Raw genomic sequence first — 57671 nt, forward strand, 5'->3', positions numbered from 1 at the left:
CCGCCCACCAGCGCGGCATGCGCGTGATCATCGACTTCGTCATGAACCACACCAGCGACCAGCACCCGTGGTTCCAGGAGTCCAGGAAGGACCCCGACGGCCCCTACGGCGACTACTACGTGTGGGCGGACGACGACAAACAGTTCCAGGACGCGCGCATCATCTTCGTCGACACCGAGGCCTCCAACTGGACCTACGACCCGGTCCGCAAGCAGTACTACTGGCATCGCTTCTTCTCCCACCAGCCGGACCTGAACTACGAGAACCCGGCCGTGCAGGAGGAGATGATCTCCGCGCTGAAGTTCTGGCTGGACCTGGGCATCGACGGGTTCCGGCTGGACGCGGTGCCGTACCTGTACCAGGAGGAGGGCACCAACTGCGAGAACCTGCCGGCCACCCACGCCTTCCTGAAGCGGGTGCGCAAGGAGATCGACGCGCAGTACCCGGACACGGTGCTGCTGGCGGAGGCCAACCAGTGGCCCGAGGACGTCGTCGACTACTTCGGCGACTATCCGAGCGGCGGCGACGAGTGCCACATGGCCTTCCACTTCCCGGTCATGCCCCGCATCTTCATGGCCGTGAGGCGCGAGTCCCGCTACCCGGTCTCCGAGATCCTGGCCAAGACCCCGGCCATCCCCTCGGGCTGCCAGTGGGGCATCTTCCTGCGCAACCACGACGAGCTCACGCTCGAGATGGTCACCGACGAAGAGCGCGACTACATGTGGGCCGAGTACGCCAAGGACCCCCGCATGCGCGCCAACATCGGCATCCGCCGGCGCCTCGCCCCCCTGCTGGACAACGACCGCAACCAGATCGAGCTGTTCACGGCCCTGCTGCTGTCGCTGCCCGGCTCGCCGATCCTGTACTACGGCGACGAGATCGGCATGGGCGACAACATCTGGCTCGGCGACCGGGACGCGGTGCGCACACCGATGCAGTGGACCCCGGACCGCAACGCCGGCTTCTCCTCGTCCGATCCGGGGCGGCTGTTCCTGCCCACGATCATGGACCCGGTCTACGGCTACCAGGTCACCAACGTCGAGGCGTCGATGGCCTCGCCGTCGTCCCTGCTGCACTGGACCCGCCGCATGATCGAGATCCGCAAGCAGAACCCGGCCTTCGGCCTCGGCTCATACACCGAGCTGCCGTCGACGAACCCGGCGGTGCTGGCGTTCCTGCGGGAGTACGAGGACGACCTGGTGCTCTGCGTGAACAACTTCTCACGGTTCGCGCAGCCCACGGAGCTGGACCTGAGCGCCTTCGAGGGACGGCACCCGGTGGAGCTGTTCGGCGGCGTCCGCTTCCCCGCCATCGGCGAACTGCCCTACCTGCTCACCCTCGGGGGCCACGGCTTCTACTGGTTCCGGCTTCGCAGGGACGCCGTGTGAGGCCCGGAAGGGCCTGTTGAGGCCAGATCCGGGGAGCGGGCCGCAAACCCCCGCGGCGGGGCGTTTCTCCTGCCCCGCCCGGGGCACGCATCAGTAACACCCCGCCCACCCGCGTGAGCCGGAGGAGCGCCCCGGGAGCCGCCGAAGCCCCCCGGAGGAGACGCACCCACCATGGGTGAAAGGACGCGACGCCATGCCGGAAGCCGTCACACGTACCGTCACCACCCCGCCCGGCCTTCTTGCCTCCCTGGATCCACTGCTGCGGGAATGGCTGCCACGTCAGCGCTGGTTCGCCGGCAAGGGACGTCCGGTCACCGGGTTCACGCTGGTCGCCGCCACCGAGCTGCTCCCGAGCACCGGCAAGCTCGGCCTGTACCACCTGCTGGTCCGCACCCACCAGCCGCTCGTGCCGTCCCATGGGGCGCCCGACCACCCCGGCGACTGCTACCAGCTCCTGATAGGCGTGCGCGAGGCGCTGCCGCCCCGGCTCGCGCCCGCGCTGATCGGGCACCTGTCGACGGGGCCGCTGGCCGGCCGGACGGTCTACGACGCCCTGCACGACCCCAGGCCGGCCGAGCTGCTGCTGGAGGCCCTGCGCACCCAGGCCCGGATCGGCGTACTCCGCTTCGAGCGGGACGAGCGGCAGGACATCCGGTCCGGACTGGTACCGCGCGTGGTGACCGCGGAACAGTCCAACTCGTCGATCGTCTACGGAGATACGTTCATTCTCAAGCTGTTGCGCCGGATCGTGCCCGGCGTCAACCCCGACCTCGAGCTGCCGCTGGCGCTGGCCCGCGAGGGCTGCCCCCGGGTGCCCGCGCCGACGGCCTGGATGGTCGCGGACGTCGACCCCACGGCCGACCCGGTGGTCTCGGCGGGGTCGGCGGACCTCGCCGGACAGCCGTACGTGCTGGGGGTGCTCCAGCCGTTCGTGCAGGGCGCCTCGGACGGCTGGGAGCTGGCGCTGCGGGAGCTCGCCAAGGGTGAGGACTTCGGCGCCGAGGCGCGGGCGCTGGGGCGGGCCACCGCCGAGGTGCACACCGCGCTGGCCCGGGCGTTGCCGACCGTCACCCTCGGTCATGTGCAGCTGGAGCTGATGGTCGGCGGCATGATCGAGCGCCTGGAGGCGGCCGTTCAGGCGGTGCCGGCGCTCAGGCCCTACGCCGGCGGCCTGAGGTCGGCGTTCACGGCGCTGGGTGATCTGGCCTCCGAGGGCCGCACCTGGACCGCGCAGCGCGTGCACGGCGACCTTCACCTCGGTCAGTGCCTGCGCTCGCCGGCCGGCGAGTGGTGGCTGATCGACTTCGAGGGTGAGCCGGCCCGGCCGCTGCCCGAGCGGCGCATGCCGCAGCCGGCGGTGCGGGACGTCGCCGGGATGCTGCGGTCCTTCGACTACGCGGCGCGCTCGGTCGGTCCGCCCCAGCCGGACTGGGCCGAGACCTGCCGTTCCGCGTACTGCTCCGGATACGCCGAGGCCTCCGGCCGCGATCCGCGCACCGACCCGGTGCTGTTGCGCGCCTACGAGACGGACAAGGCGATCTACGAGGTGGTGTACGAGGCCCGGCACCGCCCCGACTGGCTGCCGGTGCCCCTGGCCGCCATAGAGCGGCTCGCCTCGTCCGGCCACTTGACCTGACCCACCCTCGCCCTGGAGGCTCCGCCCGTGACCCCCCGCCCTGAGTCCAGCGGTTCGCGTCCCGAGAGGACGGCCGGGGAGAAGATCCCCGAGCAGCCCACGGCCGCCCAGCAGAAGAGCGCCGCGAAGAAGACGGCGGTGCCGAAACAGGCAGCGGCCAAGAAGGGGACGGCTGCCGCGAAGAAGGCCGCCGCCAAGAAGACGCCCTCCGCGCAGTCGCCCGCGGCGAAGGCCGCCGCGAAGAAGGCTGCCTCGGCGAAGAAGACGGCTCCGGCGAAGACGACGGCCCCGAAGAAGGCGGCCGCCGAGAAGGCCGCCACGAAGAAGGCCGTCACGAAGAAGACGGCTTCCGCGACGGCGACCGCGGCGAAGTCCACCGCCGAGAAGGTGGCGGCGACGAAGGCGGCTGCCGCCGGACAGCCCACGCCGAAGAAGGCGACCGCCAAGAAGGCGACCGCCAAGAAGGCAACCGCCAAGAAGGCGACGGCCAAGAAGGCGGTGGCCGAGAAGGCCACCACGACGAAGGCGGCCGCCGCCAAGGCCACCGGCGCCACGACGTCTGCCGTGAGCCCCCCGGCGAAGAAGGCCGCCGCGAAGAAGGCGCCTGCCAAGAAGGCCACCACCAGGAAGCCCACCACCGGGGCAACCACCACCACGGCCACCGCCGCCGGGACGGCTCCCACCGGCACGGCCGCCGCCGCGAAGGCCGCCCCCGCCCAGGTCGCCCCGCCGGAGATGGAGATCGCCGTCTCGCCGGCCGTCGACGCGGCGGACCGGGAGCGGCTGCTCCACGGCACGCACCACGACCCGCACTCCGTGCTCGGCGCCCACCCCGTGCCCGGCGGGGTCGCGTTCCGGGCGTTCCGGCCGTACGCGCGGTCCGTGACCGTCCTCTCCGGAGAACTCCGGGCGGAGCTGCACGACGACGGCGAGGGCTTCTTCTCCGGGCTGCTGCCGCTGACGGAGGTCCCGGCGTACCGGCTGCTCGTGGCGTACGAGGGTACGGTCCAGGAGACCGAGGACGCCTACCGCTTCCTGCCGACGCTGGGCGAGCTGGACCTGCACCTGATCGGCGAGGGCCGGCACGAGGAGCTGTGGACGGCGCTGGGCGCGCACCCGACGACCCACCAGGGCGTGACCGGCACCCGGTTCGCGGTGTGGGCGCCGAACGCGCGCGGCGTGCGCGTGGCCGGCACCTTCAACTTCTGGGACGGCACCGGGCACGCCATGCGGTCGCTGGGGACGTCCGGGGTGTGGGAGCTGTTCCTGCCGGACATCGGCGAGGGCGAGCTGTACAAGTTCGAGATCACCCGGCCCGACGGGTCGAAGACGCTGCGCGCCGACCCGCTGGCCCGCCGCACGGAGGTGCCGCCGGCGACCTCGTCGGTCATCACGTCCTCGCGGTACGAGTGGGGTGACGCCGAGTGGCTGGCCCGGCGCGCCGATGCCCCGGCGCACGAGTCGCCGTTCTCGGTGTACGAGATCCACCTGCCGTCCTGGCGACCTGGACTGACGTACCGTCAACTCGCGGACCAGCTCCCCGCGTACGTCAAGAAACTGGGTTTCACGCACGTCGAGCTGATGCCTGTCGCCGAGCACCCGTTCGGCGGTTCCTGGGGGTACCAGGTCACCGGCTTCTACGCGCCCACGGCCCGCCTCGGCACGCCCGACGACTTCCGGTACCTGGTCGACAGGCTGCACCAGGCCGGCATCGGCGTCCTCATGGACTGGGTTCCGGCGCACTTCCCGCGCGACGACTGGGCGCTCGCCGAGTTCGACGGCCGCCCGCTGTACGAGCACGAGGACCCGCTGCGGGCCGCGCATCCCGACTGGGGCACGCTGGAGTTCGACTTCGGACGCAACGAGGTGCGCAACTTCCTCGTCGCGAACGCGGTGTACTGGTGCGAGGAGTTCCACATCGACGGGCTGCGCGTGGACGCGGTGGCGTCCATGCTCTACCTCGACTACTCCCGCGAGCCGGGCCAGTGGACGCCCAACGAGCACGGCGGCCGGGAGAACCTGGACGCGGTGGCGTTCCTGCAGGAGATGAACGCGACGGTGTACCGCAGGGTGCCCGGTGTGGTCACGATCGCCGAGGAGTCCACCGCGTGGGACGGCGTCACCCGGGCCACCCACCACAAGGGGCCGAGCGGCTTCGGCGGGCTCGGGTTCGGGCTGAAGTGGAACATGGGGTGGATGCACGACTCGCTGCAGTACATGAGCCACGAGCCGGTGCACCGCAAGTACCACCACCACGAGATGACGTTCTCGATGGTGTACGCGTACAGCGAGAACTACGTGCTGCCGATCTCCCACGACGAAGTCGTGCACGGCAAGCGCTCCCTGGTGTCGAAGATGCCGGGCGACTGGTGGCAGCAGCGCGCCGGGGTGCGGTCCTACCTCGGCTTCATGTGGGCCCATCCGGGCAAGCAACTGCTCTTCATGGGCCAGGAGTTCGCGCAGGGCGCCGAGTGGTCCGAGGCGCACGGGCCCGACTGGTGGCTGCTGGACCCGGGCTACGGGGCCGAGGCCGACCACCGGGGCGTCCGTGACCTGGTCCGTGACCTCAACACCGTGTACCGCGCCACACCGGCCCTGTGGCGGCTCGACACGGACCCGGCCGGATTCGAGTGGATCGTCGGGGACGCCGCCGACTACAACGTCCTGGCGTTCCTGCGGCTGGACGAGGAGGGCACCCCGCTGCTGGCGGTGTCGAACTTCGCGCCGGTCGTCCGCCAGGACTACCGGCTGGGCGTGCCCGAGGACGTCCCCGCCTGGCACGAGGCCGTCAACACCGACGCCGCCCGCTACGGCGGCAGCGATGTCACCAACCCCGACGCGGTCAAACCCGAGGCCCAGCCTTGGCACGGCCGGCCGGCGAGCATTCGCCTGACCCTGCCCCCGCTGGCGACGGTGTGGCTGCGCCCGGCGTAGCGTTCCGCGCGCCGCAGTACGACCCGGCAGGCGGCTGCCTGCCCGAGCCGCCGGCGCACGTCCCCATGGACAGGCAGGGTTGAGCGCCGACCGTACTGCCGCACTGTCCGCACCGCCCACTGTGACACTGCTGTGACGGGAGGAGTGGCTTCCGCCACAGCAGTGCCCTCGGGGTCCTGGTGGGGTGGCCGCATGCGTGCCGTCCCGCTCACCTCGCAGGTACTGCCGTGCTGACGGACCTCGGGGTCCCGTCGGCCTGCGCCGTCTTCGCCCTCGCCGCCGCGCTGCTCGCCATCGGCACGGGCAGCGCGGCCGAGCCGCGTGCCCGGAAGGCCGCCGGGGCGTCGTGACGCTGCTGCCGGTGTTCGCCGGACTCGTACTGGTCCAGGTCGCGCTGCGCGGCCTTCTGACACATCCGCGGCTGCCGCTGTGGCTGCGGACCGCGGTGTTCTGGGCGGCGCCCTGCTGTGCCGTGACCTGGACCATGATCATGACGGCGGACGATCCCTTCCTGTTCCCGGAGACCGCCCCCTGCCCCCGCGAGCCGATGCGGGAGGGCTTCCTCGGGGGCGGGAAGGCCTGGGGGGTGTCCACGCCGTTTCCGCCCCGGGCCTACTGCCAATGGGAGGACGGCACCACCTACGACCTCGCGCCCGGCGCCGTGTTCGTGTTCTGGGTCTTCTTCGCCCTGACGGTCCTACCACTGGCGGCCGGGCTGTGGCACGCCCTGCGGGAGCCCGAAGCCCTGCGGCGGTAGGCGTGTTCCGAGCTGTCGACGGCCGGTGCGGTCGCGTAGGACTGGGCGCCCAGGGGCGACGCCCACCGCACCGGCCGTGCGCCGGCGGTGACTACGACACGAACTGTTACCGGTCCTGCACGAGGTGCTCGGCCAAGGCCTTCGGCAGCTCCCCGGTGTGCAGCACGCCCAGCCGCTGGGTGGCCCGGGTCAGCGCCACATACAGGTCACTGGTGCCGTACCGGCCGGGCTCGACCACGAGGACGGAGTCGAACTCCAGGCCCTTGGCCTGCCGCGGGTCGAGCAGGACGACCGTCCGCGTGAGGTCAGGTTCGGCGCCCGCCGTGACCCCGTCCAGCCGGGCCGCGATGCTCCGGTGGAGGTCGCGGGGCGCGATCACCGCGAGCCGCCCCTCGTCGGGGGTGAGCTCCCCGACCGCCTCGGCCACCGAACCCGGCAGGTCGCCGGTGGCCCGTGCCCAGGGGCGTACGCCCGTGGAGCGGACCGAGCTCGGCGGCTCGAAATCCGGCTGCTCGGCGCGCACCACGGCCGCCGCCACGCCCATGATCTCGGCCGGGGTCCGGTAGTTGACGCCCAGCCGGGTGTGCTCCCAGCGGTCCTCCACGAACGGGGCGAGGATGCCCGCCCAGGAGCCGACCCCGGCCGCCTCCGCGGTCTGCGCGGGGTCGCCGACCAGGGTCATCGAACGCGTCGGGCTGCGCCGCATCAGCAGCCGCCACGCCATCGGCGACAGCTCCTGCGCCTCGTCGACGATGATGTGGCCGAACGCCCAGGTGCGGTCGGCCGCGGCGCGCTCGGCGGCGCTGCGGTGGTCGTCCTCCTCGTGCCGCTCGGCGAACCGCTCGGCGTCGATGATGTCGTGCGCGGACAGCACCTCGGAGCTCTCGGGGTCGTCCTCCTCCTTGTCCTCGAACTCGTAGGTCCGGGACGCGTACGACACCTCGAGCACGCCCTGCGCGTAGGCGATCTGCTCTTCCCGCTCGCGCGCGGCGCGCTCCCTGGCCAGGCGATCGTCCTCGCCGAGGAGCTCGGCGGCCTCGTCCAGCAGCGGCACGTCCGCCACCGTCCAGCGCCGGGTCACCGGGCGGCGTACGGCGTCGGCGTCCTCGGCGGAGAGGAACTCCTCCGGGGCGGCGAGGAAGTCGGCGACGAGCCGCTGCGGGGTGAGCACCGGCCACAACTGGTCGATCGCGGACCAGACGTCGGGGTTCTCGGCGAGGTCGTCGCGGATCTGGGTGATGTCGCTGGGGTCGAGCAGGCTGGACCCGTCGAAGGGGTCGGTGCCGATGCGCTCGGCGTACAGCTCGGTGAGGGTGTTGAGGATGTGGCCCTCGAAGTGCTCGCGGGCCGCGTTGTGGGGCAGCTTCGCGGCCCGGGTGCGCTCGCGGGCGACCTTCACCAGACCGTCGTCGAGCATGAGGACCTCACGCTCGTGCTCGATGGCGATCACCGGGTCGGGCAGTGCCTGCCGGCCGCGTACGACCTCGGCGAGGACGTCGGCCATGCCGGCGCGGCCCTTGACGGCGGCGGCCTCGGGGGTGTCGGCCGCGGTCGCCTTCACCCCGGGGAACAGCTCGCCCACGGTCGCGAGGAGTACGCCCGTCTCACCCAGGGAGGGCAGCACCTCGCCGATGTAGCCGAGGAACGCCGGGTTGGGCCCGACGATCAGCACCGCCCGCTTGGCGAGCAGTTCCCGGTGCTCGTACAGCAGATACGCGGCGCGGTGCAGGGCGACGGCCGTCTTGCCGGTGCCCGGTCCGCCCTCCACCACCATGACGCCGCGGTGCGGGGCGCGGATGATCCGGTCCTGGTCGGCCTGGATGGTCTGCACGATGTCGCTCATGCGGCCGGTGCGGGCGGAGTTGAGCGCGGCGAGCAGCACGGCGTCACCGGTGGGGTCCTCGTGACCGGTGCGGGTCTCGTCGCCGAGGTCGAGGATCTCGTCGTGCAGATGGGTGACCCGGCGCCCGTCCGTCGCGATGTGCCGTCGCCGCCTCAGGCCCATCGGGGTGTGGCCGGTGGCCAGGTAGAAGGGTCGGGCGACGTCGGCGCGCCAGTCGATCAGCACGGGGGTGCGCTCGGCGTCGTCGGTGCGCAGCCCGATGCGGCCGATGTGGTGGGTGGTGCCGGAGGTGAGGTCGATCCGGCCGAAGCACAGGGAGCCGTCCACCGCGTTCAGTGCGGCGAGCAGCCCGGATCGCTCCGCCACGAGGATGTCCCGCTCAAGTCTTGCCTGCATGGGGGTGTCGCCCTGCGCGAGCGCGTCCGTGACGGAGGTCTCGGCGTCGCCGCGCAGCGCGTCCACGCGTGCGTACAACCCGTCGATGAATTCCTGCTCCTGCCGCAATTCATCGTCCGGAAATTCGGTGTTTGACAATTCCGCTCCCGCCCGGATATACTGTGCTCACTGAACTTCACTGTGACTTCTTCGAACTGAAGTCACGAACGGACAAATATACGCAAGGAAATCCCCCGGGCGCAATTGCCCGGGGGATTTCTCCTCTTCAGGTCGGCATCACAGCACGTCGGCGAGCTCCTCCAGCAGCCGCCGCTTGGCCCGCGCTCCCACCATCGACTTCACGGGCTCACCGCCGCGGAACACCATGAACGTCGGCATGGAGAGCACCTTGTAGGCGTTCGTGGTCAGCGGGTTGGTGTCCACGTCGAGCTGCACCACCTTCAGACGCTCCCCCACCTCCGCGGCCAGCGCGCTGAGCACCGGTCCCATCTGCCGGCACGGCGGGCACCAGTCGGCGGTGAACTCCACCAGCACCGGAAGGCCGGCGCCGATCACCTCCGCCTCGAAGTCCGCGTCCGTCACATCGATCACCATGTGCGCCCTCCCAGCTCGCACCGTGGCTCCGGACCCCCCGGAGCCTCCGCCTCGGCGGCCAGCTCGGCCCGCGCGAGCTGCCGCGCGACCGTCTCCCGCACACCCGTCAGCTGGCTGATCAGACTGTCCAGTTCATCCAGCTTGCGCCGGTAGACCGCGAGCGACGCCGGGCAGGAGTCGCCCTCGGGATGGCCGGCCCGCAGACATTCCACGAAGGGCCGCGTCTCCTCCAGGCCGAACCCGAAGTCCTGCAGTGTCCGGATCTGCCGGAGCAGCCGCAGATCGCTCTCGTCGTAACTGCGGTACCCATTGCTCGTCCGCCGCGCGGGCAGCAGCCCACGCGACTCGTAGTACCGCAGCGTCCGCGTCGTGGTCCCGGCCCGCGCGGCCAGCTCGCCGATTCGCATGCGGTCGAACGTAATCCTTGACGCCCGCGTCAGGGCAACAGCGGCTTCCGCTCCACCGGGGAGGTCAGCACGATCGACGTCGTCGTGCGTCCCAGCGCGGACACCTCCTCCAGGATCTCCTCGAGATGCACGGTGTCCCGCACGGCCACCTTGAGGATCCAGCAGTCCTCCCCGACCACGTGGTGCACCTCGGTGATCTCCGGCCGCTCGATCAGCTCCAGGGTCCTGGGGTGCTTCAGGTTGTACCCGCCGTGCGGGTTGACCCGGATGAACGCCTGGATGCCGTAACCGAGCCGGGCTGGCACGACCCGGGCGCCGTAGCCGGTGATCACGCCCGCCGCCTCCAGTCGCCGCACCCGCTCGGTGACCGCCGCCGGACTGAGCCGGACCCGGCGGCCCAGCTCGCTGAGCTTGATCCGGCCGTCGGTCTGGAGCAGTTCGAGGATCTGCCGGTCCAACGCGTCGAACGCCACCGATGTTTCGTCGGCGGCGGCCCGCAGATGCCGTGGTTCTTTCGGTGCGGCGGCCTGAACTCCCATGGTTCCCCCTTCAGAGCGTGGATGTACGCCGGGAGAATTATGGCCATGAAAAAACCCGTGGAAGTACTGGTCATCGGCGGCAACCGTTACGTCGGAAAGCGTCTCATCGCACGGCTCCTCGGCGAAGGCCACCGCGTGACCGTGCTGAACCGGGGGTCCTTGCCGCCTCCCGCCGGGGTGGAGCAGCTGCTCGCCGACCGGGACGACGAAAGGTCGCTGACCGGTGCGCTCGGGCCGCGCGTCTTCGACGTCGTCGTCGACCAGGTCTGCTACACCCCGCGCCAGGCCGCGATCGCCCGCCGCGTCTTCTCCGGACGCACCCGGCGCTATGTGATGACCTCGACGGTCGAGGTGTACGAGTACGAGGACTCGCCCGCCCTGGTGCGGGAGGAGGCCGTCGACCCGTTCACCGTCGCCGTCGACCCGGGCCTGCCCTGGGACGATCCCGCGTTCCTGGAGTCCCGCTACGGGGAGGGCAAGCGGCAGGCCGAGGCGGTCCTCGCGGCCGGAGGGGAGTTCGCGTCCACGGTGGTGCGGGTGGCCCATGTGCTGGGCGGGCACGACGACTTCACGGGCAGGCTGGCCCACTACGCCGAGCGGATACGCACCGGCGAGCCGATCGCCGTCCCGGCCCGGAACCAGCCGGCCACGTACGTCCACGTCGAGGAGATCGCCCGCTTCCTGGCCTGGACGGCGGGCGAGGACTTCACGGGGCCTGTGAACGCCGCCTCCGGCGGGCCGCTGACCACCGAGGACCTGTGCGAGGCGGTGGCCGCGCACGTCCCGGGCGGCCGCGCCGTGTTCCGGCCCGTCGAGGTCGGTGAGGTCTCGCCGTTCTCCTTCCGGCGCTCCTACGGCATGGACAACGCCCGCGCCGCCCGGCTCGGGTACACCTTCCCCGACGCCCGGCAGTGGCTGCCGCGCGCCGTCGCGGAGACCCTCGGGAAGGGCGCCTGACATGCGGTACAGGACACTTGGCGGACTGCGGGTGAGCGCGGTCGGACTCGGCGCCATGCCGCTGTCCATCCAGGGCCGACCGGACGAGGAGCGTGCCCTGGCAACCGTGCACGCCGCGCTCGACGCGGGCGTGACCCTGCTGGACACGGCCGACTCCTACCATCTGCCGGGCGCTGAGCCCGGCCACAACGAGCGCCTGGTGGCCCGCGCGCTCGCCACCTACGGCGGTGACACCTCCGGCGTCCTGGTGGCCACGAAGGGCGGCCGCGGCCGCCCGGCCGGCGGCGCCTGGACGGTGAACGGCTCCCCCCGTCACCTCAAGGCCGCCGCCGAGGCCTCGCTCAAACGCCTCGGCGTCGAGGCGATCGGCCTCTACCAGCTGCACAAGCCGGACCCCGCGGTGCCGTTCGAGGAGTCGGTCGGCGCGCTGCGCGAGTTGCTCGACGCCGGCACGGTCCGGCTGGCCGGTGTCTCCAACACGGACGCGGACCAGATACGCCGGGCGCGCGAGATCCTCGGCGACCGGCTGGTGTCGGTGCAGAACCGGTACTCCCCCGCGGTCCGGGACAGCGAGCCGGAACTGCGGCTGTGCGCGGAACTGGGACTGGCGTTCCTGCCGTGGAGCCCGCTGGGCGGACTGGCCCGCAGCTCCCTGGACGGGCCGTCGCGCACGGAGGGGGCGGATCGCTTCGCCGCCTTCCACGCGGTGGCCCGGGAACGCGGTGTCAGCCCACAACGGGTCGGCCTGGCCTGGCTGCTGACGCGGTCCCCGACGGTCGTCCCCATTCCGGGGGCGAGCCGCCCGGAGACGATCAGGGACTCGGCGGCCGCAGCGGACCTGCCGCTCACCCCGGAGGAGCGCGCACGCCTGGACGAGGCCGCCGCACCGGTCCGCGCGTAGCACCTGTCGCGGCACCGGCCCGGTCACCCGGGGGCGGCCGCCCGGCATCCCGCGCCCACTCACCGCGCGCCAGGCAGCAAGACAACCGCCCGGCGGTCACACGGACCACCGGGCGGCGGGGAACACGCTGCGGGACCTGTCACACCAGCGGCCCCGTCGCCCAGGGCGCCCCCCGGCGCCGGGTGCGTACTCTCCGCGTGCCGAACGGCGGGAAGACGCGCACTTTGGAGCCTGCCCGCACCAGCGACCCCATCCCCCGGGGCAGCCGCCGGCATCCAGCGCCCACTCACCGCGCGCCAGGCGGCAAGACAACCGCCCGGCGGTCACACGGACCACCGGGCGGCGAGGGAGGGGGACACGCACTCTGGAGCCCGTCGGGAGAGCGGCCCCGTCGCCCGCGGGGCGGACGCGCGGCGTGGTTCTAGCGGGTTGCGGAGGGCTGCAGCTCCCGCTCCCGGTCCTCCGCAGGCCCGCCGTCCGCGGTCCTGTCCTTGCCGGGCAGGAGCAGCGCCACGAGCAGCGTCCCGACGCCCAGGACCACCGCCCCGACCAGACTGGTGTGCGCGACCGCGTCGGCGAACGAGGAACCCACCGCGTCGGCCATCCGACGTGCTCCGGCGCCGAGTTGCTCGGCCTGCGCCCGAAGCCGCTCCGCCTGCTGCGGGTCGCTCGTGTGCGCCGCCTGCTCGGCCAGCTGCCGCGCCTTGTCCCCGATGCCCCGCGCCACCGCGTACCCGGCCCCGACGGAGTCCTGGGCGGTCTCCAGAGAGGAGGCGGGAAGCTTGCTGCCGGCCGTCGCGTCCGACAGGTGACCGGAGTACGAGGTCGCCAGCAACGAGCCGAGGACCGCGATGCCGAGCGAGCCGCCCAGCTCCAGCGAGGTGTCGTTCACGGCGCCGCCGACGCCCAGCTCGGACTCCGGGAAGGCCCCCATGATCGCGTCCGTGCAGGGCGACAGGGCGAGCCCGATCGCGAGGCCCAGGACGACCAGGGGCGCGACGAAGTCGCCGTACGACGACCCGGCGTCGACCCGGGTGAGCAGCGCCAGCGCCGCCGTACCGCCGACCATGCCGGCCGTGACGGTCCACTTCATGCCGACCCGCGGGGTGAGGTAGCCGGTGAGGGCCGAGCCCACGAAGACGGCACCGGCCAGCGGCAGCATGCGCAGGCCGGTGTCCAGGGCGTCGTAGCCGAGCACGAACTGCAGGTGCTGGGTCAGGTAGTAGAAGGCGCCGAAGACGGCCAGGAAGAACAGGGCGACGGCGAGGTTGGAACCCGCGAAGCGGCGGTCGGTGAAGCGGCGCACGTCGAGGAGGGGACGCGGGTGACGCAGCTCCCAGAGCACGAAGGCCACGAGTCCGGCGCCCGCGACGGCCGCCGCCGTGATCGCCCGGACGCCCCAGCCGAAGTGCGGCCCCTCGATAATCATGTAGACGAGCGCACCGGTCCACACCACCGACAGCAGCCCGCCGACGTAGTCGATGCGCTCCCGGTGGCCGGCCCGGGACGGCGGCACCAGGACGAACGCCCCGACGACGGCCAGGGCGGCGACGGGAACGTTGATGAGGAACGTCGACGACCAGCCGTGGTGCTCGAGGAGCGCCCCGGCGACCAGCGGTCCGGCCGCGATGGCGAGTCCTGCCGTGGCGGTCCACAGGGTGATGGCCTTGGCGCGTTCGGCACGCGGGAACGTCGCGGCGAGCAGGGACAGTGTGGCGGGCATGATCATCGCGGCGCCCGCTCCCATCACGGCACGCGCCGCGATGACCGCCGTGGAGCTGTCGGCGAGGTAGCCGAGGACCGCGCCCGCGCCGAACACCACCAGCCCGAGGACGAGCGCGCCCCGGCGGCTGTACTTGTCGCCGATCGCGCCGAGCAGCAGCATCAGCGCGGCGTACGGGACGGTGTAGCCGTCGATGACCCACTGGAGGTCCGCGCTGGACAGGCCGAGGTCCTGAGTCATGTCGGGCGCGGCCACGGTGAGGGCGGTGTTCGCCATCACGATGATCAGCAGGCTCAGGCAGAGCACGAGGAGCGCCCACCAGCGGCGTGCGTAGGGGCGTTCCATCCTCTCGGCCGGTTCGGTCACGACGAGTCCCATGGCGGGCTGCCTTCCTCCATCGACTTGCACAGGGGTGTGCATTTGCACAACACTGTGCAATGTACGCCGTTGCACAGTACTGTGCAAGTCGATGGAGGAAGGACAGAATGACGTCCATGACCACGGGCAGCACCAGCCGCGCCGACGCCAACCGGCGCCGCATCCTCGACATCGCCCTCACCGAGCTGCTGCGGGACCCCGACGCGTCCATGGACCAGATCGCCCGCGCGGCGGGCGTCGTACGCCGGACCGTCTACGGGCACTTCCCGAGCCGCGAGGCGCTGATCAGCACGCTCGTCGACGAGGCGGTGGCGGCGCTGTCGGCCGCGCACGCGGCGGGCCGCGAGGGTGTGGGCGATCCCGCGGAGGCGGTGGCGCGCTCGGTGCTGGCGGTGTGGGAGATCGCCGACCGCTACCGGCTGCTGGTCGCTCTCGCCCAGCGCACGGTGACCATGCAGGGCATCCGGGAGCGGCTCGCGCCGGTCCGTGAGGCGAGCATCGGGCTGTTGCAGCGCGGCCTGGACGAGGGCCTCTTCGCCTCACCGCTGCCGGCGCCGGCCCTCGCGTACGTGCACGAGCAGATGCTGTTCGCGGTGATGGAGGCGGTGAACGACGGCCTGCTGACAGCGCAAGAGGCGGGCCGCTGCGCCGCGGTCACCGTACTGACCGCGGCGGGCGTGCCCGCCTCGAGGGCCACCGAGCTGGTGGCGAAGCTGAACGTCTGAACTTCTGGACTTCTGGACTTCTGGACTTCTGGACTTCTGGAAGTCACAACCGGGCGGCTGAGCGACGGGGGGACACCCAGCCGCCCGGATCCTGGGGGGCGGCGCGGCTCTCAGGCCTTCGCCAGCTCCTTCTCGCCGCCCGGCTCGGGCGCCTCGACGTGGTCGTCGGCCGGGGCACCGCCGTGGCCGTCGTCCAGCAGCGTCGTCTCGTCGAAGGGCAGCCGGCCGGCGAGGACCTCGCCCACACGCTCCTTGTCGATCTCCTTCGTCCAGGTGCCGATCAGCACGGTGGCCACGGCGTTGCCGGCGAAGTTGGTCAGGGCACGGGCCTCGCTCATGAAGCGGTCGATGCCGACGACCAGGCCGATGCCGTCCACCAGGGCCGGCTTGTGCGACTGCAGACCACCGGCCAGGGTCGCGAGGCCCGCACCGGTGACACCGGCGGCGCCCTTGGAGGCGACCAGCAGGAAGAGCAGCAGCGGGATCTGCTCGCCGATGGACATCGGGGTGCCCATGGCGTCGGCGATGAACAGCGAGGCCATGGTCATGTAGATCATGGTGCCGTCGAGGTTGAAGGAGTAGCCGGTCGGGACGGTGATGCCGACCACCGGCTTGCTGACGCCCAGGTGCTCCATCTTCGCGATGAGCCGCGGCAGCGCGGACTCGGAGGACGAGGTGGACAGGATCAGCAGGAACTCACGGCCCAGGTACTTGAACAGCGTGAGGATGTTCAGGCCGGAGATCACGCGCAGCAGGATGCCGAGCACGACGAAGACGAACAGGAAGCAGGTCACGTAGAAGCCGAGCATCAGCACGGCGAGGCTCTTCAGAGCCTCCAGGCCCGCGGAGCCGGTGACGGCGGCGATGGCGCCGAAGGCACCGATCGGGGCGGCCCACATCACCATCGCGAGGATGCGGAAGACCAGCCGCTGGATGTGCTCGATCCCGCGCAGGATCGGCTGGCCGGCCGAGCCCATGCCCTGCAGCGCGAAGCCGGCGAACAGAGCGATCAGCAGCGTCTGCAGGACCGACTCGTTGGTGAAGGCCGAGACGATTGTGGTCGGGATGATGCCCAGCAGGAAGTCGGTGGTGTTCGTGGAGGCCTCGGGGTCGATCTGTGCGTGACCGGCCTCCTTGACCGCGTCGGTCATCGCGAGGCTGGAGCCCGGCTCCAGGATGTTGCCGACGACCAGGCCGATGCCCAGCGCGACCAGCGACATCACCATGAAGTAGCCGAGGGCGATGCCGCCGACGGCACCGACCTTCGCGGCCTTCCGCACCGAGCCGATGCCCAGCACGATCGTGCAGAAGATGATCGGCGAGATCATCATCTTGATCAGGTTCACGAACCCGGTGCCGATCGGCTTCAGCTCGACAGCGAAGTCCGGTGCGGCCAGACCCACCGCGATACCGGCGGCGACCGCGATGATCACCGCGATGTAGAGGTAGTGCGTGCGGTCCCGCTTGGGTTTGCGTGCGGCAGGTGCCGTATCGGCTGCGCTGGTCACGGCGGCCCTCCTTGACGACGTCGTCGGCATCACCGGCGTGCGGCTCACGTCCGGGAAAACTCCGGGAAACTCCGAGAAACAGGGAGCGGGACTCCCGGAGATGCGTTATGGGGAATGCCGTGACTATGTCCTGCTCTGTGAGCGCGGTCACCCTTCCGTTCATTTAGTTCACAATCAGCCAAGGGGCAGACTGACGACATGCGCCTCACCGTCCCCGGTCCCCGCAGTCTGGCGGGCCAGCTCTTCGCCATGCAGGCCGTGCTCATAGCGGTCGTCGTGGCCGGATATGCGCTGTTCACCTACATCAGTGACCGCAGCCAGGCCGAGGAGGCCGCGACGCGCCAGGCCAGGGCGGTGGCCCGGTCGGTCGCCGACTCCCCGTCCGTGCGGGAGGCGATCCGCGCCCCGGACCCGTCGGCCGAGCTCCAGCCCTACGCGATGCAGGTCATGCGGGACACCGACGTCGACTTCGTGACGATCATGAACCCGCGGGGCACCCGCTGGACCCACCCCGACCCGGCCCAGATCGGCCAGACCTTCCGCGGCCACACCGACAAGGCCCTGCACGGGCAGACCTTCACCGAGACCTACACCGGCACGCTCGGCCCGTCGGTCCGCGCGGTGACGCCGGTCCAGGACGGCAACCGGATCGTCGGCCTGGTCAGTGCCGGCATCCGGGTCGAGGCGATCAGTGAGCGCGTGCAGAGCCAGGTCACGGCCCTGGTCGGCGTGGCGGCCGGTGCTCTGGCCCTGGGCGCCGTCGGCACCTACGTCATCAACGCCCGGCTGCGCCGCCACACCCACGGCATGAACGCGTCCGAGCTCAGCCGGATGCACGACTACCACCAGGCCGCCCTGCACGCGGTACGCGAGGGGCTGCTGATGCTGGACGGGCAGTACCGTGTGGCGTTGATCAACGACGGAGGTCGGGAGTTGCTCGGCGTGGCCGGGGACGTGGTGGGCAGGTCGGTGGCGGAACTGGGGCTCCCGGCTCCGCTGACGGGTGCGCTGCTGGCATCGGAGCCGCGCGTGGACGAGGTGCATCTGACGGCGTCGCGGGTCCTGGTGGTCAACACCTCGCCGGTGTCGGGCGGCGAGCGGCGCGGCACGGTCGCCACCCTGCGCGATGTCACCGAACTCCAGTCCCTGATGGGCGAGTTGGACTCCGAGCGGGGCTTCACGCAGGCACTGCGCTCACAGGCGCACGAGGCGGCGAACCGGCTGCACACGGTCGTCTCGCTGATCGAGTTGGGCCGGGCGGAGGAGGCGGTGGAGTTCGCGACGGCCGAGCTGGAACTGGCGCAGGCGCTGACCGACCAGGTCGTGGCGGCGGTGAGCGAGCCGGTGCTGGCGGCGCTGCTGCTGGGCAAGACGGCCCAGGCGAACGAGCGGGGCGTGGAGCTGATGGTCTCCGAGGACAGCAGCCTGGACGACGGACTGCTGCCTGAGACCCTGCCGGCGCGGGACCTGGTGACCATCCTCGGCAACCTGATCGACAACGCCGTGGACGCGGCGCAGGGCAGCGCCCGGGCACGCGTGACGGTGGCCGCCTTCACCGAGGACCGGGAGAGCTCACCGGAACTGGTGCTGCGGGTCTCGGACACGGGCCCGGGCGTCGACCCGGAGCACGCCGAGGCGGTCTTCCAGAGGGGCTTCTCGACGAAGCCTGCGGGCCCGGGCGGCCGGGGGCTCGGACTGGCGCTCGTACGTCAGGCGACGCAGCGACACGGAGGCTCGCTCTCGGTGACGGAGGCCGAAGGGGGCGGGGCCGAGTTCGAGGTACGGCTGCCGCTGGGCGAGACGGGCGGTCCGTCCGGGGGGCCCGCCCCCGAGCGCTTGGCCCCTGCTCCCGCCGTCCCATCGTCCACAGCCCCCGCGTCCCGGGACGCGGTTTCCGAGGGCTCCATGTCCAGGGGCCCTGGAGGCCAAGCATGACGAGCGACACCACGAGAGAGAAGGCCATCCGCGTCCTGGTCGTGGAGGACGACCCGGTGGCCGCCGACGCCCATGTCCTCTACGTCGGCCGGGTCCCGGGCTTCGTCGCCGTGGGCAAGGCCCACACGGGCGCGGAGGCCCGCCGGACCCTCGACCGCACCCCGGTGGACCTGCTCCTGCTGGACCTGCACCTCCCCGATGTGCACGGCCTGCAGCTGGCCCGCTCCCTGAGAGCGGCCGGCCACCACGCCGACGTGATAGCGGTCACCTCGGCGCGCGACCTGACCGTGGTCCGCGAAGGAGTCTCCCTCGGTGTCGTGCAGTACGTCCTGAAACCGTTCACCTTCGCGACCCTGCGGGACCGGCTCGTGCGCTATGCCGAGTTCCACGCGGCGGTCGGCGAGGCGAGCGGCCAGGACGAGGTCGACCGGGCCCTCGCGGCCCTGCGCGCACCCGGCCCGGCCGCCCTCCCCAAAGGCCTGAGCGCGCCGACGCTCGAGCGGGTGACGGTGGCCCTGCGGGACAGCGCGGAGGGCCTCACGGCCGCGGGTGTCGCGGAGACGGTGGGCATCTCGCGCATCACGGCCCGCCGTTACCTGGAACACCTGGTCGACGCCGGCCGTGCGGCCCGCCGCCCGCAGTACGGGACGGTGGGACGGCCGGAGTTGCAGTACCGCTGGGTCACAGGTCATTGACGGGTAGGCAGCCACCTTGCGCCCACCCTCCCCCTCGCCCAGCGGCACGACTGCCCGCAGCGGTGGCGGTCGGCGCTCCAGGTACTCGGCGTGGGTGCTGGGGGCGGGGCGTTGCGCAACCCGGCGTCGCGGGGTGCCGCTGCGCCCACCCGTGCCGCCCCAGCGGCACGACTGCCCGCAGCGGGGGCGAAGCGGCTGCCCGCAGCTGGGACGGCCGGCAGCCGCGTATGGCGAGAAGGGGACGTGTCGGGGGGTGTCCGCCCGCAGCGGTTGGCGCGTCAACGGACAGACACTCGTCATCCGACTCCATCGCGCCGTTCCGAGGACGGACACCCCCCGACACGTCCCCGACCCACCCACCCCGCACAGGCGAAGCCCCCACGATCTCGCACAGCCCCGGGACAGCCAAACGTACGGATTGCGCCGCGCCTCCCCCTCCTTCACCCACCCGATCGAGCTGTCGGCCACGCCGTACTCCCCTTCGACGTCCGCCCACAAGGACGACACCCGCGGCGCCCCGTCCGCCCCCAGCATCGCGAGATGCCAGAAGCCCACCGCCGCCAGCCGCTCTCGAATATGCCCGTTGAGCTTGCCGTTCACGTTTCCCCACACCCCTCCGGACCCCCGTCCGGCGGCTCCGCCCCCCCCTCACCCCCGTCCCACCCCAGCCCGCGAGACGCTCGTCACCCCCGCCCGAACCCACCAGTAGCCGTACTTTCCTACAATCCGTGTTCCTGGCCGAACAGACCGTAGTCGCCGCAGCCCCACGCCCCTAGCTTGTGGCCCGTGCGCCGACCTTCTCCCCGTCCGAGCGAACCGACCCCTACCCCCACACCCCCGCCCTTCAACGCTCCCGCGGCCCGACGCCTGCGCGCAGCCCTGGGCATGACCCCCGAACACGTCGCCCACGACATGCGCGTCTCCTACGGCCATCCCCGCATCACCCCGGACCACGTCATGGCATGGGAACGCGGTGCCGCGGCCCCGTCCGGCCCCGAACTCACCGCCCTCGCGGGCGTCCTGTGGTGCTCGCCGGGCGAACTCATCGGCAGACCCCGCACCCTGCGCGAGCACCGCATCGCCCGCGGCCTGGCCCCCGAGGACGTGGCCCGTGTCGTCGGGCACGAACTCCACGCCTATCTGCACATGGAGGAGACCGACACCTGGCGCGGCACCGACCGCCAGTCCGCCGCGCTCGCCCACCTGCTGGGCCTGCGCCTGCCCGACCTCGTCACCGTCACGGGCCGTGACGCCAGACTCGGCGACCTGCTGCGCAGCGCCGTCATGAACCGCTGGCAGGCCCATGTGCGCCAGGTGTCGAAACTCGTTCCCCTGGAGCGGCACTTCCTGGAGAGCGCCCTCCGGGCCCTGCACCAGGACTACCAGGGCCACATGGCCGCCACCCTGAGCCGGGGTGGCGGAAGGAGCGACGCCGGCGATCTGGCCCGCGACTTCCTCGACCGGATCGTCGACCACTTCTGGACGAGAGTCCAGGCGGCCCCTCCCGGGAATCGATGAGGCGAGCCCGGCCCAGTGCCGCGGCGGGCACTAGAACACCGACTCGGCCTCGTCCATCCGGTCCTTCGGCACCGTCTTCAGCTCGGTGACCGCCTCCGCGAGCGGCACCATCACGATCTCCGTTCCGCGCAGCGCGGTCATCTTGCCGAACTGCCCCTGGTGCGCGGCTTCCACCGCGTGCCAGCCGAAGCGCGTGGCGAGCACCCTGTCGTACGCGGTCGGCGTACCACCGCGCTGGACGTGGCCGAGAATGACCGGCTTGGCCTCCTTGCCGAGGCGCCGCTCCAGCTCGTGGGCGAGTGCGGTGCCGATACCGAGGAAGCGCTCGTGGCCGAACTGGTCGATCTCGCCCTTGCCGTAGTCCATGGAGCCTTCGACGGGGTGCGCGCCCTCGGCGACGCAGACGACCGCGAACTTCTTGCCGCGGGCGAAGCGCTCCTCGACCATCGTCGCGAGATCGGCGGGGTCGAACGGACGCTCCGGCAGACAGATGCCGTGCGCACCGGCCGCCATCCCCGACTCCAGCGCGATCCACCCGGCGTGGCGTCCCATGACCTCGACCACCATCACCCGCTGGTGGGACTCGGCCGTGGTCTTCAGGCGGTCCATCGCCTCGGTGGCGACCCCGACGGCCGTGTCGAAACCGAAGGTGCGGTCCGTGGACGAGATGTCGTTGTCGATCGTCTTCGGGACGCCCACGACCGGCAGGCCCGCGTCGGACAGCATGCGGGCCGCCGTCAGCGTGCCCTCGCCGCCGATCGGGATCAGCGCGTCGATGCCGAACTCGTGGATCATGTCGGAGGCGTTGGCGCAGGCCTCACGGAGACGGTCGCGCTCCAGCCGGGACGACCCGAGGATGGTGCCGCCGCGGGCGAGGATGCCGCTGACCGCGTTCAGGTCGAGGCTGCGGTAGCGGCCGTCCAGCAGGCCCGCGTAGCCGTCCTCGAAGCCGATGACCTCGTCCCCGTAGTTGTCGACCGCCCGGTGCACGACCGACCGGATTACGGCGTTCAGGCCGGGGCAGTCGCCGCCTGCGGTGAGAACTCCGATACGCATCGTGCTGTGTCTCCTGCTCGCTGTGGACACCGGTGAGCTTCTGCCGATTGTTTCACGCTCCACGGCCCGGTTGGCCACCCACTCTGACGGGCGCCTTATCCATCGGCGGAGGTATTGTCAAGGCGTTCCGCTCACCTCGATGGGCGATTTTTTGCAATCCTCGACGTACCAACTCGGCATACCACCTCGACGTACCACTGAGACGAAACGGAGAGCCCGCGTGACCCGCAGCGTGTACGTGACCGGCATCGACCGCGGCGACGGCCGCCAGGTCGTCGAATTGGGGGTCATGGAGCTCCTCACCCGGCAGGTCGACCGGGTGGGCGTCTTCCGTCCCCTGGTCCATGACGGGCCGGACCGCCTCTTCGAGCTGCTGCGCGCCCGCTACCGGCTCACCCAGGACCCGGCGACCGTCTACGGCATGGACTACCACGAGGCGTCCGCGCTCCAGGCCGAGGCCGGCACGGACGAGCTGGTGTCCACCCTCGTCGACCGCTTCCACCTGGTCGCCCGCGACTACGACGTCGTCCTGGTCCTCGGAACCGACTACGCCGGCACCCAGCTCCCGGACGAGCTGTCGCTCAACGCCCGGCTGGCGAACGAGTTCGGCGCGTCCGTGCTCCCCGTCGTCGGCGGCCGCAAGCAGACCGTGGAGTCCGTGCTCGCCGAGACCCGCAACGCCTACCGCGCCTACGACACCCTCGGCTGCGACGTCCTGGCCATGGTCACCAACCGGGTCGCCCGCGAGGACCGTGACGAGATCGCCGGCCAGCTGGACTCCAGGCTCCCCGTGCCCTGCTACGTCCTGCCCGACGAGCCGGCCCTGTCCGCCCCCACCGTCTCGCAGATCAGCCACGCCCTGGGCGGCAAGGTGGTGCTCGGCGACGACTCGGGCCTCGCCCGGGACGTACTCGGTTTCGTCTTCGGCGGCGCGATGCTGCCGAACTTCCTGAACGCCCTGACCCCGGGCTGCCTGGTCGTCACCCCCGGCGACCGCGCGGACCTGGTGGTCGGCGCGCTCGCCGCGCACAGCGCCGGCACCCCGCCGATCGCGGGCGTCCTGCTCACCCTGGACGAGGTGCCCGGCCACGACATCCTCACCCTCGCCGACCGCCTCGCCCCCGGTACCCCCGTGCTGTCGGTGGCCGGCACCAGCTTCCCCACCGCCGAGCAGCTGTTCTCGCTGGAGGGCAAGCTGAACGCGGCCACCCCGCGCAAGGCGGAGCGCGCCCTCGGCCTGTTCGAGCGGTACGCCGACACCGCCGACCTCGCCCGCCGGGTCTCCGCGCCGAGCAGCGACCGCGTCACGCCGATGATGTTCGAGCACAAGCTGCTGGAGCAGGCCCGTTCCGATCTGCGTCGGGTCGTCCTGCCCGAGGGCACCGAGGAGCGTGTGCTGCACGCCGCCGAGGTGCTGCTGCGCCGCGGCGTGTGTGAGCTGACCCTGCTCGGCCCGGTCGACCAGATCCGCAAGAAGGCCGCCGACCTCGGTGTCGACCTCGGCGAGTCCCAGCTGATCGACCCGGCCGCCTCCGACCTGCGCGACTCCTTCGCCGAGAAGTACGCGACGCTGCGCGCCCACCGCGGCGTCACCGTGGAGCTGGCCTACGACGTCGTCTCCGACGTGAACTACTTCGGCACGCTGATGGTGCAGGAGGGCCTGGCCGACGGCATGGTGTCGGGTTCCGTGCACTCCACGGCCGCGACCATCCGCCCGGCCTTCGAGATCATCAAGACCAAGCCGGACGCGGACATCGTCTCGTCGGTGTTCTTCATGTGCCTGGCCGACAAGGTCCTGGTCTACGGCGACTGCGCGGTCAACCCCGACCCGAACGCCGAGCAGCTCGCCGACATCGCCATCCAGTCGGCGACGACGGCCGAGCAGTTCGGCGTGGAGCCGCGCATCGCGATGCTGTCGTACTCCACGGGCACCTCCGGATCCGGCGCCGACGTCGACAAGGTCCGCGAGGCCACCGAGCTGGTCCGCTCCCGCCGCCCCGACCTGAAGATCGAGGGCCCGATCCAGTACGACGCCGCCGTGGAGCCGTCGGTCGCGGCGACCAAGCTGCCCGGCTCCGAGGTCGCGGGGCAGGCGAGCGTGCTGATCTTCCCCGACCTGAACACCGGCAACAACACCTACAAGGCCGTGCAGCGTTCGGCCGGCGCGATCGCCGTCGGCCCGGTGCTGCAGGGCCTGCGCAAGCCGGTCAACGACCTGTCCCGGGGCGCCCTCGTCCAGGACATCGTCAACACCGTGGCCATCACGGCCATCCAGGCCCAGTCCCCCGCCCCGTCCCCGAGCGAGAAGGCAGCCGCCCAGTGAGCCCGTCCCGTGTCCTCGTCCTGAACTCCGGCTCGTCGTCGGTGAAGTACCAGCTGCTCGACATGCGTGACAGCAGCCGGCTGGCGGTGGGCCTGGTCGAGCGCATCGGCGAGCAGACCTCCCGCCTCAAGCACACCCCGGCCGGCGGCGAGAGCCGGGAGCGCGGCGGTGCGATCGCCGACCACGACGCCGCCCTGAAGGCCGTCGCCGAGGAGCTCGCCCACGACGGCCTCGGCCTGGACTCGCCCGAACTGGCCGCGATCGGGCACCGCGTGGTGCACGGCGGCAAGTCCTTCACCGAGCCGACCGTGATCGACGACACGGTCCTCGCCGAGATCGAGCGGCTCATCCCCGTGGCCCCGCTGCACAACCCGGCCAACCTCACCGGCATCCGCACGGCCCGGGCGCTGCGACCGGACCTGCCGCAGGTCGCCGTCTTCGACACCGCGTTCCACACGACGATGCCGGAATCGGCCGCCCGCTACGCGATCGACGTCCAGACGGCCGACGAGCACCGCATCCGCCGCTACGGCTTCCACGGCACCTCCCACGCCTACGTCTCCCGGGCCACGGCCGAGCTGCTGGGCAAGGACCCGTCCGAGGTGAACGTGATCGTGCTGCACCTGGGCAACGGGGCGTCCGCCTCGGCCGTGCGGGGCGGCCGTTGCGTGGACACCTCCATGGGGCTGACGCCTTTGGAGGGGCTCGTGATGGGTACGCGCTCCGGAGACATGGACCCGGCCGTCATCTTCCATTTGATGCGTGTTGGTGGAATGTCCGCCGACGAGATCGACACTCTTCTCAACAAGAAGAGCGGTCTGATCGGTCTGTGCGGTGACAACGACATGAGGGAGATCCGCCGTCGCGTCGACGAGGGCGACGAGCAGGCGGAGCTGGCGTTCGACATCTACATTCACCGCCTGAAGAAGTACATCGGCGCCTATTACGCCGTTCTCGGGCGGGTGGACGCGGTCGCCTTCACCGCCGGCGTCGGCGAGAACGCGGCGCCCGTACGGGAGGCCGCCCTGGCGGGCCTGGAGGAGCTGGGCCTGGCGGTGGACGGTGAGCGGAACGCGGCGCGCGGCGACGGGGCGAGGCTGATCTCGCCGGACGGCGCCCGGGTCGCGGTGGCGGTGGTACCCACTGACGAGGAATTGGAGATCGCGACGCAGACCTACGCGCTGGTAAACGATTCAGGGAATCACACCTGAGCGGCATCCCGCCCTTTTGTATTTTCCGCCAGACGGAATATTCCGTTGCGAAACAAACCGATAGGATCGCCCCATGCGCCGTTCGAAAATCGTCTGTACTCTCGGCCCCGCGGTCGACTCCCACGATCAGCTTGTCGCGTTGATCGAAGCCGGCATGAACGTGGCCCGCTTCAACTTCAGCCACGGCTCGCACGCCGAGCACCAGGGCCGGTACGACCGGGTCCGGGCCGCCGCCAAGGAGACCGGCCGGGCCATCGGTGTCCTCGCCGACCTGCAGGGCCCGAAGATCCGTCTGGAGACCTTCGCCGAGGGCCCCGTGGAACTGGTGCGCGGTGACGAGTTCACCATCACCACCGAGGACGTCCCGGGCGACAAGACGATCTGCGGAACGACCTACAAGGGCCTGCCGGGCGACGTCTCCCACGGCGACCAGATCCTCATCAACGACGGCAACGTCGAACTGAAGGTCACCGAGGTCCACGGGCACCGGGTGAAGACGATCGTCATCGAGGGCGGCGTCATCTCCGACCACAAGGGCATCAACCTGCCCGGCGCGGCCGTCAACGTGCCCGCCCTGTCCGAGAAGGACATCGAGGACCTCCGCTTCGCCCTCCGCATGGGCTGCGACCTGGTCGCGCTGTCCTTCGTCCGTGACGCCAAGGACGTCCACGACGTGCACCGCGTCATGGACGAGGAGGGCCGCCGCGTCCCGGTCATCGCCAAGGTGGAGAAGCCGCAGGCGGTGCAGAACATGGAGGACGTCGTGATGGCGTTCGACGGCGTGATGGTCGCCCGCGGTGACCTGGCCGTCGAGTACCCGCTCGAGAAGGTCCCGATGGTGCAGAAGCGGCTCATCGAACTGTGCCGCCGCAACGCCAAGCCGGTGATCGTGGCGACCCAGATGATGGAGTCCATGATCACCAACTCCCGTCCGACCCGCGCCGAGGCCTCCGACGTGGCCAACGCGATCCTGGACGGCGCCGACGCGGTCATGCTGAGCGCCGAATCGTCCGTGGGCGCCTACCCGATCGAGACCGTCAAGACGATGTCGAAGATCGTCACCGCGGCCGAGCAGGAGCTGCTCTCCAAGGGCCTGCAGCCGCTGGTCCCCGGCAAGAAGCCGCGCACGCAGGGCGGTTCGGTCGCCCGCGCCGCCTGCGAGATCGCCGACTTCCTCGGCGGCCGGGGCCTGGTCGCCTTCACCCAGTCCGGCGACACCGCCCGCCGCCTGTCCCGCTACCGCGCCCAGCAGCCGATCATCGCCTTCACCACCGACGAGGGCACCCGCAACCAGATGGCACTCAGCTGGGGCGTGGAGCCGCACGTCGTGCCGTTCGTGAACAGCACCGACGAGATGGTCGACCTGGTGGAGCAGGAGCTGGTCAAGCTCAACCGCTTCAACGCGGGCGACATCGTGGTCATCACCGCCGGCTCGCCCCCCGGCGTCCCCGGCACCACCAACATGGTCCGCGTCCACCACCTGGGCGGCGGCAAGGGCTGACCGGCCGAGGTCTTGATACGCGACTGAGGGCGTTCCCTGTGACGGGGGACGCCCTCGGTCGCTTTCGTGCGTCTGTGCCCCGCCGGGTCGACACCCGGCGGGGCACAGTGTGTTGCGGCTCCCGGAGAGGCCCCTGAGGCGGCGTCAGTCGGTGACGTACTGGTGCAGCCCCGGCACGGTCAGCGTGCCACCGAACTGGCCGGCCTGGGTGACCTTCACCTTGGTGAAGTAGATCTCCGCGAGGTTCAGAGGCGGCGGGTGCTCGGGGTCGAACGTGAGCGGGACCAACCCGAGCAGGTTGCCCGAGATCTTCTCCGTGTACATCACCGTCTTGCCGTCGGTGATCGTGGACGTCGACCCCTTGGCCGCCTGGACATGGTGAGTCTTGCCGGACTGCTTGTCCTTGACGAGCTGGTGCAGGTCCCCGATCTCGGTGCCGTCGGAGATGACGAACTTCAGGACCTTCTTGGTGGCACCGCTCGCCGTCTTCACCTCGACGATGCCCTGGTAGTCGGCGCCGTGCAGCTTCAGCGAGCTGGCCTCCAGGTACCAGGGGTCGTCGGGCACGAGGATCTTGTTGTCGATCCCGCCCTCGGCGTCCGTGGCGGCCGGGCAGTCCTCGGGGTCCACGGAGGGGCTCTCGGACGGGCTGGGGGAGGCGGTGGCCTTGTCCGCCGCCTCCTCGACCGCCTTCTCGGCGGCCCCGGTGGTGCCCTCCGCCGCCCTCGACGCCGTGTCGGTCGTGTCCTTCACGGTGTCCCTGGCCGTGTCGGTGACCTTGTCGGTGGTCTCCTTGACGGTGTCGGAGGCGTCGTCCGTCACCGAGGGCTTCTCGGTGGCCTCGGACTCACCCGTGTCGCCGGACGGCGACGTGGACGCGGACGGCGTGGGGCTCGGGCTCTCGGTGGACTTGCCGCCCGTGAGGATGCCGCCGATCGCGTCGCCGATGTCCTCGAGAACGTTGCCGCCGCTCTCCGACGGCGACGGGCTGGGCGTTGCCGCCTCGTCCTCGCCCGAGGTGTCCGAGGAGGCCGAAGGAGCCGGTGTGGGCTGAGTCTTGTCGTCCTGGTCGTCGGAACCTGAATCCGACGAACCTGAACCCGCCGGGTCCTTGTCCTCGTCCGAACCGCCGGCGGACGCCGAGGGCGTCGGCTCAGCCGTCGCCTCGTCCTTCTCGCCGTCGGTCTCACTGCCGCTCGGCGAGGGCGACGGAGAAGCGTCGTCCTTGCCCTTGTCGCCCTCCAGCGCCGCGACGCAGTCCTTGTACTCGTCGGCCTTGAGGCTGTTCGACGTCGACGGCTGGTCGTCGGCGAGGGCCAGCGTCGGGGTGAAGCCCATGCCCATGAGGACCGCGGTGGGCATCGCCGCCATGGCTATCGCCTTGCCGGCCGGCATCTGGAACCGGGTGAACAGCGGCTTCTTCGGGGCCGCGTGGCGCGGCCCGGTTCTCACACGGGACGCCTCCGCGTCAGCCCCGCGAGTCACCTCGTCAGCCGGCACTGTGCCTCCCGTTCGCCCCGTTGGCCGGGCTCGTTCCTGACAGATCGTTCGAGTCGTCCATCGGGTCCACAGGCCTGAGGATCGTGGTGTCCGTGTCCGTGGTCCCGGGGGTCCCGCCCTCACCCGTGGCGGCCCCCTTCGCGGGCTGCGGCTCGGCTGTGGCGCCTGGTGCCCACGAACAGGCCAGCGCCCCGCCGGTCACCGCCAGCAGGAAGCCGACGACGAAGCCGCCGAAGTTGGACACAGGGAGGGACACCAGACCCAGCAGAATCGCCGCAACGCCCGCGAAAACCCGGATGTGCTGCTGGAACCAGAGGCTCACGCCCAGGACGACGAGCAGCACACCGATGATCAGGGAACCGGCGCCTGCGGTGGTGGCCATCGCCAGCGTCAGGTGGCCGATCTGCAACTGTGCGTACGGGAAGTACATGATCGGCAAGCCACCGAGCATGACGTACAGGCCGGCCCAGAACGGGCGGTTGCCCCGCCAGGCGCGGAACTGCAGCCTCCGGCGGCTGAACTGGCCGGGCGCGGCAGGAGTCTCGGCGCTCATGGAAAACAGCTCCCTGGTGCGGCGTTGCTCTGGTGAGGGTGGTACTGCGGTGGGGATGTGGGGGGCGTGAAGACGCCGGTGGGTTACGGACGGGCGGGAGGCGCCATGGGCTCCCACCCGCCCGTCACCGAGTGGCTAGTAGCACTCGTGCTTACCCTGCTGCAGCTTCATCGACAGACCGGGAAGCGTGAAGGTTCCGGCGGTGGTCGCCCACGCCGTCTGCTCCACGTCGTACAGGTCAGCCGCAGTGGCCTGCTGGGCGAAGCCGTTGGGGTTGGCCTGCCCCTTGCCTTCCTTCATGCCGGGGCCCTTGCCGCCCTTGTCGGCACCCGTGTCGCCGGCGGCCACACCGATGTCGATGCCGTGGAACACGGCCTTCGACGAGTCGAGGTTCTCGACATCGATGTACAGGTTCTTGGCGGAGACCTGCTTGTCCTTGTCGCCGCTGCTACCCGCCTTCAGCGTCAGGCTGACTGACCCGAGGACCGGGATGTTCGGGGTGACGACCGACTGGCACAGGCTCTTGATCGTCGCGCTCTTGAACGACGAAACCGCTACGGGGTGAAGCGTCTTCTCGCCGGACATCGTGTAGCCGGAGTCGATCGCCCCGTACTGCGCGAAGCCCTTGCCGTGCAGCTCCTCGGCCGTGACCTTGAACGACTGCCCTGACACACTGAACGACGCCGCGAGGGCACCCTGCGCCAGCCCCACACCTATCGCAGCCGTTGCGGCGACGGTGGGCACCATCACCACAGCGAACCGCTTCCATCTGGTCCCGCCACGCACCTGGGACTCCATATTTCCTCCTTCTCGGACGTACATCGCCTGTCCTGACTGGCCCCGAGTCGCGGCTCAGCCGGGCAGGGATGGGAGAAGTGCTACGTCCTCGGAAAGGAGAGCGCCCGCACTCGGCGGCGCAACTCGCGCCCGAATCACCGGCGATCACCCCCGAGCGACAACCACTGGTCGCGCCTGACACGCATCACGCACAACCCTGCTGGACAGGCTTCGCCGGACGGGCGAAGACCCCCCTGTCCAAGAGCCGGCGCCACTGCCGCCGGCTCTGCTCGGTGGGGACCCAGGACGTCCCGCGACCCAACCGGCTGCCGGGGTACGGGAATGGACCGAGCGTGGCCGATCGTGGTCCATTCTGGCCGCAGGCACAAGGGGGATCGTTACTGGCTAGTAACGGCCGGATAACCGAAGAACGACCCGTTGGTCTCGGACGGCGACACAGGGTGTTACCCGCCGGTGTCACAAAGCTGTTGATCACTGGACAGAATCCGACAGATCAACGCCCGCGCCTTACTCGCAGTAACAGCGGCCGCGATTACCAAGATTTGGTAAAGCGCGGCCGCGGTGACGGCCTGTTGGCCAATTTTTCACGCGGGCAGCACATGCCCGCGTGTTTAACGACTGGTCAGAACAGGGCTCGCGCGAGGGCCCTGCGGGCCGCGATCACCCGCGGATCCTCGGGGCCGACCACCTCGAACAGCTCCAGCAGCCGCTTGCGAACGGTGTCCCGGTCGTCACCGACCGTGCGCTGCACGGTCTCGATCAGCCGGCCGAAGGCGTCCTCCACGTGGCCGCCCACCAGGTCCAGGTCGGCGGCCGCGATCTGCGCCTGCACATCGGCGGGCTTGTCGGCCGCGTCCCGGCGCACCTGCTGCGGGTCGATGCCCTGCACCCGCTGGAGCAACTCGGCCTGGGCGAGGCCCAGCTTGGCCTCCTCGTTGCCCGGGTCCTCGCTCAGCACGTTCTTGTACGCCTGGATGGCACCACCCAGGTCGCCCGAGTCCAGCGCCTGGACGGCGGACTCGAGAAGCGCGTCGTACGGCCCGGCCGGCCGCTCGGGAGCCGCCTGGGCGCCGCCGCCCGGCTCGGCGTCGGGGTCGACGGTGAGACCGGTCAGGCCGAAGCGCTGCTCGGCGACCTGCACCAGCTGGTCAAGGGTCTGCCGGATCTGCGTCTCGTCCGCGGCCCCCTGGAAGAGCGGCAGTGCCTGCCCCGCGACGACCGCGAAGACCGCGGGGATCCCCTGGATGCCGAACTGCTGCATCAGCATCTGGTTGGCGTCGACGTCGATCTTGGCGAGCAGGAAGCGGCCGTTGTACTCGACGGCCAGCCGCTCCAGGACCGGGCTCAGCTGCTTGCAGGGCTGACACCACTCGGCCCAGAAGTCGATGACGACGGGCACCTCGGCGGACCGCTGCAGGACGTCCCGCTCGAACCCCGCCTCGTCGACGTCGATGACGAGGTCGGCCGGGGAGATCGCCCCCGTCCCGCCCTCCCTGGCGGCCTGGGCCCGCGCCTGCTCCGCCTTCGCCTTGGCCTCCTGGGCCGCCTTCACCGCGGCGAGGTCGACGACTCCGCTCATGGACATGTTCCGTGGCTGCATGCGTCTATCCTCCCCCGTCCTGAGCGTGCGTGTGAAAACGGCATGAAAGCCGGGCTGGTCGTCCCTGTTCGGCGCCGTGTCCCCACCCGACGCCTGGTCGGCGAAGCCCGTGTACGTCCTTCACGAGCTTTCGCTACGAGACGTAGCGTAATGCCACACCGTCCTCCGGGAACACCGGCCCCCGGTGATCTCCCTCACGGTCCCTCGGGGGAAACGTCGGTTTATGGTCAGGACATGCAGAGCCGCAGCCCCGCAAGCCGCACCGGGCGCCCGCGCAGCGCAGCGGCGGACGCCGCGATCCTGGCCGCCACACGTGAGGCACTGGTGGACCTGGGCTGGTCCAAGCTCACCCTGGGAGACGTCGCCACCCGCGCCGGGGTTGCCAAGACCACGCTCTACCGCCGCTGGGCGGGCAAGAACGAACTCGTCGTCGACGCGGTGGCGGAGCTCTTCGACGAACTGGAGCTCCCGGACAGCGGCTCGCTGGCCGCGGACATCGAGGGCGTGGTCCTGCAGTTCGCGGCGATCCTGGCCCGCCCGGAGGCGAAGAGCGGGCTGATGGCGGTGGTGGCGGAGTCGACGCGAGACGAGGCGCTGCGCGCACGCATCCGCGAGTCGGTCGTGGACCGTCAGAAGCGCCTGGTCGTGGAAGGCCGGGCCAGAGCACAGGCCCGTGGCGAGCTGCCGCCGGAGCCGGACCCGTCGCACCCGGCCCGCACAGTCGATCTGATCTTCGACGTGATCGCGGGCGCGGTGGTGCACCGGGCTCTGGTGAGCGCCGAGCCTGTCGACACCACGTGGGCACGGAGTTTCACAGCGCTCCTGATCGACGGGATGACTGCAGCCACGACGCACAGCAGGTCAGGTCAGGTCGCCCAATGAACGAGTTGCTCGATCTCGCCGACGTGATATTTCCCGTATGCGAACCGCTCAGCGATCGCCTCGTACCGCTCGAACTGCTCCCGAGTGACCGGCACTGCCAAGACACGCAGGAACCGGAGAAACAGCCGGAATCCGAGGTCCGGATCAACACGGCGGACGACTTCTTCCAACGCGGCCATGACCTGTGCGGCTGGGAGCGGCTGCCAGTGCGGGCTCACGGCCTTGTCCACTACCGTGGGCACCGTCTCCCGTAGCTCCCTCAGCACTGCGTCAGCCGAATCCGTACGTGCGGGCGGCACCACGATGGTGTACACGGGAGCGACCTCCCGCAGCCGCTCCGCACACACGTCCGCCACGAGTCGCAACCAGTCGCGTCCGCCCATGCGCAGGGCCGCGTCCGAGACTGCGACCCACAGCGTGGTGATCGTGGCGTCGGACAGCGGGGAGCGCAACAGGCGCAGCGCGTCCTCCAGAAGCAGGGCCGCCGCCGAGCCCGGGGGTTGCCCGGGCTCGTCGGCATCGGCCACTCGAAGGATTGCTCTCCGGGCCGTGTCGGCACGCCAGTCCTGGTGTGCATTCCCGGCGAGTTGAGACAGGCCGAAGTCCCACGACGTTTCACGATGTGCCGTGTCGATGGGCGGCCAGTCGACGTCGAGGCCGTCACGGACCACCGCGACCGGATACCCGAGCCGCTCGCCGAGCCCGAGGAAACGGTCGTACGCCTCCTTCGGCACGCGCACAGAACACGCCTTGAGGGCCCGGAGGTAGAGCCGGAAACCGACGTCGGCGTCGGCCAGGGTGACCACCTGTTCCAGCGCAGGAACGAGGTCCGGCAGTTCACAGGCCGCGGTCAGTTCCGCGGACTGCTGGCGGATCTCCGCCACGACCTCCCCGCACAGATCTGCGTTCTGTACCGGCTTCACCGGCGGCGGGACGTACGAGCGCTTGTTCTGGCGCAGACGGTCCGTGGCCATATCCGAGAGCTTCCGCAGCCAGGTGCGGGTGTCCATGCCGTGGTCGGCCGGATCGAAAATCCGGCCGACCGCGGCCAACCACACTGTGCGGAGAACCTCATCCGACAACGGTGCGTCGAGCAGCCGACGGGCGTCCTCTCCCAGTTCCACGGCTTCATCGCCGTCGGAGCCGTCCGCCAGCCGGGCCGCGGCCGCGAGCGCGGCGGGGAGTCCCGGGGAGCGCAGTTGCTCCGTCAGGCCGGTGAGCCCGAAATCACTGGAGTAACCCAGTTCGACGTAATCTGGACGCATCTGTGGCATGGATCATGTCCTCTACGAGGCGCGTGCTACTTGGGGTAAGCGGTCTTGACGACGAAGCCGTACCGGTTCTGCCCATTGTGGCCCTTGACCTTCATCAAGATCACCACTACCTCGTTACCGGCATCCTCAATGGTTCTCCCATCCGGCAGGTAGCGCTTGCCCAGAGAGGAATAGGCATCCCACCGTCCTGTGATCGTCTGGTACTGCTCACCATCTCTGGCCCTCGACGCCCAATCCCGGAACTTCTGCCACTTGTTCTCGTCGAATACCTTCTCGCCGCCCGGGAGCCGCTTGCTGAAGAAGTCGCCCACTACCCGGTCGACGGCTTGCTGGGCAATTTCCTGACTCGTCCAGACACTGTTGGGCCCGCCCTTCCGCCTGGCGAGCCGGAACGCCTCGGCCGCGTTCGGCCTCACGTGTTCCTTCAGCGTGTGAATCTCTTCCCCGTACTTCTCCACCATGCGTGGGAGGTCTTCGTCGCCGAGGTTCAGGCAGTTGTGGACGAGTACGTCTGCCGCCTCGGGGCCCTCGGTGCGCACGTAGAACGTGTGCAGGCCATTGACCGTGAGGTCGTACACCCGGCGCGCGGCAAGACCAGATCGGTCGCGTACGTCGGTCACGACGCGAAGTTTCCCATCGGGGCCGATCAACCGGTTCCCCGGACGCAGTTCGGACGCGAGGACCCAACCTCGCTCGTCGGTGCGGATCTTGTGTCCAGCGGTGGTGTCCAGACTGCTGCCGCCGGCCAGACCGATGGTCACCAGTCGTTCGGTGTCGTGCCGGAACGTGTCGGTGACGGACGCGGCCCGCAGCCGCCCGGTGACCGGGTCGGCAGCCACGACCTGGTCGCCCTCACGCACGTCCCGAATCACCTTGCGGCTTCCGTCGGCCATCAGCACCCGGGTGTCACCTGGGAAGCTGTTGACCTTGCACGTCGTGATGACGTCCTCGTAGGCGTTTACGCCCGCCTCGAGTCGGGCCAGTGTCGCCGGGTCCACATCCAGGGCCTTCAGCGCCTTGAACGCGTCCGCTACGCCGACCCCGGTCTTCAGCGCGGCGTCGAGCGCGCGGATGCCGTCGGCAATCTTCGTGAACACTTTCCCCGGGATGAAGTTGGACGCGAACCATGCACAACTCGACTTGTCGCCGTGGTAGCAGCGGGCGACGTCACCCAGCACGATCTCGTACAGGACCGCCCCCACCGTGTCCCCGAAAAGGTTCTGCCAGCCCATTCGGGTGATCTCACCGAAGCTGAAGTGGTGGGTCCACTTCTGCTTCTGGTCCCTGAGCGTCTCCGTCTTGAGGAAGACCGTGTCCGCCTGCGGGCAGCCGGTCTCGGTGGCAGGCACTTCAGGGTTGGCGCAGAAGTAGTAGCTGACTGTGATGTCGAGGTGCAGCTCGTACGTGACGGTGCAGCCCTGGGGGACGTACTCACACTTGTCGAGTGGCTTGGCCGGGCCGGCCTCAGTGATCTTGTCAACGATGTAGAAGACACCACCGACGCCGGTACCGGCACCGTCCTGGACGACTTGGTTGGCCTCCCTGCGCGCGGCCTCGTCGGCCGCCTGCTGCGCGGACTCTGCGTACTTCTGGGCGTCCTTCGCCGCCTCTTCTGCCCGGGTCGCCTCGGCATCGGCTCGTTGGGCCGCAGCGCGGGCGTCCTTCGCGGCCTGCTCGGCCTCCGCGGCGGCCGTACGAGCGGCTGCGGCGTCCAGGGCCGCCTGGTCGGCCGAGGCGCGGGCCTGAGTTGCGTAATTCTCGGCGCGGCCCGCTGCCTTGTCTGCGGCCTCGGCGTCAGCGGTCGCCTTACGGTTGTACTCGATGGTGCGCGCCAGCGAAGCCTGCGCGTCCGCCGCGTACTCGGCGGCCTCGGCCGCGTAGCCCAGCGCCTCTTTGGCTGACTTGCGAGCGTCCGCCGCGAACCCGGCGGCCTCCGCGGCCAGTGTGTACGCGGCCTTCGCGTCCCCCTTCGCCGCGTTCGCCAGGCTCCGCGCCTGCTCCGCGTTCTTCTGGGCGTTGGCGGCGTGTGCCTCGGCCACAGCCCGCTGCTGCTCGGCGATCGTCTTCGACGACTGACCCGCCAGGACGGCGAGACCGGCGGCGGAGTCGGTGGTGACGTACGGCGCGCCGAGCTGGACGGCGTCGTTCGCCGGGGCGGCCACCTGCTGTGCCGCGTTGCCGGCGTCCTCCGCAGCTTGTGCGGTGGTGTGGGCGTGCCCGGCCGCGTCGGCCGCACCCGCCACCGCCCTGGCCGCCTCGGCCTTGGACGCGTCTGCCTGCTTCTTGGCGTCGGCCGCGTGCTTCTCGGCCTCGTCGGCCAGCTCGACCGCCGAGCGGGCGGCCGACGCGGCGTCTTGCGATGCCTTGATGGCGTCCGCTGCCGCGCTGGTCGCCGTCTTCACCGCCGCGTCGGCTCTCAGCTTGGCGGCGTGGGCTGCGTCGGCCTCCGAGCGGGCTCGCTTGGCGGCTGCCTCCGAGCGGGTGGCCGCGGCGTCCGCGTCGGCCGCCGCCTGAGTCGCCAAATTCGCCTCCGAACGGGCCGAGGCGGCGGCCCCCTCAGCGTCGTCGGCGTGCTTGTCCGCCGCGTCTGCGGCCGCCCGGGACTCCTTCGCGTCGGAGTCCGATTCGTGGGCTTCCGCATAGGCGTCCTTGGCATTGGCCTTGGCGCGGGCGGCGTTCGCCTTGTTGGCGGCGTCCCAGGCACTGTCCCGCTTGCCCTTCGCCCGGTCGCGGGCAGCCTCGGCGTCCTGCCGCTTGGCGCGGGCGGTCGACTCGGCGGCCTCGGCCTTGTTCTTGGCGTCCTTGGCCTTGGCGGCGTAGCCCTGGGCGTTCTCCTTGTGCTGGGCGGCCTCGGCCTGCTTGGCAGCGGCGGTATCCCGCTCCGCCTTTGCCCTGACCTCCTCCGCTTCCGCCGCGAGCCGCTTGGCCTTCGCGTCGGCGGCTGCGGCCTTCGCGTCGGCCTCCGCCTTCTGGGTCTCGGCAAGCTTGGCCTTGGCGACGTCACGGGCCGCCTTGGCGCTCTGCGCCTGTACGGCGGCGGCGTCAGCGGCGGCCTTCGCCTGAGCCCGGGCCTCGTTCGCGGCGGCCGTACGGAACGCCGCCTTCGACTGGGCGGTCTGTGTCACGGCACGGGCGGCGATGGTCGCGCTGTCACCGGCGGAGGCGCGGGTGGCCGCGTAGGCCGTGTCACCGGCCTTGGACAGCGCCTCGAGCGCGGCCGACGACGCCTTGGTGACCTGCGCCTTCTGCTGGCCGACCAACAACGCGCGGCCTCGTGGCGCGCCCGCCTTGTCGGCGATCGCGTAGGCGCCCTGCAAGGCGGTGTCTGTTTCTGTGGCGGCCTTCTTGGCCGCGGCTGCCTGGGCCTTGATCAGGTCGAGCTGCTCCTTGGCCTCGGCCTGGGCGTCCGCGATGCCCTTCTTCGCCTTGTCGAACTGGGTCTTGGTGGGATAGTCGAGGTCTTCGGTGCCGTTGTGACCCGACGGGGCGATGTCAAACTGCTGCTGCTTCTTGCCGGTGCACTCCCACATCCGGCCGTCCCGGCTGTTGGTGTAGTCAACCAGGTCGAGGCAGCTATCGGTCGCCGGGTTGTACAGGCGGGTGATGCCGTGCGTGCCGTACTCCCACTTCTGGGAGACGCCACTGGTGCAGGGCATGATCACCACGGCTGTCCCGTTGGTGCTCGCGCCGCCCTTCACGGTCAGGCACTTGCCCGAATTCGAGTTGACCAGGGTGTCGCCGCTGATCTGCCACTTCTGGGCCGCGCTGCCGTTGCAGGTGTAGATCTGCACAGGCGTGCCGTTGTCCTTCTTGCCGCCCGCCACGTCGAGGCACTTGTCGGAGGCCCCGTTGGCGTGCACGACGAACGGACTGTCGCCGATCCAACCGGGGCCGCCGGGGGACCACCAGTCCTGCCAGCGGGTGAGGTGGTCGGCGATCCAGGACTGACCGAGCATCTCTCCCATGGCACGAGCACCCGTGGAGAGGGCCTTGGTGGCGCCCTTGTTGGCGGTCAGAATCTGGTTGCGCTGTCTGGCCTGGGCGGCGATCTCCTGCTGCCACTCGGCGGACGCGGCGGCGACCTCCTTGCCGAGGACCTTGTTCGGATCGACGGGCCCGCGCCAGGCGCAGGAGGCGAACCGGGTCTTCAGGCCCTCGACGGCCAGCCGGAACTCAAGGCTGCCGGGCTCGGGAGCGGTGCGCGGGAACCCACCCGAGGCCAGGAACAGACGAGCGTTGTCCGCGCTCGTCGGCTCCATGCCCCAGTTCACCAGGTGCTCCCACGCCTGGTGCTCCTCGTACGCCTGATGCCACTGCGGTGTAGGCAGCGTGGGGTCCGGATCGCGTCCGTACAGCGGGGTTCCGAGGTCCTTCACGGCCTTGACGGTGACCTTGTCCGCCTTCGGGGTCGGGTCCTCGTAGAACCCGCTCTCGTCCACCCACATGCGCTCGCCGACCCAGGCGCCGAGCCCGGTCTGGTCGAAGAAGTCATCCCCGCGACCCGCCGTCCCCGGCGGCCACTCGAAGTCGGCGACGTTCTTGAACCCGCCCGGGTAGGGAAGTCCGGAGATGGGCTTCTCCCAGACGTCCAAGCGGGCATAGAGCGAGTCGCCGAGTGCGTGCGCCTCGTCCCGGTCCTTCTTGTACGCCACGGCGAGCGGGGTGTCGGTCCAGTACTCCCGATTCGCCGCGGTGTGCAGCTTGTCCGGCGTCTGATTCAGCCCGTCCTGCGCGACACCGAACATGCTCGGCCCGCCGAGTCGCAACACGCCGGCCAGCACGCACTGGTCCTCCCGGAGCTGCTCGGCGGCCTCGGCGTCGAAACCGTCGTAGCTGTCGGCAACCGGGACCATGTCGTCCTGCGCATAGCGGCCCAGCAGGCCCGGCTGGACCGCCAGGCCACCCAGCAGGCTGACCGCCACGGTGGACGTCAGGACGGGTGTGAGAAGTCCAGATCTACGTCGTAAGGGTCTGAGAAGCTGTCGTATGGGGCGCACCAGCGCATCCCTTCATCGCATGGCAGCGAACGGGGACACCACTACGGCAGGGCATGCGTGGAGGGCCGGTTGCACGGCACAACGATCTGTCCCCCGTGGCGACGGTGTCCCCCCGGTCGCCTGTGGTCACGCGCGACGACGAAGTGGTCGGCTCCGTCAAGCGCGGCGATCACCATATATGCACAGGGTGGGTGGCGAGCAAGGACATTGGCGCGCACCTGCGCCATGGATGTGAAGACCGGGCGGGGCACTGAAACCTCCCTGCCCCACCCCAGCCCGGGCGCCTCAGAACCCGGCAGGCTCCGTGTACACCCCCCACTCGTCCCGCAGCACCCCGCAGATCTCCCCCAGCGTCGCCTCCGCCCGCACGGCGTCCAGCATCGGCTCGATCATGTTCGCGCCGGACCGCGCCGCGGCCAGCATGCCGTCGAGGGCGGTGCGGACCCGTGCGTCGTCGCGGCCGGCCTTCCGCTCGGCGAGCACCCGGACCTGTTCCCTCTCCACCTCGTGGCTGACCCGGAGGATCTCCAGGTCCCCGGTCACGGAGCCGGTGTGGACGTTCACGCCGACGACCTTCTTGTCGCCCTTCTCCAGTGCCTGCTGGTAGCGGAACGCGGACTCGGCGATCTCCCCGGTGAACCAGCCGTCCTCGATGCCCCGCAGGATCCCGGAGGTGATCGGACCGATCGGGTGCCGCCCGTCGGGGTGCGCCCGCAGCCCCCGCTCCCTGATCTGCTCGAAGATCTTCTCCGCGTCCGCCTCGATCCGGTCGGTCAGCTGCTCCACGTACCAGGAGCCGCCCAGCGGGTCGGCGACGTTGCCGACCCCGGTCTCCTCCATCAGCACCTGCTGGGTGCGCAGCGCGATCTCCGCGGCCTGTTCGCTGGGCAGGGCCAGCGTCTCGTCGAGGGCGTTGGTGTGCAGGGAGTTCGTCCCGCCGAGCACGGCGGCCAGCGCCTCGACGGCCGTCCGTACGACGTTGTTGTACGGCTGCTGCGCGGTGAGGGAGACGCCGGCCGTCTGGGTGTGGAAGCGCAGCCACTGCGCCTTCTCGGACTTCGCCCCGTAGACGTCGCGCATCCAGCGGGCCCAGATGCGGCGTGCGGCGCGGAACTTCGCGATCTCCTCGAAGAAGTCGACGTGCGCGTCGAAGAAGAAGGACAGGCCGGGGGCGAACACGTCCACGTCCAGGCCGCGCGACAGACCCAGCTCGACGTACCCGAAGCCGTCCGCCAGCGTGTAGGCCAGCTCCTGCGCGGCCGTCGCCCCGGCCTCGCGGATGTGGTAGCCGGAGACGGAGAGCGGCTTGTACGCGGGGATGCCGGCCGCGCAGTGCTCCATCAGGTCGCCGATCAGCCGAAGGTGCGGCTCGGGCTGGAAGAGCCACTCCTTCTGGGCGATGTACTCCTTGAAGATGTCCGTCTGGAGCGTGCCGTTCAGGACGGACGGGTCGACGCCCTGCCGTTCCGCCGCCACCAGGTACATGCAGAAGACGGGGACGGCGGGCCCGCTGATGGTCATGGACGTCGTGACGTCGCCCAGCGGGATGTCCTTGAACAGGACCTCCATGTCGGCGGCCGAGTCGATGGCGACACCGCAGTGCCCGACCTCGCCCAGCGAGCGCGGGTCGTCGGAGTCGCGGCCCATGAGCGTCGGCATGTCGAAGGCGACCGAGAGCCCGCCTCCGCCGTTGCGGAGGATCATCTTGTAGCGCTCGTTGGTCTGCTCCGCGTTGCCGAACCCGGCGAACTGCCGGATCGTCCACGTACGCCCTCGGTAGCCGGTCGCGTAAAGGCCTCGGGTGAAGGGGTACTCCCCCGGCCAGCCGATCCGCTCGAAGCCCTCGTAGGTGTCCCCGGGCCGGGGGCCGTACACCGGCTCCACCGGGTCCCCGGAGAGCGTGGTGAAGTCGGCGTCGCGCTTGCGCGCGGTGTCGTAGCGGGCCTGCCAGCGGCGGCGGCCTTCCTCTATGGCGTCAGCGTCCATACTCTCGAATTTACTAGGACGTCCTAGTAAATGTCGATGGCAGACCGCCGTACGTTGCTCCGTACGGCGGTACGGTCGCGCCTCGGCCCGGCGCGGTTACGCCTTGGCGGGCGCCGGCGAGTCCTGCGCGACCCTGGCCTCGAGCTCGTGGCTGATCCTGCGCTCCACGAAGAAGGCGGCCGTCGGGATGGTCCCGGCGAGCAGCACCCACAGCTGCTTGGCGACCGGCCACTTCGCCTTGGAACCCAGGTCGAAGGCGAAGACGAGGTACACGACGTACAGCCAGCCGTGCGCGATGCTGACGACGCGCGTGAAGTCGGCCGCGCCGTTCAGGTCGAGCACATACTTGCCGATCATGCCCAGGACCAGCAGGACCAGCAGCACGCCGGTGACGTAGGCCATCACGCGGTAGCGGGTCAGCACGCTCTTTTTCATGCCGTCGAGCGTAACGACCCGTTCCGGGAGATCTTGCCCCGGGTCAGGCCTCCTCGAAGTCCCCGGCGGCGATCCGCAGGGGCCGGAGCATGGCGAAGATCTCCGCGCACTCCTCCGCGTCGTACGCCCCGAGCCCGAAGTCCATCGCCATCAGGTCGCGGGTGGCCGCCTCGACGACCTCGCGCCCCTTGTCGGTGATGCTGGCGAGGGTGCCGCGCCCGTCGTTGGGGTTGGGCCGCTTGGCGACGAGCCCCGACCTCACCAGCCGGTCCACGGTGTTCGTCACGGACGTCGGATGCACCATGAGCCGCTCACCGATCCTCGACATCGGCAGCTCGCCGGACTTCGAGAAGGTGAGCAGCACCAGCGCCTCGTACCGCGCGAACGTCAGCCCGTACGGCTTGACCACCGCGTCGACCTCGGCGAGCAGGATCTGCTGGGCACGCATGATCGAGGTGATCGCGGCCATGGACGGCACGTTTCCCCAGCGCTGCTTCCAGCGTTCGTCGGCACGCGCGATCGGATCGAAGGAGAGACTGAGCGGCTTCGGCACGAACCCGACCTTACCGGCCGGTCACATGGTGGTCAGCCCTGTCTCGGCTTTCGGGCACCGGGGTCTTCGGGCACGATCTCGAAGACCCCGGTCCACCGGTCGTCGTGCAGGCAGGCGTTCATCGGCCCGACCAGCGCGGCGTGGTCCGGGTCGGTGCGCCACCGCTTGATGGCCTCGAAGCTCTCCCACTCACTGGTGAGCAGCCACTGGCCGGGGTCGTCCAGGGAGCGGCAGAGCTGTTCGCGCAGATGTCCGGGAGAGCGGACGGCGCGTTCGAGCACGTCCTGATAGGACTCGACGAACTCCGCTTCCCTGCCCTCCAGGACGCGCAGCAGCCGCACCACCCGCACCGGGGCCGGCGCCGCGTTCCGCTCCGTCACGACGGGTCGAGGACGACGGGCAGCTCGGCCAGCCCGCGGAAGGCGGGGAACGGCACGGTCAGCCAGCGTGCCTCCTCCGGCTCCACGGCCAGTTCCATGCGGGGGTGGCGCTGGAAGAGCGTGGTGAGGGCGACCTGCATCTCCAGCCGCGCCAGCGGGGCCCCGATGCAGTAGTGCGGGCCGAGACCGAACGCGAGGTGGGTCGCCTGGACGTTCGGGCGCTCGACGTCCATGTCGTCCGGGTCGGCGAACATCTCCGGGTCCCGGTTGGCCGACGTGAGGGAGATCTGCACCAGCGCGCCCTTGGGGATGACGGTGTCGCGCATCTTGATGTCTTCCGTGGCGTAGCGGAACGTCGAGTTCTCCACCGAGGTCTCGAACCGGAAGATCTCCTCGACGGCCGCGGCCATGGCCTCGGGGCCCCTCGTGGCCAGGCGCTTCTGCTCGGGCCGGCAGAGCAGGTGGTAGACGGCGTTGCCGATCTGGTACGCGGTCGACTTGTGCCCCGCGAACAGCAGCACCCACGCGGTCGAGACGAGTTCGCCGTCGGTGAGCGCGCCGTCCTGGTCCTGTGCCGTGACGAGCGCGCTGAGCAGGGCGCCGTCCGGCTCCCGCCGCTTGCGCGCGATCAGGTCCACCAGGTAGTCGCGCAGGTTCCCCTCGGCGATTTCGAGCGCCTTGCGCGCCTCCGGGCCGAAGCCCGTCTGAGCGACGGTGGCGGACCACTCCTGGGCCTGCTTGCGCTCGTTCTCCGGGACGCCCAGGAGCTCACAGATCACGTGCAGCGGCAGCGGGAAGCAGAACTCCGGGAGCAGGTTCACCGGTTCCGAGGCCGGGCAGGCGTCGAGCAGGCCGTCCGTGATCTTCTGGACCTGCGTGCGCAGCGACTCCACCCGCTTGGGGGTGAAGGTGGAGCCGACGATCCTGCGGAGCCTGGTGTGCTTCGGCGGGTCCGAGAACAGCATGTTGTCGTCCAGCGCGATCGACGAGTCGCCGAAGATCCGGTGGTAGGCGTCGATGGCGCCGTACATGTCCTTGCTCAGCCGGGGGTCGGCCAGGGCGGCGCGGGCGTCGTCGTACCGGGTGACGAGGTAGGTGTCGACCCCGTGCGGGGGCGACAGCGGGCACACCGGTGCCTGCGACCTGAGCGCGGCGTAGACGGGATGCGGGTTCGCGCGGAACTCCCGGCTGCAGGCCGAGGCCGCGGCGGCGGCCTCTTCGGACGACATTTCCTCGGACTCGGATGCGAACGCTTGCGTCATGGCTGGTCCCCGGGGCAGAAGTTCCGTCGGTCGGACACACCGTTTCCCGTGCGGCGTCGCGCGGCAAACGCTGCTGGGCCATACGGGGTGGAGCCCCGTGAATGTCGCGCGAAAAAGCGCGGTTGACCCGGCCGGCGTATTCCGGGAAGCCTCGGATCGCGTCCTCGGTCTTCGCTTGGTAAACGTTTTGGACGGACCAGTCCGCCAATCCGCGGTCTGGGCAGTCGCCGAATGCTGAGGAAGCCAGTGAGCGGACGCGCAGCGGAATCCGTACCAGTTCTCGTCGTGGGGGGATCCCTGGTGGGTCTTTCCACGTCCGTGTTCCTGGGACGTCTCGGAATCGAGCACATGCTGGTGGAGCGGCATGCCGCGACATCGACGCACCCACGCGGCCGTGGGAACAACGTGCGCACCATGGAGATCTTCCGGACCGCCGGACTGGAGCAGCGTGTCCGGGAGGCGGCCTTCGCGCTCGCCGGGAACGACGGGGTCCTGCAGGTGGACACCCTCACCGGTGACCGGCGCCGCTGGATCATCCAGGACATCTCCGCGGGCATGGACGTCTCCACCGTCAGCTCCTCGAACTGGTGCCTGTGCAGCCAGAACGACCTGGAGCCGGTCCTGCTCGAACGCGCCCGGCAGGGCGGGGACATCCGCTTCGGCACGGAGCTGCTGTCCTTCACGCAGGACGCCGGCGGCGTCCGGGCCGACATCATGAGCCGGGAATCCGGCGAGACGTACACGGTGAACGCCGGCTTCCTGGTGGCCGCGGACGGCCCGAGAAGCCCCGTTCGCACACGTCTGGGAATCAGCCAGTCGGGACCCGGCGCCCTTTTCCACAACATCAGCGTCACGTTCCGGAGCAAGGCACTCAAGGAATACGTCGGATCAAAACGCTTCATCGTCTGCTATTTCACCGATCCGGAAGGTGAAGGCGCCTTGCTGCCCGTGGACAACGAGGAGCGGTGGGTCGTCCACATTCCCTGGTTCCCGGACCGGGGCGAGTCGCTGGAGGACTTCAGCAACGAGCGCTGCGCGACGCACATCCGGGCGGCCGTCGGTGTTCCGGACGTCGATGTCGAGATCACCGGAAAGGCCCCGTGGCACGCGTCGAAACTGGTCGCTGACAGTTATCGGGAGGGTCGTGTCTTCCTGGCCGGGGACTCGGCACACGAAATGCCGCCCACCGGGGCGTTCGGCTCCAACACCGGGATCCAGGACGCCCACAACCTCGCCTGGAAACTCGCCGCGGTGCTCCGCGGCTGGGCCGGCCCGCGGCTGCTCGACACATACGAGTGCGAACGCCGGCCGGTCGCCGTCGCGACGAGCACCCGGGCCTCCCAGCAGGCGGTCGAGGAGCAGCACCCGGGATTCAGGCCGTCGGGACGCAACGACGATCCGGCGGACCTGATGACGGTCGCGCTCTGCTACCGGTACGCGTCGGACGCCGTGGTGGGCGGCTCCCCCGAGCAGCCGATCGTCCCGGAGGACTTCGAGCTCGGCGGGGAACCGGGCAGCCGCGCGCCCCACATGTGGGTCAGGAGGGACGGCGCCAGGATCTCCACCCTGGACCTGTACGAGCGTTCCTTCGTCCTGCTCGCCGGGCCCGGGGGCCGGGGGTGGCGCCGCGCGGCGCAGCTGGCCGCCGAAGAGCTGGGGGTCCCGGTCGAGGCGTATCTCGTGGGGGACGGCCCTGATCACGACCTGGCGCCCGAGCCGGACGCCGACTGGGCGGCGCTGCACGGCACGGCCGGGGACGGTGCCGTTCTGGTGCGCCCGGACGGTTTCGTCGCCTGGCGCGCGCACGCCCACACGCCGTCCGCCGACCGTGAACTGACGGACGTGCTGCGCACCGTGCTCTGCCGCGACTGAGCACCCACCACCACCCACCCACCGAGCGACTTTCGAGGACACACCGATGACCATCGCAGACGGCCCCGTCGCGGGCCGAGTCGACGTCCACCACCATTTCACCGCGCCGGCCTGGCTGGACTGGGCCGAGGAACGCGGCGTCGTCAGGCGCGACAAGCTGCCCTGGTGGACCCGCTGGGACATGGACACCGCCCTGGAGGTGATGGACAAGACGGGCATCAGCACGGCCGTCATGACCGTCGCGATGCTCGGACGGTTCCGTGAGCGCGCGGAACGCCAGGAGAGCGCGAAGATCGCCCTGCGGGCCGCGGCCGATGTCGTCGAGGCCCGGCCCGAGCGCTTCGCCTTCTTCACTCCGGTCTTCCTCGACGACCTGGAGCTGTCCCGCTGGAGCCTGCGCCACGGACTCGACGAGCTCGGCGCGGTGGGGGTGAGCACGCGAACGAGCATGGACGGCGTCTACCTGGGCGACGACTCCCACGACAGTCTCCTGCGGGAGCTGAACGAGCGGTCCGCCGTCATCAGCACGCACCCCATGGAGGTGCCGGCCGGCGGCAAGGACGGCGGCCTGGGACTGCCGGGGATGCCGCCCTTCGTGTGCGACTTCCTGATGGACACCACGCGTGCGGCCGTCAACCTGATCAGGAACGGCACCCTGGACCGCTACCCGAACCTCAGCTTCGTCCTGCCTCATGGCGGCGGCTTCCTGCCGTACATGGCCACCAGGCTCGAACTCTTCGGCGGGCACCTCACGCCCGCGATCGAACCGGGCAGGGTCCGTGACTACCTGCACCGGTTCTACTTCGACACGGCCGGCCCCATGTCCCCCTCCTCCACGCCCACCCTGCTGGCCACGGTGGATCCCGGCCGCATCCTCTTCGGCACGGACTGGCCGCCCACACCCGCACAGGTCATCGCCGACGTCGCGGCCCCCGCTCTGGACGGCGATCCCGCCCTGTCGCCCGAGCTGCTGCGGGGCATCAACCGGGACAACGCCCTGCGTCTGCTGCCGTCCCTGGACCGCGGCTCCGGCTCGTAGCCGCGCGCACGAACGGAGAAGGGCCGCTGCCCGTCTCGGGCAGCGGCCCTTCTTCGTGTGGCCGCCTCATCGGGTGGCCGGCGCCGGGTCCCTCTCCCAGTGGTAGAAGCGCTGCGCCATCGCGTCCTTCGGACCCCGCCAGGTCTCCGGGTCGTACGGGCTGACGTACGCGGCGAGCCGCTTGCTGATGTCGAGGAACTCGGGGTGCCCGGCCACGCGCGCGATGGCGGGGCCCGGGTCCTGTTCGGCCTCGATGAAGTGCATGTACACGTCGCCGAACTGGAACAGGGAGCGCTGGGTCACCCCGACGAGGCGGGGCAGTTCGCCGCGGTCGGAGGCCGCGAAGACCTCGGCGATGTCCGGAGCCGAGTGCGGGGCCATCCGGGCGACGATCAGGGCGTGGTGCATGGGTTCTCCTCGGGTGCCGGTGCCGCTAGGGGGTGCTTCGGAAGTCCAGTGCGGTGCCCGAGGTCTTCGGTGCGTGCCCTCGGCGTGCCGGGCGAAGGCCCTCGTAGCGGAGCTACTCGGGCCTTGGCCGGTGCGGCGAGGGTGCGTGCCGGGCGCCGCGGGTGCTGCGGGGGGAGTTTCGAAACACCCCCTAGGCCGGTGCGGTGGTCGCGGCCTGCTCGATGCGGTCGCGGATGAGGGCCAGCTGGACGGGCGAGTTGCGGTTGATGATGTCCGTCATCCCGGCGTCGTCGACCGGTGCGTCGGGCTTCATGGCGAAGTCCTGCGTCCAGTGCATGCGGACACCGTCGGGCGTCTCCTCGTACTCCCACAGGATGTTCATGTATTCAAAGGGCCCGGTCTCGACCCGGCGTGCCCGGACGGTGAGCTTCTCGCGGTCGGCGGTCCGTTCCGACACCCAGCTCCACACCTTGCCGTTCTCGTCCGGGTGCATGGTCAGGCGGAAGGTCACGGTGTCGCCGTCGCGGGACAGCACCTCGGCGTCCGCGTACTCGCTGAACAACTGCGGCCATCCCTCGATGTCGTTGGTCATGTCCCAGACGAGGTCGAGGGGGGCCGCGATGGTGATCTCGTTCTCGGTGTGTCCTGCCATGTCAGGCTCCTGCCGTGAGCGTGCTGTTGACGAGGTCGAGGAAGTCCCGGGGGGTCTTGCACCGTTCCGCGTCGGTGGGGAGCGCCCGGCCGTTGCGGTTCTCCAGCTCGCCCACGATGCCGAGGAGGCCGAGCGAGTCCAGCCCGAACTCGGCGAACGGGGTGTCCACGCGGGCCTCGAGGTCGTACGGGTCGACGGTGACACCGGCGGCCTTCTTCATCAGTGCGGCCAGTTCTTCGAGGGTCACTTCACTGCTCATGCGCGTTCTCCTTGTCGTGCGGTGCGGCTCAATGACCCCGGCGCAGTACCAGGGCCGCGTTGGAGCCCATGAGTCCACGGCTGAGGACCAGGGCCGTGCGGAGTTCGGCCGGGCGGGCCTGCGAGGTCACCAGGTCGATGTCGTGGCAGACGTCGAAGACGTTCGGCGTGGGCGGGATCTGTCCCTGCTCCATGGCCAGCACCGCCGCCGCGACGTCCAGCACCGGTGCCCCGCAGTAGGAGCGGCCGATGCCGGTCTTGGGGGCCGTGACGGGCACCCGGCCGCCGTGCGGGCCGAGCGCGTCGGCGAGGGCGAGGGCCTCGGCGCGGTCCGCCTCCGGCACGCCCATCGCGTCGGCGAAGACCACGTCGATCTCCTCCGGTGCGCAGCCGGCCTCGTCGAGGGCGCCACGGATCGCGTGGGCGAGTCCCTCGCGTGAGCGGTCCCACTGCGAGGCACCGGTGAAGGTGGCCGCGTGGCCCGCCACGACGGCGCGGACCTCCGCCCCGCGGCCGCGGGCGCGGTCGGCGTCCTCGACGACCAGCACGGCACCGCCCTCGGCCGGCACGAAGCCGCAGGCCGCGGAGGTGAAGGGACGGTAGGCCCGCGCGGGGTCCTCGGCCGTGCTGAGTTCGGGGTAGCCGAGCTGGCAGACCATCGAGTACGGGGCGAGCGGCGCCTCGGCCGCCCCCGCCACGACCACATCGGTCCCCCGGCCCACGGTCCGGGCGGCGTGCGCGACGGCGTCCAGACCACCGGCCTCGTCGCTCGCGACCACGCCACAGGGGCCCTTGAAACCGCCGCGGATGGAGATCTGGCCCGTGCTGGCCGCGTAGAACCAGGCGATGGACTGGTAGGGGCCGACGAAACGGGATCCCTGTCCCCACAGCCGCTGCAGCTCCCGCTGGCCGAACTCGCCGCCGCCGGACCCGGCGGCGGTGACCACGCCCACCGAGTACGGGGAGTCGGCGGCGGCGTCGCTCAGTCCCGCGTCCTTCAGGGCCGCGCCGGCGGCGGCCATCGCGAAGTGGCTGAACCGGTCGGTCTGGACGAGGAAGGTCTCCTCGATCAGTGCCGAGGGGTCGAAGCCCCGCACCTCGCCGGCCACGCGGAGCGGCAGGTGCCCGCAGCCCTCCCGGGTGATGCGGTCGAGGACGAACAGCCCCTCCCTGACGGACTTCCAGTAGGTCTCGGTGTCGGTTCCGTTGGGCGCGACCACACCGATGCCGGTGATCGCCGTGCGCCGGGTCGCTCGAGCACTCATCGTTTCCTCCCGCCCCGCCCCGTCAGGAGCACCGCGGACTGGAACCCGCCGAAGCCGCTGCCCACGGAGAGCACGTGGTCGAGCTTGCGCGGGCGTGCGGTGCGCGGCACGTAGTCCAGGTCGCACTCGGGGTCCGGGGTCTCGTAGTTCGCCGTCGGCGGGACCACCTGATGGGCCATGGCCAGCACGCAGGCGACCACCTCGATCGCGCCGATCGCGCCGAGCGAGTGGCCCACCATGGACTTGATCGAACTCATGGGCGTGTCGTAGGCGTGGGCGCCCAGGGACCGCTTGACCGCGGCGGTCTCGTGACGGTCGTTCTGGCGGGTACCGGAGCCGTGTGCGTTGACGTAGTCGATGCGGGTGGGATCCAGCCGGGCCTGTCCGAGCGCGGTGTCGATGGCCTTGGCCATCTCCAGTCCCTCGCTGGTCAGGCCGGTCATGTGGTACGCGTTGCCGAACGTGGCGTAGCCGCCGATCTCGCAGTAGACGTGCGCCCCGCGGGCACGGGCGTGTTCGAGCTCCTCCAGGACGAGCACCGCGGCGCCCTCGCCCATGACGAACCCGTTGCGGTGCGCGTCGAAGGGCCGGGAGGCGTGCTCGGGGTCGTCGTTGTCCGGCGACGTCGCCCTGATGGCGTCGAAGCAGGCCATGGTGATCGGGGAGATCGGGGAGTCCGAGGCTCCGGCGATGCAGATGTCGGCGTGGCCCTCCTCGATCGTGTGGAAGCCGTAGCCCACCGCGTCGAGCCCGGAGGTGCAGCCGGTCGACACGGTCTGCACGGGCCCCTGGGCGCCGAAACGCTCGGCGACGTCGGAGGCCAGGGTGCTGGGCGAGAACGCCCGGTGCAGCTGCGGTTCGGCGGCCCGGTGGTCGACGTCCCAGCGTTGGCCTCGTTCGCTGACCAGGACGTAGTCGTGCTCCAGGCGGGTCGTGCCGCCCACGGCGCTGCCGAGCGAGACGGCGACCCGCCAGGGGTTCTCCGCGCCGAAGTCGATGCCGCAGTCGGCCACCGCCTCCGCGGCGGCGACCAGGGCGAACTGGATGTAGCGGTCCGCGCGTTCGGCCTGGGCGGCGTCGAGACCGTGCGCGAACGGATCGAAGTCGCATTCGGCCGCGATCCGGGACCGCAGCCCCTCGGGATCGAACAGGGTGATGCCCCGCGTCGCGGTCCGGCCGCTGGAGAGCAGGTCCCAGAAAGCCGATATGCCGATCCCGCCGGGGGCGACGACGCCGATACCGGTGACCGCCACCCGCCGGGTCACGACGGGACCCCTCGTCGTTCGGGCTGCGCGCCCTCCGCGTGCACGGCCGGGTGCGGCCCTCCGGCGTCGCTTCCCTCCAGGGTCTCGGTGTCGACGTGGCCGAGGCGCGGCTCCGGCGCCAGCGGGGACAGGTGGAAGACCATCCGGGCTTCCACGTCACCGACGTTGCGGAAGCGGTGCCGCATGCCGATGGGGATCATCAGGCCCTGATCGGCGCGGACCGGGCGCGTCTCGTCGTCCAGGTCGACCTCCAGCTCGCCCTGGACGACGTACACGAACTCCTCGGAGTACGGGTGGTAGTGCTCGCTGATGCGTTCCCCTGGCCGCATGATGGCCATGCCCATGAACCCGCTCGTGGATCCCACCGTGAGGGGGGTGAGCAGGGTGCGCAGGTCGCCGCCGCGCCTGCGGTTGGGCTCGGTCTCGCTGATGTCCACGATGCGCGGGCGCGTCTTGTCCATGGTCCGTCTCCAGATCGGTCGGTGGGGTGGGTGTGCACGGGCGGTGTCGTCCCGGCCGGTCAGGACCGGTCGGCCGTGCGGTCGGTGATCAGCGTCATCTCGCTGTGCGCCAGGAGGCGGGTGGCGTCCCGTTCGCCCGAGAGGGGCCCTGTCACGCCGAGTGCGGCGCCGTCGAGGAGGCGGGCCAGCACGGCCGCCTTCCGCGTGCCGTGGATGGCGAGCGCCCTGACCGGGTCGGTCTCGGGGTCCAGCGTGTCGATGAGACGGACGACCAGGTCGTCCCGGTGGAAGACGGTGCTGCGGTGGACGGGGCTCGCGGGGTCGTCCGCGGCGGCCTCGTCCTGCTGGGAGAGCAGCCTCGCCAGCACCATCCCGCAGCCCTCCCGGGCCGGGTAGTACAGCGCGTGGCGCCGCAGTCCGGCCGGCTCCGCTCCGCCACGCGTGACGTGGTGCACGGCTGGCATGGCCGCCCGGATGAAGAACGCCCGTGCGGACGCGGGGTCGGTCAGGTCCCGGCTCAGTTCCAGGTGCGGATTGAGGGCCTCCTCGACGGCCCGCACCTCGGGCTGCCGTGAGACGTGACGCAGCGCCGTCTGCAGGTCGCCCTCCACCTCGACGGTGCGTACGACGCGGTTGCCGTGCATGAACAGCGTGGTGCGGCGCAGTCGTGTGGTGTCGTCGGCGCGTGCCTGGGGTGGCGCGTACCCGGCGAGGATCTCCGAGACCTTCGACTCCGAGCCGGGCTTGACCGTGAACGTCAGCGCGTGGCGGATCACTCCGTCGCCCACCCGCACGGTTCCCTGAAGCCCCTCGCCGGCCCGGTCGCCGAGCGGGACGGCCCGCCCGGTCTCGCGCAGGACGGTGTAGCGCATGGACCGTATGTCACGGACGCAGTCCTGCATGGGCTTGACCGTCTCGAGGTGCTCCTCACTGTTCACCCAGGCGAGATACGGCGGCGCCGTCTCCCATTCGCTCGTGATGAGCCACTGGGACGGGTTCTCAACGGACTGGCACAGTTGGTCGCCGAGGTGACCGGGGACCGACGCGACCCGGCTGCGCATGTGCTCGTACGCGTCGAGGAACCGCTGCTGGGCGCCTTCGTGCAGATCGACGAGCAGGAGGACGCGCAGCCTGGAGCCGTCGAACGCCGACTGGGATGTCATCGTCGAAGTGTTCATCCGGCGGGCCCTTCCTTCGCGGGGGCAGACTGCGGCCGCCGCATCCGGCAGGCGGATGGCGGTCGGCCCTGAGCCCTCATCGTTAGCCGGTGGGCCCAAGTCCGCGAGCCGCGCGGGTCATCAGAGGGAACTGCCCGGTGCGCAGGGGGCGTTTGCGCCGGGTGCCGTGCCGGTGCGGGTGCCGTGGCGGTGCCGGTGCCGTGCCGGCAACAGGAAAGCCCCGGCTCGTCATGAGCCGGGGCTGTGGTCGGTGCGGCCTGCTGCTACTCGGCGAGGTGCCGTTCCACGGTCTCCACCTTGGAGGTGAGACCGTCGGTCACCGCGGGCCGGATGTCGGCCTTGAGCACCAGGGAGACGCGCGGCGCGCGCGCCTCGACCGCGGCGACGGCGCGCCTGACGACGTCCATGACCTCGTCCCATTCGCCCTCGACGGAGGTGAACATCGCGTCGGTACGGTTCGGCAGCCCCGACTCGCGTACCACGCGCACGGCGTCGGCGACGTACTCCCCCACGTCCTCGCCGACACCCAGCGGCGTCACGGAGAAGGCGACGATCACGCGTTCACGACCCCTTCCTTGCGGGCCCGGGAGGCGATGACCGCGTCCTCGGCCTCACGCCGGAGCCTGCGGTCCGCGAAGAACCCACCGGTGGGCAGGACGGACAGCACGAAGTAGAGAGCCGCGGTCTTCAGGTCCCACTTCGCCCGGTTCCACGCGTCGGCCCAGAAGATCACGTACAGGATGAACAGCACACCGTGCACCGCGCCCATCACCGGCACGGCGTTGAAGTCCGTGGTCCGCTTCAGCACCGAGCAGACCAGCAGGAGCAGGAAGGAGATCGCCTCGGGGGCCGAGACCAGGCGGAGGCGGCGGAGGGCGGTGGCGGTCTTGAGGTCCACGGGTCACCTTCGGTGGGAGAGACGCGGCGGTCTGGACGAACGGTCTGTACGGTCTGACGGTTTGTGAACGCACGCACAAGCGTCCCGCCCATTGTGGCAAACAGCCGCGGGCACTCCCGCCGGGGGTCCGTCCGCGGGCGCTCCGCCGGCAGACGGATCGCCCGCTGCTCTGTCCGCGGCACCCGGCCTGCGGCTACCTTCACCGTCGTGGCGATGTTCCGACTTCAGAGCAGCAAGGTGCTGGCCGTCGACATGACCGGGGACGCCGTGAAGGCGAAGAACGGCTCGATGGTCGCGTACGACGGCGAGATGGCCTTCAAGAAGCTCAGCGGCGGCGGCGAGGGTATGCGGGGCATGGTGACCCGCCGGCTGACCGGTGAACAGATGACATTGATGGAGGTGAAGGGCCGGGGGACCTGCTGGTTCGCGGACCGCGCCGCCGAGATAAACCTGGTCAGCGTCCAGGGCGACAAGCTCTACGTGGAGTCGAGCAACCTGCTCGCGACCGACGGCGGGCTGCGCACGGGGACGGAGTTCACGGGCCTGCGCGGGGCCTCCCAGGGCAACGGGCTCTTCACGACGACCGTCGAGGGCCACGGCCAGGCGGCGATCATGTCGGACGGCCCGGCGGTGGTGCTGCGGGTCAGTCCGCAGTACCCGCTGACCGTGGACCCGGGGGCGTACGTGGCACACCAGGGCAGCCTGCGTCAGTCCTTCCAGTCCGGTGTGACGTTCCGCACGCTGCTCGGGGAGGGCGGCGGCGAGGCCTTCCAGATGCGGTTCGAGGGGGACGGGCTGGTGTACGTGCAGCCGAGCGAGCGCAACACGATCGCGGGGGATGTCTGACATGGCCTTCCGGGAGATCAACGCGAAGATGGTCGAGGCGACGGTGACGCCCGGTCAGCGGCTGTTCAGCCAGCGCGGTGCGATGCTCGCCTACCGGGGCGAGGTGTCGTTCACGCCCAGCATGGCCGGCGGCCAGGGCGGGATCATGTCGATGATCGGCCGCCGGGTGGCGGACGAGGACACCCCCCTGATGACCGTGGAGGGCAGCGGCACGGTCCTGTTCGGGCACGGCGGGCACCACGTCCAGGTGATCCGCCTCACCGGCGACACGCTGTACGTCGAGGCGGACCGCCTGCTGGCCTTCGAGGGCACCCTCCAGCAGGGCACGATGTTCCTGGGCTCCCAGGGCGGCGTCATGGGCATGGTCCGCGGCCAGGTCAGCGGCCAGGGTCTGTTCACCACCACGCTGAAGGGCCACGGGGCCGTCGCCGTCATGGCGCACGGCGGGGTCATCGAGATCCCGATCACCCCGCAGCGGCCGGTGCACGTGGACCCGCAGGCCTACGTCGCCCACCACGGCGAGGTCCGCAACAAGCTGTCCACGGCCCTGGGCTGGCGGGACATGGTGGGCCGCGGCTCGGGCGAGGCGTTCCAGCTGGAGCTCAGCGGCAGCGGTGCGGTGTACGTCCAGGCCTCGGAGGAGAAGCTGTGAGCACCTACGGAACCCCGGGCGCCGGCCCCGCGGTCTTCGACCCGGCCACGCTGCCGGGCGACGACAACGTCAATCCCTACACCTTCTGTGTGGAGCTGAAGGGGAGCCAGTGGTTCCTGCAGAAGGGGAAGATGATCGCCTACTACGGCTCGATCGACTTCAACGGCGTGGGACACGGCCGGCTCGACCGACTTGTCCGTACGTCCTTCCATTCGCCTCTGCACGCGAGCGACTGGGTCGTCGCGGAGGGCTCGGGCAAGATGCTCCTCGCCGACCGGGCCTTCGATGTGAACTCGTACGACCTCGAAGACGGCAATCTGACCATTCGCTCCGGCAATCTGCTCGCTTTTCAGCCAAGTCTGTCGCTGAAGCAATCAATCGTGCCGGGTTTCCTGACCCTCATCGGAACCGGAAAGTTCGTGGCCGCGTCGAACGGCCCGGTGGTGTTCATGGAACCCCCGATCCGGGTCGACCCGCAGGCCCTGGTCGGATGGGCCGACTGCCCCTCCCCCTGCCACCATTACGATCACGGGTACATGACCGGCGTAATGGGCGGTCTACGTGCGCTGACGGGCCTGGGCGGCGCCTCCGGCGAGGAGCACCAGTTCGAGTTCGTCGGCGCCGGCACGGTGCTGCTCCAGTCGTCCGAGACCCTGATGGCCGAGCAGGCCACGGGGGCCGTTCCGCACCAGGCCGGCGTGCCCGGCGGCGGACCGCCGGGGACCCGGCCCGGTCAGTCCGGCGTACCGCGTCTTCCCGGACAGCTGGGGGACCTCCAGCGTCGCTTCGGGCTGTGAGCGGTAGTCTGCGGAGTGTGACATCGAACGCCTGCGCACCGCCCTTCGGCAGGCGTGCGGCGTCACACCAAAACCCTCATTAGTTCGCCTTTCAACTTTTTAGGTAGACTTCATTCATGGAGACCGAAACGGCCACGCGCTGGCTGACCGATGCGGAGCAGTGCGCCTGGCGCACCCACCTGGAGGTCAACAGGCTGTTGACGTACCAGCTCGAAAAGGACCTGCAGCCGTTCGGCCTGACAATGAACGACTACGAGATCCTGGTGAACCTCTCCGAGTCGGAGGACCAGCGGATGCGGATGAGCGACCTCGCCGCCGCCACCCTGCAGTCCAAGAGCCGGCTCTCGCACCAGATCACGCGCATGGAGAACGCGGACCTGGTCCGGCGGGAGAACTGCGAGTCCGACCGACGCGGGCTCTACGCGGTCCTCACCGACCACGGCATGGCGACGATGCGGAAGGTCGCCCCCCACCATGTGACGTCCGTGCGGAGCCACTTCATCGACCTGCTGTCCCCCGAAGCCCTGGCAGAACTCGACAAGGCCCTCAAGCCCATCGCGGAGCACCTGCGCGACCAGCGCGGACGCCCGTAGCCACCGGGCGGTCCCGGGACAGCACACCTAGGCGACGGGCAGGCGGAGCTCGAAGAGGGCTCCGCCTGCGGGCCCCCGGCCGGCCGTGAGGGTGCCGCCGTGCCGTACGGCCACGTCCCGGGCGATGGCGAGCCCCAGACCGGCCCCGCCGTCGTCGCGGCTGCGGGCGGCGTCCAGCCGTACGAACCGCTCGAAGATCCGCTCCCGGTCGGCCTCGGGCACCCCGTCCCCGTCGTCGGCCACCCCGACCACGGCCCGGCCGTTCTCCCGCCGCACGGTCACGGTGACGGCCGACCGGGCGTGCCGCTGGGCGTTGTCGAGCAGATTGGCGAGCACCCGCCCCAACTGCCCCCGCGATCCGGCCACCTCCACCGGCTCCGCGTCCACGGTCACACCCGTCCGCCCCTCGGCCTCCTCCCGGGCCAGCCCGGCGAGGTCCACCTGCACGCCGCCCGGCCGCTCCCCCGCGTCCAGCCGGGCGAGCAGCAGCAGATCGGCGGCCAGCCGCTGGAGCCGCACGGTGTCCTCCACGGCCCCGTCGAGGTCCAGCAGCTCGGGATGCGCGGCGGCCACCTCCAACTGCGTCCGCAACGAGGCGATCGGGCTGCGCAGCTCGTGGGAGGCGTCGGCGACGAAGCGGCGCTGCCGCTCCACGGAGGTCTCCAGGGCCGCGAGCGTCTCGTTGGTGGTACTCGCGAGCCGGGCGATCTCGTCGTGGGTGTCCGGCTCCGGGACACGTCGCGCGAGGTCCTCGGAATGAGTGATCGCGGCCATCTCCCGCCGGATGCCCTCCACGGGCCGCAGCGCCCGCCGGGTGACCAGCCAGGTCACTCCCGCGACGACGCCCAGCAGCAGCGGGAACCCGATCAGCATCACCGACAGCGCGGTCCGCACGGCCCCGTGCTCGGCGGCCAGCGGCGAACCGGCGTAGACCTTCAGCCGTCCCCGGTCCTGGGTCTCCACCGCGACGGCGGCGAACCGGTAGTCCTCCGCCTCCCCGTCGATCGTCGCCGCCCCGTTGCTGAAGACGCTCTTCCCGGCGATCTCCCCGGGCTCGAGGGCCTCGTCGTGCTCGTCGGGGTCGTCGTCATCGTCATCGCCGCGACGCGCGACGGCCGCTTGCGGCTTCACCTGGTCGGAGTCGGTACCGCTGATCTTCTCCAGATTCTCACTGGCCGCGACCAGCCGCTTGTCCTCGTCGAGGATCTGCACCGGCCCGTCGTCGCCGTCCAGCCCCGACAGCTCGCCGTACGGCGTCCCGGCGGCGAGCTCGGACGCCACCGACCGGGCGGACTGCTCCGCCTGCGCGCCGGCCTCGCCGATCAGATTGGACCGCAGGGACAGCAGCACGGCGGCCCCGGCGGCGACGAGGGCGACCGCCACCACGAGCGTGGCACCGAGCGCGGCCCGCGCCCGTACCGAGGCGAACAGCCGCCTCACGGTGAGGTCTCCAGCCGGTATCCGGCACCGCGCACCGTCCGGATCAGCCCCGCCCGCAGCTTGCGCCGCAGGGCGCTGACGTACACCTCGACGATGTTCGGATCACCCTCGTACGCGAAGTCCCACACGTGCTCCAGGATCTCCGACTTGGACACGACCTCCCCGGCCCGCAGCACGAGCTGCTCCAGGACCGAGAACTCCTTGGCGGTGAGGGCGATCTCGTCCTCCCCCAGAAACACCCGCCGCGCAGCCGTGTCCACCTTCAGATCACCGTGCACACGCACCGGCGAGGCCCCCGCACCCACCCCGCGCCGCCGCAGCAGCGCCTTGATCCGGGCGACGAGCACGACGTACGAGAAGGGCTTGGTCAGATAGTCGTCGGCCCCCGTGTCGAGCCCCTCGGCCTCGTCGTACTCGCCGTCCTTCGCGGTCAGCATGAGGATCGGCACCTCGTGCCCGGCGGCGCGCAGGGCGGCGCAGACCCGGTAGCCGTTGAGCCCCGGCAGCATGATGTCGAGGATGACCAGGTCGTACGTCCCCTCGCAGGCCTGGTGCAGCCCCTCCCGTCCGTCGTGGACGACATCCACGGCGTACCCCTCGGCCGTCAGGCCCCTGGCGAGCGACAGGGCCAGCCGCTTCTCGTCCTCCACGATCAACAGGCGCATGCGTAAAGAGTGGCAAAAGCAAGCTGAAGATCCCTTCAGGGGCTTTCAGGTTCCTCTCAGCCTCGGTCAGCCACCTTTGAACACGTCGAAAACGAAACGACTCGGGAGGAACCCGCATGAAGCGCAACATCGTGATCGCCGCAGTGACCGCTGCCGCTCTGGTCGGGGGCGGTACGGCCACGGCTCTCGCGACCACGGGAGACGACGAGGGCTCGGCGCGGCAGGCGGCGAACACCC

At 70.6% G+C, this 57671-nt stretch carries 51 protein-coding genes (1 of these 51 running past the window's edge); 22 read left to right on the forward strand and 29 right to left on the reverse strand.

Going from position 1 to position 57671, the window contains the following annotated elements:
• The 5 genes from treS to IE212_RS31445 all read left to right on the forward strand — a co-directional run.
• Window positions 1-1388: maltose alpha-D-glucosyltransferase (gene treS / locus IE212_RS31430; protein ID WP_190201378.1), on the forward strand; the 1388-nt coding region annotated here is incomplete at its 5' end.
• Between the two features lie 193 nt (window positions 1389-1581).
• Complete coding sequence (locus IE212_RS31435) at window positions 1582-3024, forward strand: maltokinase N-terminal cap-like domain-containing protein (protein WP_190201379.1); 1443 nt, start codon at window positions 1582-1584, stop codon at window positions 3022-3024.
• 27 nt (window positions 3025-3051) lie between these two features.
• Window positions 3052-5958 carry a 1,4-alpha-glucan branching enzyme gene (glgB, locus tag IE212_RS31440; protein WP_190201380.1) on the forward strand — a complete coding sequence of 969 codons (2907 nt, stop codon included), beginning with the start codon at window positions 3052-3054 and terminating at the stop codon, window positions 5956-5958.
• Between the two features lie 227 nt (window positions 5959-6185).
• A complete protein-coding gene (locus IE212_RS35480; protein ID WP_268250807.1) occupies window positions 6186-6308 on the forward strand; it encodes a hypothetical protein in 123 nt (40 codons plus the stop codon).
• The gene (locus IE212_RS31445) at window positions 6305-6715 is read left to right on the forward strand and encodes a hypothetical protein (protein WP_190201381.1); all 411 of its coding nucleotides are present in this window, start codon (window positions 6305-6307) and stop codon (window positions 6713-6715) included. Before IE212_RS35480 ends, IE212_RS31445 begins: the two co-directional genes overlap by 4 nt.
• Window positions 6716-6821: 106 nt before the next feature.
• Here IE212_RS31445 and IE212_RS31450 read toward each other — a convergent pair whose 3' ends face one another.
• The 4 genes from IE212_RS31450 to IE212_RS31465 all read right to left on the reverse strand — a co-directional run bounded on the left by IE212_RS31450 (window position 6822) and on the right by IE212_RS31465 (window position 10494).
• Window positions 6822-9110 carry a HelD family protein gene (locus IE212_RS31450; protein ID WP_190201429.1) on the reverse strand — a complete coding sequence of 763 codons (2289 nt, stop codon included), beginning with the start codon at window positions 9108-9110 and terminating at the stop codon, window positions 6822-6824.
• 120 nt (window positions 9111-9230) lie between these two features.
• Window positions 9231-9548: a thioredoxin family protein gene (locus tag IE212_RS31455; RefSeq protein ID WP_308430262.1), complete on the reverse strand. Its 318-nt coding sequence runs from the start codon at window positions 9546-9548 to the stop codon at window positions 9231-9233.
• A complete protein-coding gene (locus IE212_RS31460; RefSeq protein WP_190201382.1) occupies window positions 9542-9955 on the reverse strand; it encodes a MerR family transcriptional regulator in 414 nt (137 codons plus the stop codon). Before IE212_RS31460 ends, IE212_RS31455 begins: the two co-directional genes overlap by 7 nt.
• A gap of 29 nt (window positions 9956-9984) precedes the next feature.
• A complete protein-coding gene (locus IE212_RS31465; RefSeq protein WP_229864659.1) occupies window positions 9985-10494 on the reverse strand; it encodes an Lrp/AsnC family transcriptional regulator in 510 nt (169 codons plus the stop codon).
• A 45-nt stretch (window positions 10495-10539) separates the two neighbouring features.
• On the opposite strand from IE212_RS31465, the gene IE212_RS31470 reads away from it, so the two are divergent.
• Together IE212_RS31470 and IE212_RS31475 are read left to right on the forward strand one after the other, a co-directional pair.
• Entirely contained in the window at window positions 10540-11451 is a 912-nt protein-coding gene (locus tag IE212_RS31470; RefSeq protein ID WP_190201383.1) for an NAD-dependent epimerase/dehydratase family protein, read from the forward strand.
• A 1-nt stretch (window position 11452) separates the two neighbouring features.
• Window positions 11453-12352, forward strand: a complete 900-nt coding sequence (locus IE212_RS31475; protein ID WP_190201384.1) for an aldo/keto reductase — start codon at window positions 11453-11455, stop codon at window positions 12350-12352.
• A gap of 421 nt (window positions 12353-12773) precedes the next feature.
• Here the strand turns inward: IE212_RS31475 and IE212_RS31480 are convergent, their stop codons facing one another.
• On the reverse strand, window positions 12774-14453 hold the full coding sequence (locus IE212_RS31480) for a DHA2 family efflux MFS transporter permease subunit (RefSeq protein ID WP_190201385.1): 1680 nt from the start codon (window positions 14451-14453) through the stop codon (window positions 12774-12776).
• A 107-nt stretch (window positions 14454-14560) separates the two neighbouring features.
• Here IE212_RS31480 and IE212_RS31485 point away from each other — a divergent pair, with 107 nt between their 5' ends.
• Window positions 14561-15178 (forward strand): TetR/AcrR family transcriptional regulator, encoded by a 618-nt coding sequence (locus IE212_RS31485; protein ID WP_190201386.1) that lies wholly within the window; start codon window positions 14561-14563, stop codon window positions 15176-15178.
• Between the two features lie 110 nt (window positions 15179-15288).
• On the opposite strand, the gene IE212_RS31490 is transcribed toward IE212_RS31485, so the two are convergent.
• A complete protein-coding gene (locus IE212_RS31490; protein ID WP_190201387.1) occupies window positions 15289-16686 on the reverse strand; it encodes a cation:dicarboxylate symporter family transporter in 1398 nt (465 codons plus the stop codon).
• Window positions 16687-16884: 198 nt separating this feature from the next.
• Here IE212_RS31490 and IE212_RS31495 point away from each other — a divergent pair, with 198 nt between their 5' ends.
• The 3 genes from IE212_RS31495 (at window position 16885) to IE212_RS31505 (ending at window position 20834) form a co-directional block, all read left to right on the forward strand.
• The gene (locus tag IE212_RS31495) at window positions 16885-18621 is read left to right on the forward strand and encodes a sensor histidine kinase (RefSeq protein WP_190201388.1); all 1737 of its coding nucleotides are present in this window, start codon (window positions 16885-16887) and stop codon (window positions 18619-18621) included.
• Complete coding sequence (locus IE212_RS31500) at window positions 18618-19316, forward strand: response regulator (protein WP_190201389.1); 699 nt, start codon at window positions 18618-18620, stop codon at window positions 19314-19316. Before IE212_RS31495 ends, IE212_RS31500 begins: the two co-directional genes overlap by 4 nt.
• 786 nt (window positions 19317-20102) lie before the next feature.
• Entirely contained in the window at window positions 20103-20834 is a 732-nt protein-coding gene (locus tag IE212_RS31505; protein WP_190201390.1) for a helix-turn-helix domain-containing protein, read from the forward strand.
• Window positions 20835-20864: 30 nt separating this feature from the next.
• On the opposite strand, the gene IE212_RS31510 is transcribed toward IE212_RS31505, so the two are convergent.
• Window positions 20865-21890: an ATP-dependent 6-phosphofructokinase gene (locus tag IE212_RS31510; RefSeq protein WP_190201391.1), complete on the reverse strand. Its 1026-nt coding sequence runs from the start codon at window positions 21888-21890 to the stop codon at window positions 20865-20867.
• Window positions 21891-22110: 220 nt separating this feature from the next.
• Here IE212_RS31510 and pta point away from each other — a divergent pair, with 220 nt between their 5' ends.
• From pta to pyk, 3 genes are all read left to right on the forward strand, one after another.
• Entirely contained in the window at window positions 22111-24213 is a 2103-nt protein-coding gene (pta, locus tag IE212_RS31515) for a phosphate acetyltransferase (RefSeq protein ID WP_190201392.1), read from the forward strand.
• Window positions 24210-25424 (forward strand): acetate kinase, encoded by a 1215-nt coding sequence (locus IE212_RS31520; RefSeq protein ID WP_190201393.1) that lies wholly within the window; start codon window positions 24210-24212, stop codon window positions 25422-25424. Before pta ends, IE212_RS31520 begins: the two co-directional genes overlap by 4 nt.
• Window positions 25425-25497: 73 nt before the next feature.
• Entirely contained in the window at window positions 25498-26925 is a 1428-nt protein-coding gene (gene pyk / locus IE212_RS31525) for a pyruvate kinase (RefSeq protein ID WP_190201394.1), read from the forward strand.
• Window positions 26926-27069: 144 nt separating this feature from the next.
• Here pyk and IE212_RS31530 read toward each other — a convergent pair whose 3' ends face one another.
• From IE212_RS31530 to IE212_RS31545, 4 genes are all read right to left on the reverse strand, one after another.
• Entirely contained in the window at window positions 27070-28425 is a 1356-nt protein-coding gene (locus IE212_RS31530) for a hypothetical protein (protein ID WP_190201395.1), read from the reverse strand.
• Entirely contained in the window at window positions 28415-28978 is a 564-nt protein-coding gene (locus IE212_RS31535) for a DUF6114 domain-containing protein (RefSeq protein ID WP_190201396.1), read from the reverse strand. Before IE212_RS31535 ends, IE212_RS31530 begins: the two co-directional genes overlap by 11 nt.
• A 135-nt stretch (window positions 28979-29113) precedes the next feature.
• On the reverse strand, window positions 29114-29776 hold the full coding sequence (locus tag IE212_RS31540; RefSeq protein WP_190201397.1) for a DUF6230 family protein: 663 nt from the start codon (window positions 29774-29776) through the stop codon (window positions 29114-29116).
• Between the two features lie 622 nt (window positions 29777-30398).
• Window positions 30399-31376 (reverse strand): tetratricopeptide repeat protein, encoded by a 978-nt coding sequence (locus IE212_RS31545; protein WP_190201398.1) that lies wholly within the window; start codon window positions 31374-31376, stop codon window positions 30399-30401.
• A 234-nt stretch (window positions 31377-31610) separates the two neighbouring features.
• Here IE212_RS31545 and IE212_RS31550 point away from each other — a divergent pair, with 234 nt between their 5' ends.
• On the forward strand, window positions 31611-32258 hold the full coding sequence (locus IE212_RS31550; RefSeq protein ID WP_190201399.1) for a TetR/AcrR family transcriptional regulator: 648 nt from the start codon (window positions 31611-31613) through the stop codon (window positions 32256-32258).
• On the opposite strand, the gene IE212_RS31555 is transcribed toward IE212_RS31550, so the two are convergent.
• The 7 genes from IE212_RS31555 to IE212_RS31585 form a co-directional block, all read right to left on the reverse strand.
• Complete coding sequence (locus IE212_RS31555; protein ID WP_229864660.1) at window positions 32243-33316, reverse strand: hypothetical protein; 1074 nt, start codon at window positions 33314-33316, stop codon at window positions 32243-32245. The two genes, IE212_RS31550 and IE212_RS31555, sit on opposite strands and share 16 nt — an antisense overlap.
• Before the next feature lie 242 nt (window positions 33317-33558).
• Complete coding sequence (locus IE212_RS31560; protein ID WP_229864661.1) at window positions 33559-38385, reverse strand: ricin-type beta-trefoil lectin domain protein; 4827 nt, start codon at window positions 38383-38385, stop codon at window positions 33559-33561.
• A gap of 429 nt (window positions 38386-38814) precedes the next feature.
• Window positions 38815-40515: a coenzyme B12-dependent isobutyryl-CoA mutase large subunit gene (icmA, locus tag IE212_RS31565; RefSeq protein WP_190201401.1), complete on the reverse strand. Its 1701-nt coding sequence runs from the start codon at window positions 40513-40515 to the stop codon at window positions 38815-38817.
• Window positions 40516-40611: 96 nt separating this feature from the next.
• Window positions 40612-40950, reverse strand: a complete 339-nt coding sequence (locus tag IE212_RS31570) for a DUF3817 domain-containing protein (RefSeq protein WP_190201402.1) — start codon at window positions 40948-40950, stop codon at window positions 40612-40614.
• A gap of 43 nt (window positions 40951-40993) precedes the next feature.
• A complete protein-coding gene (locus tag IE212_RS31575) occupies window positions 40994-41503 on the reverse strand; it encodes a MarR family winged helix-turn-helix transcriptional regulator (RefSeq protein WP_190201403.1) in 510 nt (169 codons plus the stop codon).
• Between the two features lie 32 nt (window positions 41504-41535).
• Entirely contained in the window at window positions 41536-41883 is a 348-nt protein-coding gene (locus IE212_RS31580; RefSeq protein WP_190201404.1) for an antibiotic biosynthesis monooxygenase family protein, read from the reverse strand.
• Complete coding sequence (locus tag IE212_RS31585) at window positions 41880-43145, reverse strand: cytochrome P450 family protein (protein WP_190201405.1); 1266 nt, start codon at window positions 43143-43145, stop codon at window positions 41880-41882. The genes IE212_RS31580 and IE212_RS31585 overlap by 4 nt, the downstream gene beginning before the upstream one ends.
• A 231-nt stretch (window positions 43146-43376) precedes the next feature.
• Between IE212_RS31585 and IE212_RS31590 the strand changes: the two genes are divergently transcribed.
• Both IE212_RS31590 and IE212_RS31595 read left to right on the forward strand, forming a co-directional pair.
• Window positions 43377-45017, forward strand: coding sequence for an FAD-dependent oxidoreductase (locus tag IE212_RS31590; protein WP_190201406.1), 1641 nt, complete (start codon window positions 43377-43379; stop codon window positions 45015-45017).
• Between the two features lie 46 nt (window positions 45018-45063).
• On the forward strand, window positions 45064-46056 hold the full coding sequence (locus IE212_RS31595; protein ID WP_190201407.1) for an amidohydrolase family protein: 993 nt from the start codon (window positions 45064-45066) through the stop codon (window positions 46054-46056).
• Window positions 46057-46122: 66 nt separating this feature from the next.
• Here IE212_RS31595 and IE212_RS31600 read toward each other — a convergent pair whose 3' ends face one another.
• The 9 genes from IE212_RS31600 to IE212_RS31640 all read right to left on the reverse strand — a co-directional run bounded on the left by IE212_RS31600 (window position 46123) and on the right by IE212_RS31640 (window position 52441).
• Window positions 46123-46464, reverse strand: a complete 342-nt coding sequence (locus tag IE212_RS31600; protein WP_190201408.1) for a TcmI family type II polyketide cyclase — start codon at window positions 46462-46464, stop codon at window positions 46123-46125.
• Between the two features lie 190 nt (window positions 46465-46654).
• A complete protein-coding gene (locus IE212_RS31605) occupies window positions 46655-47116 on the reverse strand; it encodes an SRPBCC family protein (protein WP_190201409.1) in 462 nt (153 codons plus the stop codon).
• A 1-nt stretch (window position 47117) separates the two neighbouring features.
• Window positions 47118-47375 carry an acyl carrier protein gene (locus IE212_RS31610; RefSeq protein ID WP_190201410.1) on the reverse strand — a complete coding sequence of 86 codons (258 nt, stop codon included), beginning with the start codon at window positions 47373-47375 and terminating at the stop codon, window positions 47118-47120.
• A 28-nt stretch (window positions 47376-47403) separates the two neighbouring features.
• The gene (locus IE212_RS31615) at window positions 47404-48639 is read right to left on the reverse strand and encodes a ketosynthase chain-length factor (protein WP_190201411.1); all 1236 of its coding nucleotides are present in this window, start codon (window positions 48637-48639) and stop codon (window positions 47404-47406) included.
• Complete coding sequence (locus tag IE212_RS31620; protein WP_190201412.1) at window positions 48636-49904, reverse strand: beta-ketoacyl-[acyl-carrier-protein] synthase family protein; 1269 nt, start codon at window positions 49902-49904, stop codon at window positions 48636-48638. The genes IE212_RS31615 and IE212_RS31620 overlap by 4 nt, the downstream gene beginning before the upstream one ends.
• Window positions 49901-50365 (reverse strand): cupin domain-containing protein, encoded by a 465-nt coding sequence (locus IE212_RS31625; RefSeq protein WP_190201413.1) that lies wholly within the window; start codon window positions 50363-50365, stop codon window positions 49901-49903. Before IE212_RS31625 ends, IE212_RS31620 begins: the two co-directional genes overlap by 4 nt.
• A gap of 59 nt (window positions 50366-50424) precedes the next feature.
• Window positions 50425-51543 (reverse strand): SchA/CurD-like domain-containing protein, encoded by a 1119-nt coding sequence (locus IE212_RS31630; protein WP_190201414.1) that lies wholly within the window; start codon window positions 51541-51543, stop codon window positions 50425-50427.
• A 263-nt stretch (window positions 51544-51806) separates the two neighbouring features.
• A complete protein-coding gene (locus tag IE212_RS31635) occupies window positions 51807-52100 on the reverse strand; it encodes an MTH1187 family thiamine-binding protein (protein WP_190201415.1) in 294 nt (97 codons plus the stop codon).
• Window positions 52097-52441: a DUF3817 domain-containing protein gene (locus tag IE212_RS31640; RefSeq protein ID WP_190201416.1), complete on the reverse strand. Its 345-nt coding sequence runs from the start codon at window positions 52439-52441 to the stop codon at window positions 52097-52099. The genes IE212_RS31635 and IE212_RS31640 overlap by 4 nt, the downstream gene beginning before the upstream one ends.
• A gap of 213 nt (window positions 52442-52654) precedes the next feature.
• Between IE212_RS31640 and IE212_RS31645 the strand changes: the two genes are divergently transcribed.
• The 4 genes from IE212_RS31645 (at window position 52655) to IE212_RS31660 (ending at window position 55329) form a co-directional block, all read left to right on the forward strand.
• Window positions 52655-53287: an AIM24 family protein gene (locus IE212_RS31645; RefSeq protein WP_190201417.1), complete on the forward strand. Its 633-nt coding sequence runs from the start codon at window positions 52655-52657 to the stop codon at window positions 53285-53287.
• Window position 53288: 1 nt separating this feature from the next.
• Entirely contained in the window at window positions 53289-53939 is a 651-nt protein-coding gene (locus tag IE212_RS31650) for an AIM24 family protein (protein ID WP_190201433.1), read from the forward strand.
• Window positions 53936-54736, forward strand: a complete 801-nt coding sequence (locus IE212_RS31655) for an AIM24 family protein (protein ID WP_190201418.1) — start codon at window positions 53936-53938, stop codon at window positions 54734-54736. Before IE212_RS31650 ends, IE212_RS31655 begins: the two co-directional genes overlap by 4 nt.
• A 116-nt stretch (window positions 54737-54852) precedes the next feature.
• Window positions 54853-55329 (forward strand): MarR family winged helix-turn-helix transcriptional regulator, encoded by a 477-nt coding sequence (locus IE212_RS31660; protein ID WP_190201419.1) that lies wholly within the window; start codon window positions 54853-54855, stop codon window positions 55327-55329.
• Window positions 55330-55356: 27 nt separating this feature from the next.
• Here IE212_RS31660 and IE212_RS31665 read toward each other — a convergent pair whose 3' ends face one another.
• On the reverse strand, window positions 55357-56769 hold the full coding sequence (locus IE212_RS31665; protein ID WP_190201420.1) for a sensor histidine kinase: 1413 nt from the start codon (window positions 56767-56769) through the stop codon (window positions 55357-55359).
• Window positions 56766-57434: a response regulator transcription factor gene (locus IE212_RS31670; RefSeq protein WP_190201421.1), complete on the reverse strand. Its 669-nt coding sequence runs from the start codon at window positions 57432-57434 to the stop codon at window positions 56766-56768. Before IE212_RS31670 ends, IE212_RS31665 begins: the two co-directional genes overlap by 4 nt.
• 116 nt (window positions 57435-57550) lie before the next feature.
• On the opposite strand from IE212_RS31670, the gene IE212_RS31675 reads away from it, so the two are divergent.
• On the forward strand, window positions 57551-57671 hold the start of the coding sequence (locus IE212_RS31675; protein WP_190201422.1) for a PepSY domain-containing protein. The gene runs 512 nt beyond the window's last position; only the first 121 of its 633 coding nucleotides appear in the window; its start codon is at window positions 57551-57553; its stop codon lies off the right edge, out of view.

The organism is Streptomyces djakartensis (assembly GCF_014651075.1).
Lineage (GTDB): Bacteria > Actinomycetota > Actinomycetes > Streptomycetales > Streptomycetaceae > Streptomyces > Streptomyces djakartensis.

Excerpts from the sequence above, each read along its gene's own strand:
- IE212_RS31435 (WP_190201379.1), top strand. The coding sequence starts at position 1,582 with ATGCCGGAAGCCGTCACACGTACCGTCACCACCCCGCCCGGCCTTCTT.
- IE212_RS31455 (WP_308430262.1), bottom strand. The coding sequence starts at position 9,548 with ATGGTGATCGATGTGACGGACGCGGACTTCGAGGCGGAGGTGATCGGC.
- IE212_RS31460 (WP_190201382.1), bottom strand. The coding sequence starts at position 9,955 with ATGCGAATCGGCGAGCTGGCCGCGCGGGCCGGGACCACGACGCGGACG.
- IE212_RS31465 (WP_229864659.1), bottom strand. The coding sequence starts at position 10,494 with ATGGGAGTTCAGGCCGCCGCACCGAAAGAACCACGGCATCTGCGGGCC.
- IE212_RS31470 (WP_190201383.1), top strand. The coding sequence starts at position 10,540 with ATGAAAAAACCCGTGGAAGTACTGGTCATCGGCGGCAACCGTTACGTC.
- IE212_RS31475 (WP_190201384.1), top strand. The coding sequence starts at position 11,453 with ATGCGGTACAGGACACTTGGCGGACTGCGGGTGAGCGCGGTCGGACTC.
- IE212_RS31480 (WP_190201385.1), bottom strand. The coding sequence starts at position 14,453 with ATGGGACTCGTCGTGACCGAACCGGCCGAGAGGATGGAACGCCCCTAC.
- IE212_RS31485 (WP_190201386.1), top strand. The coding sequence starts at position 14,561 with ATGACGTCCATGACCACGGGCAGCACCAGCCGCGCCGACGCCAACCGG.
- IE212_RS31495 (WP_190201388.1), top strand. The coding sequence starts at position 16,885 with ATGCGCCTCACCGTCCCCGGTCCCCGCAGTCTGGCGGGCCAGCTCTTC.
- IE212_RS31500 (WP_190201389.1), top strand. The coding sequence starts at position 18,618 with ATGACGAGCGACACCACGAGAGAGAAGGCCATCCGCGTCCTGGTCGTG.
- IE212_RS31510 (WP_190201391.1), bottom strand. The coding sequence starts at position 21,890 with ATGCGTATCGGAGTTCTCACCGCAGGCGGCGACTGCCCCGGCCTGAAC.
- pyk (WP_190201394.1), top strand. The coding sequence starts at position 25,498 with ATGCGCCGTTCGAAAATCGTCTGTACTCTCGGCCCCGCGGTCGACTCC.
- IE212_RS31535 (WP_190201396.1), bottom strand. The coding sequence starts at position 28,978 with ATGAGCGCCGAGACTCCTGCCGCGCCCGGCCAGTTCAGCCGCCGGAGG.
- IE212_RS31540 (WP_190201397.1), bottom strand. The coding sequence starts at position 29,776 with ATGGAGTCCCAGGTGCGTGGCGGGACCAGATGGAAGCGGTTCGCTGTG.
- IE212_RS31545 (WP_190201398.1), bottom strand. The coding sequence starts at position 31,376 with ATGCAGCCACGGAACATGTCCATGAGCGGAGTCGTCGACCTCGCCGCG.
- IE212_RS31550 (WP_190201399.1), top strand. The coding sequence starts at position 31,611 with ATGCAGAGCCGCAGCCCCGCAAGCCGCACCGGGCGCCCGCGCAGCGCA.
- IE212_RS31560 (WP_229864661.1), bottom strand. The coding sequence starts at position 38,385 with ATGGTCCCGGTTGCCGACAGCTACGACGGTTTCGACGCCGAGGCCGCC.
- icmA (WP_190201401.1), bottom strand. The coding sequence starts at position 40,515 with ATGGACGCTGACGCCATAGAGGAAGGCCGCCGCCGCTGGCAGGCCCGC.
- IE212_RS31570 (WP_190201402.1), bottom strand. The coding sequence starts at position 40,950 with ATGAAAAAGAGCGTGCTGACCCGCTACCGCGTGATGGCCTACGTCACC.
- IE212_RS31585 (WP_190201405.1), bottom strand. The coding sequence starts at position 43,145 with ATGACGCAAGCGTTCGCATCCGAGTCCGAGGAAATGTCGTCCGAAGAG.
- IE212_RS31590 (WP_190201406.1), top strand. The coding sequence starts at position 43,377 with ATGCTGAGGAAGCCAGTGAGCGGACGCGCAGCGGAATCCGTACCAGTT.
- IE212_RS31595 (WP_190201407.1), top strand. The coding sequence starts at position 45,064 with ATGACCATCGCAGACGGCCCCGTCGCGGGCCGAGTCGACGTCCACCAC.
- IE212_RS31600 (WP_190201408.1), bottom strand. The coding sequence starts at position 46,464 with ATGCACCACGCCCTGATCGTCGCCCGGATGGCCCCGCACTCGGCTCCG.
- IE212_RS31605 (WP_190201409.1), bottom strand. The coding sequence starts at position 47,116 with ATGGCAGGACACACCGAGAACGAGATCACCATCGCGGCCCCCCTCGAC.
- IE212_RS31610 (WP_190201410.1), bottom strand. The coding sequence starts at position 47,375 with ATGAGCAGTGAAGTGACCCTCGAAGAACTGGCCGCACTGATGAAGAAG.
- IE212_RS31615 (WP_190201411.1), bottom strand. The coding sequence starts at position 48,639 with ATGAGTGCTCGAGCGACCCGGCGCACGGCGATCACCGGCATCGGTGTG.
- IE212_RS31625 (WP_190201413.1), bottom strand. The coding sequence starts at position 50,365 with ATGGACAAGACGCGCCCGCGCATCGTGGACATCAGCGAGACCGAGCCC.
- IE212_RS31630 (WP_190201414.1), bottom strand. The coding sequence starts at position 51,543 with ATGAACACTTCGACGATGACATCCCAGTCGGCGTTCGACGGCTCCAGG.
- IE212_RS31645 (WP_190201417.1), top strand. The coding sequence starts at position 52,655 with ATGTTCCGACTTCAGAGCAGCAAGGTGCTGGCCGTCGACATGACCGGG.
- IE212_RS31650 (WP_190201433.1), top strand. The coding sequence starts at position 53,289 with ATGGCCTTCCGGGAGATCAACGCGAAGATGGTCGAGGCGACGGTGACG.
- IE212_RS31660 (WP_190201419.1), top strand. The coding sequence starts at position 54,853 with ATGGAGACCGAAACGGCCACGCGCTGGCTGACCGATGCGGAGCAGTGC.
- IE212_RS31670 (WP_190201421.1), bottom strand. The coding sequence starts at position 57,434 with ATGCGCCTGTTGATCGTGGAGGACGAGAAGCGGCTGGCCCTGTCGCTC.